The organism is Streptomyces sp. NPDC026575, assembly GCF_055567415.1.
The window spans coordinates 405,261-462,931 of sequence record NZ_JBVHQM010000001.1 but is presented as its reverse complement, the minus strand read 5'-3'; the positions used below and the strand labels follow the sequence as shown (position 1 = coordinate 462,931).

At 68.2% G+C, this 57,671-nt stretch carries 45 protein-coding genes and 3 pseudogenes (1 of these 48 only partly in view); 25 read left to right on the top strand and 23 right to left on the bottom strand.

Features of this window, described 5'->3' with window-relative positions:
• Window positions 1-108: 108 nt before the first annotated feature.
• Window positions 109-573 carry a pyridoxamine 5'-phosphate oxidase family protein gene (locus tag ACZ4NB_RS02175; RefSeq protein WP_467657704.1) on the bottom strand — a complete coding sequence of 155 codons (465 nt, stop codon included), beginning with the start codon at window positions 571-573 and terminating at the stop codon, window positions 109-111.
• A gap of 208 nt (window positions 574-781) precedes the next feature.
• Here ACZ4NB_RS02175 and ACZ4NB_RS02170 point away from each other — a divergent pair, with 208 nt between their 5' ends.
• The 3 genes from ACZ4NB_RS02170 to ACZ4NB_RS02160 all read left to right on the top strand — a co-directional run bounded on the left by ACZ4NB_RS02170 (window position 782) and on the right by ACZ4NB_RS02160 (window position 3,637).
• Complete coding sequence (locus ACZ4NB_RS02170; RefSeq protein WP_467657703.1) at window positions 782-1,429, top strand: cysteine hydrolase family protein; 648 nt, start codon at window positions 782-784, stop codon at window positions 1,427-1,429.
• Between the two features lie 744 nt (window positions 1,430-2,173).
• Window positions 2,174-2,674, top strand: a complete 501-nt coding sequence (locus ACZ4NB_RS02165) for an RICIN domain-containing protein (protein WP_467657702.1) — start codon at window positions 2,174-2,176, stop codon at window positions 2,672-2,674.
• Between the two features lie 222 nt (window positions 2,675-2,896).
• Complete coding sequence (locus tag ACZ4NB_RS02160; RefSeq protein WP_467657701.1) at window positions 2,897-3,637, top strand: class I SAM-dependent DNA methyltransferase; 741 nt, start codon at window positions 2,897-2,899, stop codon at window positions 3,635-3,637.
• Window positions 3,638-3,688: 51 nt separating this feature from the next.
• Here the strand turns inward: ACZ4NB_RS02160 and ACZ4NB_RS02155 are convergent, their stop codons facing one another.
• The 5 genes from ACZ4NB_RS02155 to ACZ4NB_RS02135 all read right to left on the bottom strand — a co-directional run bounded on the left by ACZ4NB_RS02155 (window position 3,689) and on the right by ACZ4NB_RS02135 (window position 11,102).
• On the bottom strand, window positions 3,689-4,207 hold the full coding sequence (locus ACZ4NB_RS02155; RefSeq protein WP_467657760.1) for a Rieske (2Fe-2S) protein: 519 nt from the start codon (window positions 4,205-4,207) through the stop codon (window positions 3,689-3,691).
• A gap of 155 nt (window positions 4,208-4,362) precedes the next feature.
• The gene (locus tag ACZ4NB_RS02150) at window positions 4,363-6,528 is read right to left on the bottom strand and encodes a prolyl oligopeptidase family serine peptidase (protein WP_467657759.1); all 2,166 of its coding nucleotides are present in this window, start codon (window positions 6,526-6,528) and stop codon (window positions 4,363-4,365) included.
• Window positions 6,529-7,046: 518 nt separating this feature from the next.
• Entirely contained in the window at window positions 7,047-8,267 is a 1,221-nt protein-coding gene (locus ACZ4NB_RS02145) for an acyltransferase family protein (protein ID WP_467657700.1), read from the bottom strand.
• Window positions 8,268-9,102: 835 nt separating this feature from the next.
• Window positions 9,103-10,392: a sensor histidine kinase gene (locus ACZ4NB_RS02140; protein ID WP_467657698.1), complete on the bottom strand. Its 1,290-nt coding sequence runs from the start codon at window positions 10,390-10,392 to the stop codon at window positions 9,103-9,105.
• Entirely contained in the window at window positions 10,389-11,102 is a 714-nt protein-coding gene (locus ACZ4NB_RS02135) for a hypothetical protein (protein ID WP_467657697.1), read from the bottom strand. Before ACZ4NB_RS02135 ends, ACZ4NB_RS02140 begins: the two co-directional genes overlap by 4 nt.
• Before the next feature lie 714 nt (window positions 11,103-11,816).
• Between ACZ4NB_RS02135 and ACZ4NB_RS02130 the strand changes: the two genes are divergently transcribed.
• A complete protein-coding gene (locus ACZ4NB_RS02130; RefSeq protein ID WP_467657696.1) occupies window positions 11,817-14,681 on the top strand; it encodes an NACHT domain-containing protein in 2,865 nt (954 codons plus the stop codon).
• 169 nt (window positions 14,682-14,850) lie between these two features.
• Here the strand turns inward: ACZ4NB_RS02130 and ACZ4NB_RS02125 are convergent, their stop codons facing one another.
• The 3 genes from ACZ4NB_RS02125 to ACZ4NB_RS02115 all read right to left on the bottom strand — a co-directional run bounded on the left by ACZ4NB_RS02125 (window position 14,851) and on the right by ACZ4NB_RS02115 (window position 16,425).
• Window positions 14,851-15,387 carry a hypothetical protein gene (locus ACZ4NB_RS02125; RefSeq protein ID WP_467657695.1) on the bottom strand — a complete coding sequence of 179 codons (537 nt, stop codon included), beginning with the start codon at window positions 15,385-15,387 and terminating at the stop codon, window positions 14,851-14,853.
• A gap of 404 nt (window positions 15,388-15,791) precedes the next feature.
• Window positions 15,792-15,935, bottom strand: a complete 144-nt coding sequence (locus tag ACZ4NB_RS02120; RefSeq protein WP_467657693.1) for a hypothetical protein — start codon at window positions 15,933-15,935, stop codon at window positions 15,792-15,794.
• 220 nt (window positions 15,936-16,155) lie between these two features.
• Entirely contained in the window at window positions 16,156-16,425 is a 270-nt protein-coding gene (locus ACZ4NB_RS02115) for a hypothetical protein (RefSeq protein WP_467657692.1), read from the bottom strand.
• On the opposite strand from ACZ4NB_RS02115, the gene ACZ4NB_RS02110 reads away from it, so the two are divergent.
• Window positions 16,420-16,815, top strand: a complete 396-nt coding sequence (locus ACZ4NB_RS02110; protein WP_467657691.1) for a pyridoxamine 5'-phosphate oxidase family protein — start codon at window positions 16,420-16,422, stop codon at window positions 16,813-16,815. The genes ACZ4NB_RS02115 and ACZ4NB_RS02110 overlap by 6 nt on opposite strands.
• Window positions 16,816-16,892: 77 nt before the next feature.
• Here ACZ4NB_RS02110 and ACZ4NB_RS02105 read toward each other — a convergent pair whose 3' ends face one another.
• From ACZ4NB_RS02105 to gvpO, 5 genes and pseudogenes are all read right to left on the bottom strand, one after another.
• Entirely contained in the window at window positions 16,893-17,063 is a 171-nt protein-coding gene (locus ACZ4NB_RS02105; RefSeq protein WP_467657690.1) for a hydrophobic protein, read from the bottom strand.
• Window positions 17,064-17,155: 92 nt separating this feature from the next.
• Window positions 17,156-17,290, bottom strand: a pseudogene (locus ACZ4NB_RS02100) (gas vesicle protein GvpG); the annotation flags it as partial.
• 55 nt (window positions 17,291-17,345) lie between these two features.
• Window positions 17,346-18,059 (bottom strand): GvpL/GvpF family gas vesicle protein, encoded by a 714-nt coding sequence (locus ACZ4NB_RS02095; protein ID WP_467657689.1) that lies wholly within the window; start codon window positions 18,057-18,059, stop codon window positions 17,346-17,348.
• A gap of 3 nt (window positions 18,060-18,062) precedes the next feature.
• The gene (locus ACZ4NB_RS02090; RefSeq protein ID WP_467657688.1) at window positions 18,063-18,221 is read right to left on the bottom strand and encodes a hypothetical protein; all 159 of its coding nucleotides are present in this window, start codon (window positions 18,219-18,221) and stop codon (window positions 18,063-18,065) included.
• Between the two features lie 83 nt (window positions 18,222-18,304).
• Window positions 18,305-18,631, bottom strand: a complete 327-nt coding sequence (gene gvpO / locus ACZ4NB_RS02085; protein WP_467657686.1) for a gas vesicle protein GvpO — start codon at window positions 18,629-18,631, stop codon at window positions 18,305-18,307.
• A 581-nt stretch (window positions 18,632-19,212) separates the two neighbouring features.
• Here gvpO and ACZ4NB_RS02080 point away from each other — a divergent pair.
• The 7 genes from ACZ4NB_RS02080 (at window position 19,213) to ACZ4NB_RS02050 (ending at window position 25,550) form a co-directional block, all read left to right on the top strand.
• The gene (locus tag ACZ4NB_RS02080; RefSeq protein ID WP_467657685.1) at window positions 19,213-19,638 is read left to right on the top strand and encodes a hypothetical protein; all 426 of its coding nucleotides are present in this window, start codon (window positions 19,213-19,215) and stop codon (window positions 19,636-19,638) included.
• 495 nt (window positions 19,639-20,133) lie between these two features.
• Entirely contained in the window at window positions 20,134-20,631 is a 498-nt protein-coding gene (locus ACZ4NB_RS02075) for a universal stress protein (protein ID WP_467657684.1), read from the top strand.
• Entirely contained in the window at window positions 20,628-20,882 is a 255-nt protein-coding gene (locus ACZ4NB_RS02070) for a DUF1835 domain-containing protein (RefSeq protein ID WP_467657682.1), read from the top strand. The genes ACZ4NB_RS02075 and ACZ4NB_RS02070 overlap by 4 nt, the downstream gene beginning before the upstream one ends.
• Window positions 20,883-21,207: 325 nt before the next feature.
• Entirely contained in the window at window positions 21,208-21,549 is a 342-nt protein-coding gene (locus ACZ4NB_RS02065; protein ID WP_467657681.1) for a hypothetical protein, read from the top strand.
• A complete protein-coding gene (locus ACZ4NB_RS02060) occupies window positions 21,546-23,009 on the top strand; it encodes a PrsW family glutamic-type intramembrane protease (RefSeq protein ID WP_467657680.1) in 1,464 nt (487 codons plus the stop codon). Before ACZ4NB_RS02065 ends, ACZ4NB_RS02060 begins: the two co-directional genes overlap by 4 nt.
• The gene (locus ACZ4NB_RS02055; protein ID WP_467657679.1) at window positions 23,006-23,443 is read left to right on the top strand and encodes a hypothetical protein; all 438 of its coding nucleotides are present in this window, start codon (window positions 23,006-23,008) and stop codon (window positions 23,441-23,443) included. Before ACZ4NB_RS02060 ends, ACZ4NB_RS02055 begins: the two co-directional genes overlap by 4 nt.
• 7 nt (window positions 23,444-23,450) lie before the next feature.
• Window positions 23,451-25,550 (top strand): hypothetical protein, encoded by a 2,100-nt coding sequence (locus tag ACZ4NB_RS02050; protein WP_467657677.1) that lies wholly within the window; start codon window positions 23,451-23,453, stop codon window positions 25,548-25,550.
• Window positions 25,551-25,695: 145 nt separating this feature from the next.
• On the opposite strand, the pseudogene ACZ4NB_RS02045 reads toward ACZ4NB_RS02050, so the two are convergent.
• Window positions 25,696-26,085, bottom strand: a pseudogene (locus ACZ4NB_RS02045) (hypothetical protein); the annotation flags it as partial.
• 97 nt (window positions 26,086-26,182) lie between these two features.
• Complete coding sequence (locus ACZ4NB_RS02040) at window positions 26,183-29,635, bottom strand: hypothetical protein (protein ID WP_467657676.1); 3,453 nt, start codon at window positions 29,633-29,635, stop codon at window positions 26,183-26,185.
• A gap of 183 nt (window positions 29,636-29,818) precedes the next feature.
• Here ACZ4NB_RS02040 and ACZ4NB_RS02035 point away from each other — a divergent pair.
• Window positions 29,819-30,244: pseudogene (locus tag ACZ4NB_RS02035) on the top strand (pPIWI_RE module domain-containing protein); the annotation flags it as partial.
• Window positions 30,245-30,266: 22 nt separating this feature from the next.
• Window positions 30,267-31,232: a pPIWI_RE module domain-containing protein gene (locus tag ACZ4NB_RS02030; RefSeq protein ID WP_467657757.1), complete on the top strand. Its 966-nt coding sequence runs from the start codon at window positions 30,267-30,269 to the stop codon at window positions 31,230-31,232.
• Window positions 31,233-32,561: 1,329 nt separating this feature from the next.
• Here ACZ4NB_RS02030 and ACZ4NB_RS02025 read toward each other — a convergent pair.
• The 3 genes from ACZ4NB_RS02025 to ACZ4NB_RS02015 form a co-directional block, all read right to left on the bottom strand.
• Complete coding sequence (locus ACZ4NB_RS02025) at window positions 32,562-33,011, bottom strand: competence protein CoiA family protein (protein ID WP_467657675.1); 450 nt, start codon at window positions 33,009-33,011, stop codon at window positions 32,562-32,564.
• A gap of 629 nt (window positions 33,012-33,640) precedes the next feature.
• Window positions 33,641-33,886: a hypothetical protein gene (locus tag ACZ4NB_RS02020; protein WP_467657674.1), complete on the bottom strand. Its 246-nt coding sequence runs from the start codon at window positions 33,884-33,886 to the stop codon at window positions 33,641-33,643.
• Window positions 33,887-33,931: 45 nt separating this feature from the next.
• Window positions 33,932-37,891 carry a polymorphic toxin-type HINT domain-containing protein gene (locus ACZ4NB_RS02015; RefSeq protein ID WP_467657672.1) on the bottom strand — a complete coding sequence of 1,320 codons (3,960 nt, stop codon included), beginning with the start codon at window positions 37,889-37,891 and terminating at the stop codon, window positions 33,932-33,934.
• 437 nt (window positions 37,892-38,328) lie between these two features.
• Between ACZ4NB_RS02015 and ACZ4NB_RS02010 the strand changes: the two genes are divergently transcribed.
• The 11 genes from ACZ4NB_RS02010 to ACZ4NB_RS01960 all read left to right on the top strand — a co-directional run bounded on the left by ACZ4NB_RS02010 (window position 38,329) and on the right by ACZ4NB_RS01960 (window position 51,676).
• Entirely contained in the window at window positions 38,329-38,823 is a 495-nt protein-coding gene (locus tag ACZ4NB_RS02010) for a hypothetical protein (protein ID WP_467657671.1), read from the top strand.
• 195 nt (window positions 38,824-39,018) lie between these two features.
• Window positions 39,019-40,587 carry a S1 family peptidase gene (locus ACZ4NB_RS02005; RefSeq protein ID WP_467657669.1) on the top strand — a complete coding sequence of 523 codons (1,569 nt, stop codon included), beginning with the start codon at window positions 39,019-39,021 and terminating at the stop codon, window positions 40,585-40,587.
• A 508-nt stretch (window positions 40,588-41,095) separates the two neighbouring features.
• Window positions 41,096-42,607: a trypsin-like serine peptidase gene (locus ACZ4NB_RS02000; RefSeq protein WP_467657668.1), complete on the top strand. Its 1,512-nt coding sequence runs from the start codon at window positions 41,096-41,098 to the stop codon at window positions 42,605-42,607.
• 883 nt (window positions 42,608-43,490) lie between these two features.
• Window positions 43,491-44,159, top strand: a complete 669-nt coding sequence (locus ACZ4NB_RS01995) for a PLAT/LH2 domain-containing protein (protein ID WP_467657666.1) — start codon at window positions 43,491-43,493, stop codon at window positions 44,157-44,159.
• 401 nt (window positions 44,160-44,560) lie between these two features.
• Complete coding sequence (locus ACZ4NB_RS01990) at window positions 44,561-44,860, top strand: transposase domain-containing protein (RefSeq protein WP_467657665.1); 300 nt, start codon at window positions 44,561-44,563, stop codon at window positions 44,858-44,860.
• Complete coding sequence (locus tag ACZ4NB_RS01985) at window positions 44,749-45,063, top strand: hypothetical protein (protein ID WP_467657664.1); 315 nt, start codon at window positions 44,749-44,751, stop codon at window positions 45,061-45,063. The genes ACZ4NB_RS01990 and ACZ4NB_RS01985 overlap by 112 nt, the downstream gene beginning before the upstream one ends.
• 246 nt (window positions 45,064-45,309) lie before the next feature.
• Window positions 45,310-45,486: a transposase gene (locus tag ACZ4NB_RS01980; RefSeq protein ID WP_467657756.1), complete on the top strand. Its 177-nt coding sequence runs from the start codon at window positions 45,310-45,312 to the stop codon at window positions 45,484-45,486.
• A gap of 198 nt (window positions 45,487-45,684) precedes the next feature.
• Window positions 45,685-45,990, top strand: a complete 306-nt coding sequence (locus ACZ4NB_RS01975; RefSeq protein WP_467657663.1) for an iron transporter — start codon at window positions 45,685-45,687, stop codon at window positions 45,988-45,990.
• A gap of 244 nt (window positions 45,991-46,234) precedes the next feature.
• Window positions 46,235-46,615 (top strand): hypothetical protein, encoded by a 381-nt coding sequence (locus ACZ4NB_RS01970; protein WP_467657661.1) that lies wholly within the window; start codon window positions 46,235-46,237, stop codon window positions 46,613-46,615.
• 70 nt (window positions 46,616-46,685) lie between these two features.
• Window positions 46,686-47,510, top strand: coding sequence for an iron uptake transporter permease EfeU (gene efeU / locus ACZ4NB_RS01965; protein WP_467657660.1), 825 nt, complete (start codon window positions 46,686-46,688; stop codon window positions 47,508-47,510).
• A gap of 599 nt (window positions 47,511-48,109) precedes the next feature.
• The gene (locus tag ACZ4NB_RS01960; protein ID WP_467657659.1) at window positions 48,110-51,676 is read left to right on the top strand and encodes a hypothetical protein; all 3,567 of its coding nucleotides are present in this window, start codon (window positions 48,110-48,112) and stop codon (window positions 51,674-51,676) included.
• A 1,320-nt stretch (window positions 51,677-52,996) separates the two neighbouring features.
• Here the strand turns inward: ACZ4NB_RS01960 and ACZ4NB_RS01955 are convergent.
• From ACZ4NB_RS01955 to ACZ4NB_RS01940, 4 genes are all read right to left on the bottom strand, one after another.
• Window positions 52,997-54,400 (bottom strand): protoporphyrinogen/coproporphyrinogen oxidase, encoded by a 1,404-nt coding sequence (locus tag ACZ4NB_RS01955; protein WP_467657658.1) that lies wholly within the window; start codon window positions 54,398-54,400, stop codon window positions 52,997-52,999.
• Window positions 54,401-54,417: 17 nt separating this feature from the next.
• A complete protein-coding gene (locus ACZ4NB_RS01950) occupies window positions 54,418-55,470 on the bottom strand; it encodes a terpene synthase family protein (RefSeq protein WP_467657656.1) in 1,053 nt (350 codons plus the stop codon).
• 126 nt (window positions 55,471-55,596) lie between these two features.
• Window positions 55,597-56,826: a cytochrome P450 family protein gene (locus ACZ4NB_RS01945; RefSeq protein WP_467657655.1), complete on the bottom strand. Its 1,230-nt coding sequence runs from the start codon at window positions 56,824-56,826 to the stop codon at window positions 55,597-55,599.
• Window positions 56,827-56,852: 26 nt separating this feature from the next.
• Window positions 56,853-57,671: the 3' portion of a 4-hydroxy-3-methylbut-2-enyl diphosphate reductase gene (locus tag ACZ4NB_RS01940; RefSeq protein WP_467657654.1), read on the bottom strand. The gene runs 189 nt beyond the window's last position; only the last 819 of its 1,008 coding nucleotides appear in the window; its start codon lies beyond the right edge, outside the window; it ends in the stop codon at window positions 56,853-56,855.

Sequence of the window (57,671 nt, the reverse complement as noted above, 5' to 3'; positions counted from 1 at the left end):
CCGTCCCGCCGCGGCACCTGCGCGGTGCGCGGCGGGCTGACCTACCCCACTCTCGCAGAGACCACCGACAACGCGATCACCGCGCGGTCCCACGCCGCCCGCGCGCCCTCACCCGGGGATCTTGCGGAAGTCCCAGGACGCTACGGACTCCGGGGCCAGCCGCAGCCAGGCGTGCCGGCCGTCATGCGGCATGCGGTCGGCCCCGAAGTACTTCTGCGCGAACAGCCGCTCCGGAACGTCCAGTTCGGCGCAGCTCTCACCGGTGCGCGGCGCCTCGCCCACGACCCGTGCACGCCCCGCCAGCTCGGCGCCGCGCAGTTCGCCGTACTCCTGCCCGTCGTCGACGACCACCGCGAGCCGCGGGTCCTGGCGCAGCTGGGCCCACCGCCTGCTGCGGGTGATCGAATACAGCCACAGCGCCGACCCGTCCCAGACGAACCACAACGCCCCCACATGCGGCGCCCCGTCGCGGCCGACCGTCGCGACCCGGCAGGTGCGCTGCGCGGTGAGGAACGCGTCCAGTTCGCCCTGCGTCATCATGATCCGGCGCCCGCGCCGCTGTGTGTCGGTCATCCGTCTTCGCCTCCGCTGCGTACCGCTTGCCTGTCCGATCCCGACGACTTGCCGCACCCCCGAACTGCGCCGATCGCGCGACGGTTTGACGATGCGTCAGAAATCATGGGCGCTCTTCCTGGTGGGCGCAATGCCCGGTACTCTCGCCCGCCTCGGACCGGCCCACCGGCAGACCGGGCCCGCCAGGGGACCGGCAGAGGGGAACGCGATGCCACCGGACACCGCACGGCTCAGCGGGCAACCGGACCCGGCCTCGACGGTGCTGCTCACCGTCGAGTGCCAGCGCGGTGTGGTCGGCCCGGACAGCGCACTGCCCGAACTCGCCGACGCGGTCCGCACCTCGGGCGCGCTCGCCAACATCGCCCGCCTGGTGGCGGCCGCGCACCACGCCGGCATCCAGGTGCTGCACGCGGTGGCCGAACGCCGCCCCGACGGCCGCGGCGCCAACCGCAACGCCCGCCTCTTCAAGGCGGCCGAGCGGCTGCCCGTCCAGCAGATCATCGGGTCCACGGCGGTACGCATAGCCGACCCGATACCGGTCTCGGAGGCCGACCTGGTGGTGCGCAGACTGCACGGCCTCTCGCCGATCGCCGGCACCGACGTCGACGCCCTGCTGCGCAACCTCGGGTGCCGGACGCTCGTCGTCACCGGGGTGTCGGCGAACGTCGCGATCCCCAATGCGGTGTTCGACGCGGTCAACCTCGGCTACTCGGCCGTGGTGCCGGAGGATGCCATCGCCGGGGTGCCGGCGGACTACACCCCCGCGATGGTCCGCAACACCCTCGCCCTGGTCGCCACCGTCACCACCACCCAGGAGCTCCTGGCCGGCTGGCAGCGGCCGCGCCGGGCCCGCTGACGGGAAGGGGCGGAGGAGTCCCCGCTGCGGTCCCTTCTGGACGAGTCCAAGGGGTGCCCACCGGCCGATGGACCACGTCGTCAGGAGTGATGATCAGCGGCCACTCCGCCCCTCGACACCCGTCACGAACTCCACCGCGGGGTCCCCGTTCGGTGCCCAGATGCGCTTGTACCGCCGCACTTCGGCGGCGTCGATGCTCGGCGGGCAGCGGGCCGCTGTCCCGACAGCGGGTTGCGTGATGGGTCTGTGGGGATCCTATGGAGATTCGGCCATGCGGCGTCTCGTCACAACGCGCCGACGTGCCGGGTGAGCGGGCGAGGGGGCGTGGCCTGATGTGGAGAGCGGGGGAGGGGCGGCCGTGCTCCGGCTGTTCGGCCCGGCTCTTCTGCCGTCCGGTGCCGGCCACCGTCCCTGTCGGCCCCCTATCGATGCCCCGGTGTACCCGTCTACTGACGTCCGGGTAGTGGCGGGAATTCCTGGACCATTGGCCGGACCCCTTGTGTCGTTTATGGACATCGCATAAGCGGTCTCACGGACTGCTTGACCGCGGCTCGATCCTGCGGGAATGCAAATCCCTTGAAAGTAGAAAACATCCGGGTCTGTGCAGCGTCCGGATTCCCCCTTCCGGAGGGATATAGCCGACCGTAGGTTGCTTTCCGAGGCGCACGCCTCGGAGCAGTGCAACCACATTGCACAGTCAACTTCTTGTGTGACGCGCAGACGTCACAAAGCCAGGAGGAGATCGTGGCAACTCGCAAGGCCATCGCTGCCGTTCTGTCCGTAACGGCCCTGCTGGGCACGGGGCTGCTGACCAGCGGCACCGCCCAGGCGGCGTCCCCCGCGACATTCCGTCCGGACGTGCGGTACACGTTCCAGAACGTCGGGAGCGACCGGAACCTCGACGCGTTCGGAAACGACACCGTCAGGGCCTGGTCGGCGGACGCCTCCGGAACTCAGGACTTCTATCTGCGAACCGGGAGATTCCAGGGCTACCAACTGGAGAGCGCGATTCACGCCGGTCGGTGTGTGACGGCCAAGGGCATCGGCCGGCCGGTGACGCTGGAGAACTGCAACACCGCCGTACAGGCCCAGTACTGGGACTACGCCAACAGGGACGAGGGTTCCACATTCATCAGCCGTAAGTTCGCCCGGGGCTGCATTGCCGATGAAGGTGAACGCAACAGCGTGGCGCTCGCGCCGTGCACCGGGGCCGACGCCCAGCGGTGGATTCCGCTGATCGGTTAGGCGGCAGGGCCACAGCGGCAAGCGGGCACCAGCCGGGTCCGCCGGCGGTGAACGCGCGGATCGGCAGCGGCAGTGGGGAGGGGCGGGTCCCGGGTCGGATGCGGCTCAGGGCCCGCTTCCGCGTCCGGCTCCGGGCCGGGTGCGCGGAGCCGGCGGAAGGCAGGGCCGGTGGAGAGTAATTCAGTCGACAGGGCCCCAGCACGCCCGGCAAGGTGGCGGGTCGTGACGAGCAGTGAGCTGTGGACATCTGCGACCGCCGACCGCTACGACGCCGAAGAGACCGAGATGTCCTCGGCCCCCGTTCTCGAACCGACCCTCGCCTTCCTCGCCGAACTCGCCGGAGACGGCCCGGCGCTGGAGTTCGCCATCGGCACCGGACGGGTGGGCATCCCGCTCCGGGAACGCGGTGTGCCGGTAGTGGGCATCGAACTGTCCGAGCACATGGCAGCGGTCCTGCGCCGCAAGATCGACGAGGTTGCGCTCCCGGTCGCCATCGGGGACATGGCCACGACCACCGTGGCCGGCGAGTTCACCCTGGTCTACCTCGTCTACAACACCATCACGAACCTGCTCACACAGGACGAGCAGGTCGAGTGCTTCCGAAACGCCGCACGCCACCTGGCGCCCGGCGGCCGGTTCGTCATCGAGCTGGGCGTGCCGCCGCTGCGGTTCCTGCCGCCCGGGCAGGTCGCGGTGCCCTTCGACGTCTCCGAACGGCATCTCGGCTTCGACACCTTCGACCTGGTCGAGCAGATTCTCGTCTCGCACCACCTCACGCGCGACGGCGACGACGGCCGCTACCGCCGAGGCGCCTCCCGGCACCGGTACGCATGGCCCGCTGAGCTCGACCTGATGGCACGGATCGCCGGACTCGAACTGGAGCGACGCGTCGCGGACTGGCACGGGGCGCCGTTCACCCAGGACTCCGCGAAGCACATCTCCGTGTGGCGCAAGCCGGTCTGAGGCGGCTCCCCCGTCGCGCGGCGACCACCCGGATCTCAGCGCCTCGCCGCGTCAACCGAGGGTGACCGAACCGCCCTTGACGTTCACCTTGGCAGGAGCCAGCGGCTTGGTGGCGGGACCGTCCTTCACGCTGCCATCGGTGATGTCGAACTTGCTGCCGTGGCACATGCAGTTGATGGTGCCGCCGGCGACCTCGCCGACGATGCAGCCCGCGTGGGTGCAGACCGCGGAGAATGCCTTGATCTCGCCGTCCTGCGGCCGGGTGACGACGACCTTCTCGGCCTTGAAGATCTTGCCGCCGCCCTTGGGGATCTCCGAGGTCTTGGCGAGCGCACCGCCCGCGCCCGCCGTACCGCTGCCGCCGGAACCCGGGTCCGCAGGGTCGCCGCCTCCGGCGCCCGGGTCCGCCGCGCTGCCGCCGGCGCCCGCCATCCCGCTGCCGCTGCCGCAGGCCGCGAGCGCCGCCGTCAGCCCGGCCGCGCTGACCGCCGCGACCACGTTCCGCCGGGTCGCGCCGCGCCCCGTCGCCGCCTCGGTGGCCGGCGCCGCGCCCGCCTCCTCCGCCGTCATCGCTTCGGTCCGGATCCGTCGTGATGCCGCCTGTCCAGCCATGGTGTGCCTCCGGTTCCTGGTGGGGCCTTCGGTGTGCGAGGTGCTCCAAGGACGTTGCACACAGACATACGGAGGGGCGGCCGCGGGCGTTCAACGCCGTACGCGATCCGTGTCTAGGCGGGCTCTTCCGGGCGCCCGCGCAACGCGTCGAGCAGGAAGTCCCGCTGGAAGTGGAGCAGCTGCTCGTTGACCGCGTCGTCGGACGGGGCATGGGTGGCGCCGGGCAGCGGCAGCACGCTGTGCGGCTTGCCCGCCGCGAGCAGTTCCGCCGAGAAGCGCAGGGTGTGCGCGGCCGCCACATTGTCGTCCGCGAGCCCGTGGACGAGCAGCAGCGGACGGCTCAGCAGGTGCCCATGGCCGGCCAGAGAAGAGCGCGCGTAGTTCTCCGGCCGCTCCTGTGGGTGGCCGAGGTACCGCTCCTTCCAGTGGGTGTCGTACAGCCGCTGATCGGTGGGCGGGGCGCCGGCGACCGCGGCATGGAAGACGTCCGGGCGATGCAGCACCGCGGCCGCCGCCAGGAACCCGCCGAAGGACCAGCCGCGGATCGCCACCCGCGTCAGATCCAGGTCGGCGAACCGCGCCCCGGCCGCCTGAAGGGCGTCCACCTGGTCCTCCAGCGCCGGCGTGAGCTGGTCGCCGTGCACGGCCTTCTCCCAGGCCGGACCCCTACCGGGCGTCCCGCGGCCGTCCACCACCAGCACCGCGAAGCCCTGTTCGGCGAACCACTGCGACACACAGGTGAACCACCCGCGGGCCCGCCCCACCAGCTGCATACCGGGACCGCCGTACGGATCGAGCAGCACCGGCAGCCGGCCGGTGCCCTCCTGGTGCCAGGACGGCAGGAACAGCGCACCGTGCAACTGCCGTTCGCCCAGCGTGAGAGGGACCGGCCGCGGGGTGAGGGCCGGCTCCTCGGCGAGCGAGGCGATCACCCCGTCCGGCGCGCCGTCGCCCGCACCGGCACCCGCCACCGGGTCCGTGTCCCGGACCACCCGCACCTCGTTGCCCTGCGGCGTCACACCCTCCAGGACGACCGTGCCGCCCCGCGCCACGCCCGAGTACCTGCCGGGCTCCCGACTCAGCCGCCGGATGCCGCGGCCCGGACCGTAGCGCCATACATGGGTCTCCAACGGGTCCTCGCTCGCGGTGAACAGCACCTGCTCGCCCTCGACCCCCAGGACCGCGCGCAACTGCAGCCCGTCCGGGGTGACCCGCCGACCGCCGACGGTCAGGAAGCGGGTGTCGCCGTCGTCCTCGGGGAGCACCGGCGCGCCGGAGGCGGTACGGGCGGGAGTGCCGGGCACCAGCTCCACCCATGCGGCATCGGTCCGCTCGTGCCGCACCTCGGTGGCCCCGGTCGCCGGGTCGACCGCGAGCGTCCGCAGGGTGCGCTGGTCGCGGCTCTGGACGGCGACGAACGGGCCGTGCGCGTCCCAGCCCGCGTCGACGAGGTACTCGTACGCCCCGCGGTCCCACACCACGTCCACCCGCTCGCCCTCCAGGGAGAGCAGCTGCACGGTGACCTCCGCATTGGGGGTGCCCGCCGCGGGGTAGGCGATCGCCCGCGGCGGCGTCGCCGGATCGGCGGGATCGCCGAGGTAGCGCCGTGCCACGGGGCCGGTGTCGACCCTGGCCACCAGGAGGCGGGCGCTGTCCGGCGACCACCAGTAGCCGCGCAACCGCTGCATGGACTCGGCCGCGACGTATTCGGCCAGCCCGTAGGAGATGTCCGGCCCCTCCGCGCGGGCCAGTTGGCGGTCGCCACCGGCCAGGTCGACGACGTGCAGGCAGCGGCTGCTCACATACGCGATGTGCCGGCCGTCGGGGGAGGGCCGGGGGTCGACCACCGGGCCGGCCGCGGCGACCGGGAACGGTGCCCCACCGTCCGTACGCACCGCCCACAGGGCGCCGGACAGCGTGAACGCCACCAGACGGACGGCGTCGTCGGCCGCGTAGGACACCACCCCCACCGAGTGCTCCCTGGCCCGCTCCCGGCGCAGCCGCTCCTCTTCGGGTACCACACCGGCCGCGGCTCCTATCAGGAGGCCCGGATCGGCCAGCAGCCGTTCCGCTCCGTCCTCGTACTGCCACAGCCGCCCCACCGGGTCGGTGCCCGAGCCCGTACGGACGAACAGGACGCGGCGGCCGTCGGGGGAGACGGTGAAGTGCCGGGGCACTCCCAGGGAGAAACGGCGCGTGCGGGCGAATTGGGCGGGGAATTCAGCGGAGTTGGCGTACTTCTGCGACTTCCCGGACTTCGAGGAGCCGGCGGCGTTCACAGTGGGAGTGGGCGCGGAGTTCACGGTGCTGTTGTCCAAGGTGCTGTCCTCCAAGGGAGTGTGATCCGGTTGTGCGGTGGTACCGGTAGTGCGCTCCGACAGGCGCTCGCATCCGCGCTCGCCCGAGACAACGTAGGCACGGCGAAGATCCCTGGAAAAGGGGACCCGGATCCGCGCAGCACGGCGGGCCGGTACCGGACCGGGGCGGAAAAGGAGAAACGACCGGCGGAAAGCCGCCGGGGCCTGCGGGGATGTCGACCGGAGTCATCGCGACCCGCTAAGTCACGTCACGCTCTCGCGTGCGGGTGGATCGCCCCGGGGATCGTCGCGATCGCTCCGGGGTCTTCGAGGTCGACGACCTCGGTACATATATCACGTATCACGCGTACGGCGAGAGGCGTGCCGCGAACTGGGAACCTCGACCGGTACTCGCCCTCGACCGGATTCCCGTCTCGACCGGATTCCCGCCCTCTGGACCACAGCGATGCAGCCCGCTGCGGCCCGGGCCGGCCGTCGTGTCAGGTACGGGTGCCGACGCCGGCGTCCTTCTTCTCCACGACGCCGGCGTCCGCCTTCTCCGCGGTGCCGACCTGCCGATCCCCCCGTCGCCAGGTCCGTGCTTCGGTCTGCTCCTTATGGGAGCCGCGGCGCATCTCCTGCATTCCCTTTTCGATCCCGTTGCGCAGCCAGTTGCCCACGGGTCGTTCCACCATTCGATTGACGGCATACGAGAGCAGCAGCATGAGGGCGACGATCGCCGTGAGCAGAACCGGAGCGGGCATCCGATCCCGCATCAGGTCGATCAGTGTGAAACCGATGTACATATGCAGCAGGTAGAGCGGGTACGTCAGGGATCCGGCCGTGCTCAGCCAGCGCCAGCGCACCCTGTCGAACATGCCGAGAGCGATGGCCGCCATGAGAGCGAAGGCGACGAGGACACCCAGGCGCGCCGGCCAGGTGTCCGTTACCGCGGCCTTGTCGCCCAGGTTCATCACCATGCGCCCCCGCACGTAATGCTGGGCCAGCAGGAATTCCACCGCGACAATCGCCCACAACAGCAGAGTCGGCCGGAAGCGATGCATCAGGTAGAAGGCGATCCCCGCAATGAAGTAGGGGGAGTACGGGGCGACCGCCCACACGGACAAGAAGTTGTTCTCGGCCTTGAACGCGATGACGCCGGCGACGGTCCACAGACCGCAGAACAGGACGCACCTGCGGTAGGTGACGCCCTTGTACACGACAAGCGCGAAGAGAAGATAGAACTTCAGCTCGACGAAGAGCGACCAGTAGACATCGTCCACGTCGGACACTCCCACACCCTGCTGCAGCATGGTGAGGTTGGTCAGCACGGTCTCCAGGCTGTCCGCACTGCGCACCCGCGGCCACAGCGTCAGGACTGTCGCCGTCATGAGAACGGCGACCCAGTACGCGGGATAGAGCCGGGCGGCCCGCGACTTGACGAAATCCCCGAGGGGGCGTCCCCATGCGCTCATGCAGATGACGAATCCGCTGATCAGGAAGAAGACCTCAACGCCCAGCCAGCCGAACTGCGAAAGGTGGTAGAGCTCCGGCGAGAAGGCTTTGGGGTCTTGGCCCCAGCCGTCGCGAAGCGTTATGTAGTGGTAGCACAGGACCATCAGCGACGCCACGAAGCGCAATCCGTCGAGCACATAGAGTCTGGGCTGCCCCGGTGCCTTTTCCAGGAGTGCCGGAGAGTCGGGTGGCGCGACGAAGCGCATACTGCGATTCCTTGTTCCTTGTCAAAGCGTCTTCAGCAGGAGGGGACGCGTGCCGATGTCGTGATAGCGGGTCACGGCATGGCCGACGAGACGGGAACTCGCGCACGAGTCCCACTTCATCCCCTGTGGCGGTCGGCTCGGTATTCGCTAATGTGTCGCTCTGTCACAGGCGTTGACGGCTTGGCGAATCGTCACACCCAACCGGCTGAGTTGCACGACGCAGGCCGGCTTCGCCAACCAGCCGTTCCCATGCTGACAGGCATGGTGAATTCTTGACCCTACGGCATATCCCTGCGACCTGAGGTAGGCGGCACAGGGTTTGGCCGCGGCTTCCGCCGGGCTGGCTACGAGTATCGGCATCGCGGCTGCGAGTGTGGTGAGGACTGCGGCGACGCTCACACGTCGAAACGCTCGTTGCATCGGGCTACCTTTGGTGGGGGGATTACGCGGGGTCAGGTGGCACAGAACGTGGGGGAGTTCCCTCGCCGTGGGGGCGGCCGGGGAGTGCCGACAGGTGTACCCGCTGTGGTGCGCTGGGGGCCGTAGCTGCGGTTCGTCAGGTCAGGTGATTCATGGTTTCGGTTGCCGCGTGGGAAGACGGGAAGCCTGGACGTCGGGTTCAGTCCGGGAGAGGTTTTTCGCCGCCGATCCGCGCGCCGCGTTCCTCGGATTGCCGGATGAGCCGCGCCCGTAATCGTCAACTGAAGCCCCTCACTGGCGACTAGGGCTGAGCCGGGAGCCGGGAGCCGGGAGCCGGGAGCCGGGAGCCGGGAGCGGGGAGCCGGGAGCGGGGAGCCGGTGCCCCGGGGAGCGGGCCCGTGGGGCCCTGCCCTACCTACTCCTGCGGTTGCCGCTCGGCCGTCAGGCGGAGGGTGGCGACCGCGCCGCCACCGGGGGCGTTGGAGAAGCAGAGGGTGGCGCCGAGGACCCGGGCCTGGCCGACGGCGATGGTCAGGCCCAGGCCGTGGCCGGACTTCCGGCTGCCGCCCGACTGGGTCTTGAACCGCTGGGGGCCGTGGTCGAGGAGGTCCTCCGGGTAGCCCTCGCCGTGGTCCCGCACGGTGATGACCGGGCCGTCGACGGTCAGCACCACCGGCGGGCGGCCGTGCTTGTGGGCGTTGGCGATCAGATTGCCCAGGACACGTTCGAGCCGCCGCTGGTCGGTCTCCACACGGGCGTCCCGGATGACATCGACGTCCGCCGCCAGCCTCGTGGCCCGCACCGCGCGCTCGACCAGCGGACCCAGCTGGTGGATGTCGAGGTCGGCGCGTTCGACCTGGGCGTCGAGCCGGGAGATCTCCAGCAGGTCCTCGGTCAGCCGGCGCATGGTCTGGATGCGCTCCTGCACCATCTCCGTCGGACGGCCGGGCGGGAGCAGCTCGGCGGCCGCATGCAGTCCCGTGAGCGGGGTGCGCAGCTCGTGGGACACATCGGCGGTGAAGCGCTGTTCGCTGTGCAGCTTGTTCTGGAGGGTGGCAGCCATCGCGTCGAGCGCGGCCGCCACCGCGGCGGCCTCGTCCTGGGCGAGGTCGGGCCGCAGGGCGCGGGGGTCGCCCACCCGGGCGTCGAGGTCGCCGGTGCTGATCCGGCGGGCGACCCGTGCGGTGCGGTGCAGCCGGCGGGTGATGCGGGAGACGCCGAACAGCCCGACGAGCAGGGTGACGCCGATCGCGGCGGCGGAGGACCCGATGATGGCGCGGTCCAGTCCGCGGATGGCGGCGGCCCGGTCGCCGTAGTCCAGGCGTACGGCCAGCGCCCGGCCGCCGTCGACGGGGGCGACGGCCCACATCGTCGGCCGCCCCTGGTGGTCCGCCAGCTGGGTGCCGCGCTCCTTGTGGTGCACGGCCATCTCGCGGAGGGCGTGGGGAAGGTCCGGCGGATCCACCGCGGCATTGCGGCCGAGGGGTTCCCCGGCGACATAGGTGGCCACCGCACCGTCCAGTTCGTCCAGGGCGGCGCTGCGGGCCTGTCTCTCGGTCTGCTGGCCGACCAGGACGTGCACCAGGATGCCGAGCAGCGCGGCGAGGGTGCAGCACATGACGGTGATGAAGAGGGCGAACTTCCAGTAGAGCGTCGCCGTCCAGGAGGGCAGCCCCAGTGCGGCCCGCCGCCGGGCGGTCTTCACGGCGTACGCCTCGGCCGGGGGGAGGAGACCGCCCGGTCGAACTCCATCGTCCGGATCTCCATGGTCTGCTGCTTGTCGTCCCAGGAGTGGACGGTGCGCATCTCGTATCCGGGCGAGGTGGTCGGCTCCCGCATGATCACGTCGCCGTCCGACACCTCCACCGACAGCGGTGAGCCGGCGGTGTCCAGGATCCGGTTCACCACCCCGCCCCGGATCATGTACGCCCATATGGCGACCGAGTGGTCGCTCTGCTCGATGCCGACGATCAGTTCGTCCTTCCCGTCGTGCGTCAGGTCCTGGTACTCGGGGGCCCGCACGGGACAGCGCTTCGGCTCGGTGGTGCACCGGTCGATCCTGCGCTCGGTGGCCTTGTCGAAGGCCGGCGTCTGCTGGCGGGCGTCCTCGGCGTTCTGCGCCTTGACGACATCGAGCGTGTTCAGCGTACGGATGTTGCCAGAGGGGACGTGGGGCAGCCCGGGGAGGGGCGACGGTCCGTCCTGGCCGCTCTTGTCGGGCGGCGGCGCGGGCGCGGGCGGCCGGTCGGGCCACAGCTGCGCGGGAGCCGAGGCGATCGCGGTGTGCCCCGCGCTCTTCGGCTGCCCGGTCCCCGCACACCCCGCCACCAGCAGCGTCGCCGCGCCCACCGCCGAAAGAGCGAACCAGGCGGGCCGTACCCGTTGGGGGAACGGCAGGGGGCGGAGCAGGGGCACGGGACTTCCAGACAGCGCGGGGCGGCAGTGCACGGGGACGATGATGTTCCCTGCCCCGCATCACGGCAATCCGGCGGTTGCGTAACGGTCGCCCGTAGATGGGTACACAGTGCCGTTTCTGATTCGGTCACCCGTTCGGGTTGCACGCCTCCGGAGGCGCGCGCCGTGGTCACTCGCAGTGACGGTCGGACGCTCGCAGTGCTACCTCGCCGCAATGCCGCGGGCGGTCCGTCCTGGTTCACCCGGCGCCTTGTGTGACATGGGTGGCCGCCGTGGCGAGGGTCTTCCGCCACGGCGGCTGCGACCGGGGTGGCGCCGCCGAGCTGCCGGGCTGCCGGGCTGTGGTCAGTTCACCTTGAAGGCGGTGAGCACCGCCCGGTGATCGGTGGGCCAGGCGTTATCGGTGTGCTTCGGACAGGGCTTCGGATTTCCCTCCACAACCGTCGACGATTCGCTCACCGACAGTGGCTCATCGCCCTCAGCGTTTCGGGCTTCGCGGCGGCGGACGCCTTCGCCGCGGTGCCGGACTCCTGTGCCGCGCCCGCGCTCGCGGTTGTCGCGGAGGCTGTGGCGCTCACCGCGATCACAGCCGCGGTACCGGCCAGGAGCGGGTACTGGTTCCTGCGAAGCGCCGCAGACGCGCTCTGCTCCGGGCCGTCGGGAGAAAACGGCGATCATCTGACAAAACCCCGCCCTCCGGACGACAATGAACACGTGGACCCAGCCAGCAGCATTGCCGCAGCGCTCGCCGGACGGATCGCGGGAGAGGCCGTGCAGCCTCTACTGGGCCGGGCCCGGCGCGAGTTGGTCAAGCGTGGTGTCAAGAAGCCACGGGACGCCGCGAGCGTACTGGCCCATCTCGGAGGCCCGCACCAGGGAGATCTCAGCACGCTGGGCCTGCTCGACGAGCTGCCTGCCGGTGTGACGAACGCGCAGATCAGAGGCATCGTGGAACAGCCGACGTTCACCGCGCTGGCGCGTCAGCTGATCGCCATTCACCTCTGCGCGGACGATCCATGGCCGATCGGTGAGAGCCGCGAGGAGGACGTACCGGACCGTCATGACGCGGTGTGGCGGGTGCAACGGGAACGTATTGAAGAGGGGCTCGGCATCCTGCTGTCCGAGTCGCTTCCGGGTACCGATGCTCATGTGCTCACCCCGTATCTCCGGGCGCTCTTCGCCGCCCTGGACCGTGGCTGCAGGAACGTTGCCGCCTCCATGAAGCTCACCCTGTCCGAGTCGGACGGAGGCTTCTCCTGGGCAGGGCACACGCTGGAGCTTGCCGCTATCAGCAGCGTGGAACGCCACTTGGCGGCCCTGCGGAACGAGCGGCGTGCCTCGGCGGGGGAACGTGAACGCTGGCAGCAGGAGTATCTTGACGCCTTTCTGTATCGCAACGAGAAAATAGAGCTGCCCGACCTGGAGTTGCGGACGCTCATCCCCTATCGCGAGATTTTCGTCGAGCCGAACGCCGCGATGCTGCAGATGGAAGTGGAGGGCGGCTCGGACTCCACAGGGGGCAGGGACCAGGTTTCGCGCCAGAACTTCGCCGGGATGCTCGACGCCCTCGACCGTACGGTCATTCTCGGTGACCCCGGTGCCGGGAAGTCGACCGTCAGCCAGGTGCTGGCCTGCCAATGGTGTGAACACGGCAAGGGAGTGGCCTTTCTGCTGAAGGTGCGCCAGATCCGTTTCAGCCGGGGCGGGTTCAATCTGGTCGAGGAGATCGAGCGCGCGCTGCGCGACATCTACCAGAAGCCGGCCCCTCCCGGCATGGTCGAAGAACTCCTGCTCAACGGCTCGGCCCTGGTCATCTTCGACGGACTGGACGAAGTGCCGACGACCGTTCGGGGCCGTGAGGTGAGCGACGTCATCGAGGCGGCCGGCGTGGCATACCCGCTGTCCCGCTTCGTGGTGACCTCTCGCCGGTTGGGGTACTCCTCCGTCCGGCTCGACCAGGAACTCTTCTGCGACTACGCGCTACGGCCCTTCAGTGACGGTCAGGTCAAGGAGTACGCCGGAAAGTGGTTCGTCCGTCGCGCCGGCGGCCGCGACGCAATGGTGGACCAACTGGTCGAGAACTTCATGGAGCACAGCAGCACCATTCGCGACCTGCGTCAGAACCCGTTGATGCTCGCGGTGATCTGTCTGCTGCACGCCGGATACAACGAAATCCCGCGCAGTCGCCCCAAGATCTACAAAAAATGCGTTGAACTGCTCTTGCGGACTTGGGATTCGCACCGGGGAATCGGCGACCCGGTTTGGGACATCGAGGCATTCGAAGTGGTGCTCGCGGAAATCGCCTATCACACCCTCCTGACCCCCGAGTACCAGTACGGGATGACGAAGGGCCAGGTACGCGACGTCGCGGTCAAGAACCTCCTGGAGGAGGCCGTGCCGGACCGCGTCACCGCGGCGCAACTCGCACGACGCATGATCGACCTGTGTCGCGGCCGCGCCTGGATGTTCACCGACGTGGTCGGAGGGATTCCCGGCGAGGAGCGGTACTCGTTCACGCACCAGAGTTTCCAGGAGTACTTCGCGGCTCAGTACCTGGTACGGCACGCCGACTCACCCGAGAAGGTCGGGGACGAAATCGCCCGCAACATCGCCTCGGGCCGGCTTGAGATCTTCTCGCAGATCTGCCTTTCGCTGGCCGGCGGGAAGTTTCCCCACGGTGCCTCGCTGGTCTACCAGCACTGCTTGGCGGCCAACTCCGGCCACGCGGCCGTCGAGGACGCAGCGCTCGTCGAGTTCCTGGCGAAGAGTGCGGACATCGTCATGCTCAACGGAAGCGCACTTCAGCTGATCACTGACCGGGTGGTCCAGGGCTTCACGCAGGGCGCCCACGCCCAGTTCGCGAAGCACCTCCTGCGTGCCGACTTCCGGCATGCTGACTCCATGCAAGGCATGGTCGCCGACGCCTTCGCACGCCTCCGGGACGATCGACCGCACGAATTCACGCGGATCGTCCATGCACATCTGTGGGCATGGGAGAACTGTCTGCAGGAGGGCGTGATCGGCCTCGGGGGCGAAGGCCGTTTCGTCGGTCAACTGTGCCGGCTCTTCGACGGAGGGCTGTACCAACTGCGCGGCGGCGGCGACCCTTGCACCGCTATGTGGATCATGCGCCGGCTTGCCGCCCCGGCCACCGACCGCCCGACACTCGATCGGTGTGCACGCATTCTTGAGCAGCTCGCTGCGCTCGCCCCGGACGACATCGTGCCGGAGCAGGCTCCCGCCCCTCCCTACGCCCTTTTCAAAGGAAGCGAGCGGAGTACTCGTATCGTCTCCACAGCTTTGAGGAGGTCGCTGCGCCATGCGCCCGAAGCGAGGGCCGGTCTGGCATACCTCACCGCGGCATTCTGCGAACTGATGGCGGAGAACCAGCCAGGTGTGATCGCGGAATCCCACCCGCTGCTGAGCGACTTCATGAGGGCGCGGACCACGCGACAGCCCAAGCGCCTGCCGCAGGGCGTCGGACAGCTGCCGAAGAGGGATCAGGAACGGATCAGGAGCTGGGCTGCGGGCGAGATCAACTTCTTCGAATGGATCGACGACAGCGTCGCTGTGTCGTGATCCGTGAGGGAGCGAGCGAGTAGGAGAAACTCCCCGGCTCCCCGGCTCCTCACCCCACTTCGATGTCCCGGCGTCCACCGTCCATGACGGACAGCTGCCGCACGAGACGGCGCAACGCCGCAGCGGACGCGCTCGGCTCCGTGCTGACGAAGGCCGGGGAGGCTGCCCGTCAGCCTTCGTCGACGCTGGACAGCGCTTCGGCGATCAGGCGGGTGGCGAAGTCACGGTCGTCGGTGAGTCGGTTGATGTGCTCCGCGAGCAGGAAGGCGGTGGCTTCCAAAGGGTTCATCTCGTCCTTGGTCCAGTATCCGTACTGCTTGCGCCACAGGCTGGGACTCAGGCCCGTACCGGCCGCGACGAGCAGCCCGGCCATGGTGGGGATGGCCTCGGGACGGACGCTCCTGGGCATCATGCGCATCGTCGCCACGAGGTTGGGTACCACGCACTCGATGACGTCCTTGTCGTGATCCTCGTAGGCCATGCGCAGCCACTGCATGAACATGTAGATCAGCGTGCATGCGCCATCCAGCAAGTCGTCGACCGCGCTGGGACCCAAGGACGTGGCGAACTGGTCGGTCAGCGCTTGCTGTTCGGCGTCGGTCTGGGGCTTGTCGTCGTAGATTGCCTTGAGCCGAGAGTCGATCATCATGAGCGCTGCACCCACATCGCCGGCGGGAGCATGCTGGGGGTCGCAGGGCGATGACACAGGACTGCTCCTCAACTGCCGAGGTAACGCTTCGTGTCTGCACAGTAGCCCGCCGACGATGCGCGGGTCTGACGAATCCCGATGAAGGGGGCCGGGGGCCTGTACTGGGATCAGCCCTGGAAGGCCGACGACCTGTTTCACGGCCGGGTCATGTCGGCCGTGTCGATGCCCGGCTCCACGGCAGCATGCGGCCGACGGCATGCCGCCGGCCCCGATGCATCACCGCTCGTCGCGGCCTGGCTTCATGTGAAGGCCGGGCAGCGACACGCTGATCGCTTCGGATACCGTCCGGGCGAGGAGACGTCACCGCCACTCGGTGCGCCCGATACTCCCACTACACCGCGGCTGGCCGACGGGAGGTAGAGCGGGGATCCGGCTGATCAACTCCGGACTGGGACCAGCGGTCATCGTCGACAGCCGTCGGGGGCGTCGCTCGCCACTGCGGAGAGCCACCCTGCGGATACCGTACGCAGTTGACCAGGCGGGTCGCCCACGCCGTCCAGACCGTCCAGACGCTGCGGATGGGTGCTCGCGACGATGGAGTACACGTAGACGGCCGTCGTTCATTCCCTTCGGCGCCGGATCGGAAATCACCCCTCCGCCGTGAGGCGCCATGGTCGTGGCTCGCACGCCACCGATTCCTCCTCGCCGCCAAGGGGCGCACGCCATTACGTGATACATAGCTCACTTGCCATATATCAGCTCACTGGCTCGGCCTCTTGGTGAATCGGCGAAATGGCCTCCAGGTAATGCACATGCCGCCTGTTGTCAGTGCGACGGCCGCCGGTTCTGTTCTTCCTGCTGGCGCGACTTCTTCTGCCCGGCCTCATCGGCAGCCGTAGCGCGGCCGGAGCGCTCCGCTGCCTTTCGCCTCTCCTCGTTCAACTTCGCCTCGGCCTGTTCGCGGGCTTCTTGCGCATCGGACTTCCTGCCCATGGTGATCAGCCCCAACAAAGATATTGATCGACTTTCGATCAGCGTCGCACGCGACCGAGAAGATCGCAGCCCAACCGCGGCGGTCTCGAAGTCACCGTGCACCGGATCGATCCCTCGTCCGGCGAGATCACCCTCGCGGTGCTGCCGACCCCGGTGGGGACGCCGGCTGAGGACGAATCGGAGCTGACGCCGAAAAGCGATCTCGACATCTCCACCTTCACGGGGGCGCACCTGCGGCTGCGCCGTTCGCCGGGGACGCTGATCCCCGCCGCGCTGTGGTCGTTCGCCGTCGCCGAGGGCGAGGCCGAGGTCTCCGAGACGACGACGGTCGCCGGTGACACGGTCGGGCGGGAACTGCTCGGGATGATCCCGCTGGCCTCGAAGCCGGAGGACGAAGACGCGTTCCTGGAGCAGTTGGTCGCCGAGCGCCGGGTGGTCATCCGGTTGACGGTGGACCGACTGTACGGAACGACACTCGACATCAACGGATAGGGCCTATCGGCGGCGTGCGGACGGCTTTGAGGCTGATGAGCCTGGCCTGGCCTGGCCCGGGCGGGCGTGCCCGGCGGCTACCAGCGGTACCAGCGGGCACGGCCGCCACCGGCCGCGGTCGACCGGATCAGGAAGCCGAGCAGCCAGAAGACCAGGACGACGACGGCGGCGATCCACAGCGCCTTGAGCGCGAAACCGGCGCCGAACAGCAGCAGCGCGAGGAGCAGGACGAGGAGCAGGGGTGCCATGGGTTCCTCCTGTCATGGCCGAGGCGAAATGTCTGTCGTTGAGGACGGGGCGACATGCGGGAGGTGCGTTGAGGGCCTGACTGCCGTTCAGGCGCGGCGAGTTGCTCACGTACCGGCTCCGGGTCGTAGAACTCGTGCTCCGCGGTGAGCAGTACCTGGTCGAGGACCCAGACGGTGCCCCTGAGCGGGGCGACCGGCTGGGGCAGCAGGTGGGTGAGCAGCCCCATCGGGACCTCCCGCCCGATCGGTCTCCCGGCGGTCGGGGGCGCGGCCGGGGCGCGGTCAGACGAAGCTGTACGGCGGCAGTGGGCCGTAGAGCCGGAAGGTGTAGTGGTCGCCGCGCTGTTGCGCCTCGGTTCGGACCGCGTGGGAGAACGCGGCTGCCTGCTCCCGCGCCACGAGGAACGAGGTGATGAGGAAGTGGTGCTTGTTGGGTTCCGCGGCCTCGATGCGTACCGCGGCCGGTGCGAGCCGGGCCAGGATGTCCGTACGGGCGCGGGCCTGGCGAGCCCGGACCTCGTGGGAGATCAGCTCGCCGAACACCAGCCTGTCGTCGTGCGCCCCGGAGTCGCGCCGGGTGCGGTTGCTGAGCCGGCGCACCTCGGGGGAGTCCCGCACGATCTCCCGTAACAGGTCCTCCTCGTCGCGCGTCACCTTGAGGTGGTACTCCCGGCACCCGGCCAGCTCCCCGAGCCGCTGGGTGTAGGTGTCGTGCTGCTCCTCCAGCACGGCGGCGACCTGCTCGTCGTCCGGCCCGACCAGCCCGAAGCGCATCGGCAGACAGCTGCCGTCGGCCATCAGGCGTTCCTGGACGTCCTGGTGGGCCGCCACGTCCCGGCGCTTGGCGCGCAGCTCCGCCGGGGCGTCGCTGACCACCGCGCACAGGTCCTCGGTGCGTACGGTGCGCAACGGCGCCGCGGGGCTGCCGACCCCGGCGACGCCGGAGAGCCGCAGCGGATGGGCGGCGTCGGTGATGGCGTAGACGTATGTCGTCATGGTTCACCCCTCCCGGCGGGTGGTGCGGCGGCCGGCGGTCGACGAGGTCTTGCGCGCCGGGCGCGTGTCGGTTTCCTCGGATTCGTCGTGGCCCCTGCGGAGGGAATCGCCGACCGCCTCAACGGCGCCGGTCGGCGCGCTCGTCGGGGAGCGCTGCTGCATGGCAGTCACGGTCCTGTGTCCCTTCCAGTCGACTGGAGCGGACCATGGAAGTGGGCGGAAAGCCGCGATGCGCGGCTGCGGCCCTAACGGTCGATCCGGCCCCGCCCGTAGCGGCGCGTACGGGTGTATTCCATGAGATAGCCCTGCTCGTCGAGGCGGACGCGGTAGGACGCCAGCACGCTCGCGGTGTCCGGCACCCTTTCGAGTTCCACCACCTCCACGTCCGCCAGCCAGCCGTCACCGGCGGCCTTCAGTGCGGACACCGAGCCGGGTGCGCAGTTGAGCATCTCGGCGAGTTGTGTCGCGGCGAGGCGCATTGCCGCGGGGGCGGCGATCCGGTCCGGCTCGCCGCTCGCCGCTTCCGTTTCGGTCGGCGCGAGGCTTTCCGCGCTCGCTTCCACCCTTTCCACGGTGCTTTCCTCAGTTGCCATGATCCCGCCCGTCGTGCCGTGTAGAGGTCATCTGCCGAAGGTGGTTCCGTCGAACGGCGGTTGGCCGTCCGTGTCGACAAAGTCGACAAAAGGGCGGGTGCCCGCGAACGCCGGGCGTATGCACGAGCGGGAGACCTGTGGGCGGGCCGGGTGCTGACGACCCGCCTTCCCGCCGTACGGGTGAGGGCGGCGGAGCCGGACGGAGCCCCGGTCGCGGCCTCGCCGGCCCGAGTGGGCGGGCGCCTCGCGCTGCCCTGAGAGGATCCGTCTGCCCCGCCCCGTCGGCCCTGTGTCTGCCCGGCCTCGGAACGAATGGCGGACGCCTGACCCCGCCGGGGGACCAGGACGGCGGACCCGGCACACACGGTGTGTGCCGCGCTCGTCTCCGCTTTCCGGGCCGGGGGCGGGGCGCCACGCGGAGCCTTTCCGGCAGCTGGAGCAATTTCACGCACGGGGGTGATAGCGCGGCCGTCCTTCGGGAATTTCTGGGTGGGCAGTCGGAGAGGCCGGCTGACCGAGCGCACCGAGACGCTTCTCAAAGAAGGGGACTCGTCCACGACATGGCCGAGCCGGAAGCCACTGAGCCTGATCCGACGATGTGCGGCCTGTGCGGCGTACACCTGACGCCCGCAACGCAAGTCTTCAGCCTCGTTCCAGACTCCTCCACCATTCACCCCTACAACGCAGACCTCGACGGCATACGACGCCTTGCGGCCTGTAGCCCCGACCACCTCGGCGAACTCCAGCAGCGCTACCGACAACGCCCCTACATCAAGGAAGAACTCTGGGCCGGAAAGATCGCACGCGCCCTGCGGCTACAGCCCGACCTGAATGAAGAGGAACTCGCCGAGGTGACCGACCTGAACTTTCTCCAGATCGAACGCAGCCTCACCTGGGAGAGCGAACGGTTTCTGCGCGACACGGCGCCAGCAGCCGATGACGAACGTCCGGAGGGCGGCACGCACAGCGCTGACGGCTCAAGCTGATCCGCAGCGCTCCGGCGCGGTCGAGCCGCCGTTCGAGTGGTGGGAGTTTCGGAGAGCCAGCAGGCGAAGAGCCGGCGTTGTTCGGAGGCCGATGCGCGCGAGTCCGGCCGTGTCCCCGGCCGGCACCGTACGGAACGCAGACGTGCTCAGGCGAGTGGTGTCGCGGTGCTCCAGGCGCACAACCGTGTTCCCGTCGCCCGCGCTCGGGTCGGACGGCCGCGCCTCCTATGGCATCCGGCCCTGCCGGTTCGATGCCGGTCTCTGAGTGCCTTGCTGCTTCCGGACCCGTAGGCCCGTGGTCAGGGGCAACTGATCGTCTTCACCCACATTGCGGTGGCGGGGGGACTGCGGGAGCCTGGATACGTGAGCCGCCGACGTGTCGCGGCCCGTCCGCCCGGCGCGCCACTTGCGTCGCGTGCGCAGAGCGATGTCGCAGCGCCCCCGTGCCGACCCTAGCGGCAGCACACGACACGACATGGCTTGGAGGCATCTCCCATGACGAATGCCGCTCCTCCCGCACCGATCGTGGTCGGCACCGACGGCTCGCCCGCCTCAGGGCAGGCCGTACGCTTCGCCCTTCAAGAGGCACAACTACGCGGGAGCGCCCTCCGCGCCGTGTGCGCATACGAATTCGCCGCGAGGCACGGCGGTTTCCAGTGGCCTACCAGTGCGGGTTTCTACGATCTGGACACGCAGCTGCGCGACGTCACGTTGGAGTCGGTCACCAAGACGCTGGAGGAGGCCCGGGAGCAGGTCGGCGGCGCGCCGGTCGAGGTGGAGACCAGAGTGGAACGGGGCCGCCCGTCGCAGGTCCTGCTGGACGCGAGCAAGGACGCCTGCCTCCTGGTGGTCGGCAGCCGAGGCTCGGGCGCATGGGGGCGCCTCACCTTGGGCTCCACCAGCACCGAGGTCGTGCACCATGCCCATCTGCCGGTCGTCGTCGTGCCGGCCGGAGCAGCTGGGCCCTCCGGCGGCGGACAGGCCGGGGAGTGAACCTCCGGGCTTCCGCGCCCACCGCGCCGGCACGTCCCGGTGGTTCTGCGGCGGAATCCCTGCGGAGCGCCCTGGAGACCGATTCCGCCGACGATCCCGCCGGCCCGGTCCGGGCGTACCCCGATGATCTCAGCACGGGACCGCTGCAGCCAGACGATCGCGCGGTCCGGGCGCAGTGGGCGCTCATCGCCGACGGCCCCCTCACCGCCAACGGCGAGCACGCCTCCGCCACCAGGATCAAACGGGCCTGACCGCGACGGGGATACCGCCGCCGCGGTTCTGCGCGCCCTCTACGACTCTCGTCGGGGTTCTGCGTACCTGCCCGAGCCGACCCCGATGAGCGCGCGACGGGCCCGGCTCCGCCCGGGCCGCCGCCTGCGTCAGCGCTATTTCATCGGGATTTCAGTGCCTCCCCCGACAGTGGACCGGACGGTGTCGGGGCGGTGTTCGCCCCTGGCCGCAGGCTCCGCCGGATCCGCGTGGAGCGTGCGGGGTTCCGATGAGTGATGGCCAGTCAGGGGGAATGTGGGAATGGGAATGGCGGACACGTCCGGCGCGTCACCGCCGGAGTCGGCGGTGAGCGACACCGAAGGCGGGGAGGGGGGTCCAGGCCGGATACCGGTCCGGCTGGTCCTGGCGGGCGGGCTGGTCGGTGCGGCGCTGCTGACGGCGTCCCTGGTCGTCGGCCTGACGAGTGCTCCCACCATGAGCGTCCCACGGCTGCCGAAGATGCCCTCGCTGCCGACGCATCCCGGCTCGATGCCGACGGGGTTCCCCACGGGAATGCCCACGGGGTTCCCCACGGGAATGCCCACGGACTTTCCCACGGGAATGCCCACGGGCCTGCCCACCGACCTGCCCACGAACCTGCCGAGCCTGCCTCCCCTGCCGACCGATCTGACGGGAGGTGGCTCGTGAAGGGCCTCGCTTCCTTGCCGTTGCGGGACGACCGACTGGCGCACACCAGGGCGCTGATGATCGCTCGGATCGCGATCGTCCTGTACCTGGTCGAGCTGCTGTTGAACATGACCCGCCCGCGGGTACTGCCCGACGAACCGGCCTTGTCGATCTTCTACGAACTGCCCGCGGGACTCGGCAAGATGCCCGGCTTCGCGGGCTCGCTCGACCAACTGCTGTCCATGCCGCGCGCCGTCTTCTGGTGCACGCTGGCGGGCATCGTGGCGGGGGTGGTCATCCAGGTCGCGGCGGCCGTCCTGCGCCGAACCGACCGGCGTTCGGTGGCGCTGACCTGGCTGACGCTGGGGTGCCTGTTGTTGCCATTCGGTCTGTTGTCGCTGGTGGTCGTCGTCGAGTACGTCCCGCTGGTGCTCGCCTGTGTGCCCAGTACGGCCCTCGTGCTGCTCCTGCTGCGCGGCGGGGTGCGGTTCGCCCGGGTCCCGCTGGCCGCACTGCTGGCCGCGTTCGCCTGGGGCGCGTTGATCGTGTTCGGACTGGGCCGCGCCTACAGCGGGCTCGCCTTCGGCACCCTCTTCGGCTACCTGGGAAAGTCCTCCCTCACCGACATCAGCCGACTCGCGGAGAACCAGTTCCGCACCATCGACCTGCTGATCGTGCACCTCAGCGTCGTTGACGCGCTGGCCGTCGCGGGCGGCGTCGCGTTGCTCTTCCTGTTGTTCCGCCACCGCATCACCGATGCCGTGAGCGGCCTGGTCCTCGGCGCCGCCGTCGGGCTCGGCTTCAACTTCGTGGAGAGCGCCCTGTACATGAAGATCTACGGCTCGCTGGGCGGCATACTCGGGTCGACCGGAGGCTTCGAGTACTGGATCCGGCAGTCGATCGGCCTGCTCGGCGGGCCGGTGGCCTACGGTGCGCTGCTGGGGGCCGGGCTCGGCGTCGCCGCCCGGGCACGGCGGCGCGGGCTCATCGCGACGGCCGCCGTGGTGGGGGCGATCGGCGGGGCCACGTCCTGCGAGCTCCTGTCGGGGTGGCTGTCCGGGCTCGTCCGGGACCACGTCGAGGTCGGCGGTGCGCTCGACGTCCTGGTGGTCTCCCCGTTCCTGTGGCTGCTGCCCCAACTGCCCCTGATCTCCTTGACCCTCGCGCTGCTGGTCCGCGGTCTGCGGGCGCGCGCACCCGCGCTGAGGGCGGCCGTGGCGGAGGAGGTCGCGGCGGGCCCGGCCATCACCCAGGCGGAGGTGCCGGTCCTGACCTCACCCGCGCTGCGGCTCTGGGCGGTGGTGGGCGCCTGGCGCTGGCGTGGCTGGCGTGCGGCCCGTGCGCTGCACCGCCTGCACTCCGTCCAGTTGGACCTGGCCGGCCACCACGTGCAGAACGATCCCACCGACACCGCTCACGCCGACGAGTTGCGCGCACGCATCGCGCGGCTCAAGGGCGTGCCCCCGGAGGTAACCCCATGAACGGTCTCAGAACTGCCTGGCGGACGGCCGTCAGCGCCACCGCCCTCGCCGGCACGGTGCTGCTCCTGACCCCGCAACCGGCCTCGGCCTGCTCGGTCGGCATCGGCTACAAGCCGTCGTTCGACCTCCGCGACCTGAGCCACCCGAAGACGTGCTCGACGGGCGCCTCGCTCGGCGGCGCCGGCGCGGTCGCCGTTCTGGTCCCCGCCGCCCTCGTCGCGGCGAGCTGGTGCGCCCACCGGAAGGCCGAGAAGGGTTTCGGCACGCCCGCGGAGCGCGGCAGCACCGGCCCGAGCCGGGCCCTGACCGGCTACCTGGACGCCGCGGGCGTCGCGGTGGGCCGCCGGCAGGACGGCTCGACGGAGCCGGTCGCCGGATCCCCGCGCCGCACCGAGCAGGAAGCGGGTGGGCGCGGTGCGGACCGATCGCTCTAGCCGCGCCGTGCGACGGGGCCGGTGGGTCGCCGCCCTCCTGGCCGTCGGCATCCTGCTCGCCGGCCAGCCGGCCCCCTCGGCGGTGGCGTCCGACACGCCGGGAGCCGCCCAGTCGCCGACGCCCGAGGTGGGGGGCGAGTTCGCGGACATCGCCCGCGAACTCCTGGACGACCCGATCGGCCGGGCCGGCCTTGAGGCCCACCGGACCCTGCGGATGACGGACGGCAACCGCAATCTCGCGGTCATCTGGTTCGACCTGACCGATTTCCAGGCCACGCACCTGGCGTCGATCACCCGGCACTTCGGCGAGAACCCCTCGCACGCCGACTACTACCTCGGGTACGGCAAGCTGCTCAAGCGCGAGGGGAACGAGGCGCTCTTCCAGCGGACAGGGATTTCGGGCGATGGCCCGCTGTTGGAGTTCGCCGCGGTCAACGACCCGCGCAAGGAGCACTCCGAAGCCGTCATCTACGACAAGATCCTCTCCACCGTCCTCTCCCACCTGGGCCTGCGGAACGCCGCGATCAACAGGCTGCTGAAGAGGGCCGTCGCCGGGTTCTCGGACCGGGGCCGGTGTGCGGCCTGTCTGCGGCTCACCAGCGCCATCCCCGAGAAGAACTTCGTGTCCGGAACGCCGTACGCCACCCGTCAGGAGAAGTCGGAGTCGGCGAACCGGGTGGGCGCCATCACGAGCAAGGGCGTCTCCATCCTCCGGCGGGAGAAGAAGCAGCAGGAGCAACAGGCCGCCGCGGCGCTACCGATCTCGGGCACCCCGGGCACCCCGGGAACCGCCTGCACCTCGATGGGACGCGGCCACGGACGTCCCGTCATGGCGATGGCCGTACCCCTCGCCGCCGGCCCCTGTGACGACGAGGACGAGGGCGCACGGTCGGGAGCCCTCCAGCAACTCCTGGGCTCCCCGCCCGGCGCCGACGCCTATGGAGGCGTGGACTTCTCGACGTTGGAGATGCGCTACCTCTCCGACACGACGAGCGGGGTGCAGTACGCGTACTCTTCGCAGCCCCTGCCCAAGGGATACCAGCAGGACACCGGACTCGGGACGAGGATGGTGAAGAACCTGGGGTCCGACCTGCGGACATGGCTGGTGCTCGATCCGCAGAAGTTCTGGGTCAATCTCAATCCCACCGAACCGGACCGCATCGTCGACTCCGCGATGGGACAGACCAACGCCGGACGCGCCATGCTGGAGGCAGACCTCCAGATGAAGCGCACATCGGCGAAGATCCTGCACCCCGACTCGGCGACGGGGAAGCAGTACTGGCGGCAACTCAAGAGCTCCGCGGACGGCTCCCTCTGCTTCTCCTCCCGGATGTGGATCGTGCCCGGAAGGGTCGAGGTGCGCCAGGACGGTGATGCGCTCTACATCCTCAAAGCACAGCTCGATGTGAAGACGCAGTCGGACCACATCGACGACCCCTATGCGAAGCCGTGCAACGCTGATCCGTCCACCAACGCCCACAACGAGAACCTGGAACGCACCCTCGTGCTCCCCAAGGTCGTCAAGGCGGTCAACACCGACCCGGAGTACGCGCCGCTGCGCCGCGCGTTCATGGCGCGGATCATCGCGCAGTGGGTGCGCGAGCGGCACCAACAGGGGCACCGGACCTCGTTCGACACGCTGATCGACTCCAAGGACCTGGGCCCGGCCAGGATGACCGGCGACTGGCGTCCCAGGAAGGTCTTCGACGACTACGTCCGCTCGTACCGCAACAAGGAGTTCGACATCACGCGGGAGACCGACGACGGGCGGTACAAGCGCGTCACCCGCTACGTGTACGGCGGCGCGGACCTCACGAAGGTCCAGCTGACCGGCGTCTCCTCGGCGGACATGCGCAGGCGGTACCCGCAACTCGCCCAGTCCGCACGGTCCTCCACCGACCGCCGGGTGACCGCGGCCGACGGCGCGATCTGGCTGGGCGGTTCCGTCCAGGCGCCGGAACGGGGCTTCTGGGGCGACCTCAAGGACCAAGCCACCCGCCTGACCGGCGGAAACGGCCCCCTCCTCGTGGTGATCCTGCTCGCCCTCGCAGCCATCCTCTTCGGCTTCCGCAACCGCCCGAGCCGCACCAACCGCCCCGCCGCGTAAAGGCGGGTGGGGGCACCACGAGGGCCGACTTCGAAAAGCACTCATTTGCCTGTCATGCGGCCTTCACCATCGGGCCGAGCAGCCTGCGGCACTCGTGAAGCCGAGCGCATCCGCGCGCCTTCGTGGCAGTTCAGCGGTCATATCGTCACCCCGTCATCGCCCGCACGACCGCCGAGCACCGTACCCCTGCTGTTGTGGCGGACTCGGGGTGGGCGGTAGTCAGGTGGGGGCGGGTGGCGTTGGGGGGAGGAGCTCGGCGGGATCGTCGTGGGCGAGCGCTTCGTGGAGTTGGCTGAGGGGGAGGCGGGCGGCGTCCGGTAGTTCGCTGAGGGTGGTGATCTGGCCGGCGATGCGGCGCAGGTCGGCTGCATTGCGGCGGGACCACGTGGCAGTGGTGCGCTCGGCGGCGCGGCGTTCGCGGGTGGCCTGGGCGCGTTGTTCGCCGGTAGCGGCGTCCGGCGGCTTGGCGGCTGGCGACGCCGAGGGGGTGGGCGAGGTCGGCCCAGCTGGCACCCGCGTGGCGGGCGGCTGCGATCGCCGCAACGCAAGTGGACCGGGGCAAGCAACGCTTCCTGCCCGGCATGGAGTTCGCGCGAGCGGGTGCCCAGCTCGCGCCTCGTGCGGCGCAGCTGTCACCCGACGGCGGCGATGGCGAGGCCGCCGCCTGCGGCGTTCCCGATGGCGTCGATCGCGGTCTTGGCGGGGATGCAGATCTCCGCGTTGGGGTCGCGCAGCGGCGGGAAGCCGAGCCAGGCAAAGAGGTTGGGCAGGGAGCCGACGACGCCGGCGGCGATGGCCGTGGGCTTCTTGAGCTTGCCGGCCGATGCCTCGTAGACGACGTAGGACAGCCCGGCGACGCCGAGGACCGTGAGCATCAGCGGCACCACGTAGGGCAGTTGCTTGCGGCCCACGATGGCGACGGTGGCGCCGATCTGGACGATCGTGGCGAGGATCGTGCCGCTGTAGACCAGCATCTCGGTGTTCATCGAGCCGACCGTGCTCCACACCAGCCCCATGTGGGCGAGGATGAACGTGGCCGAGCCCCATACGAGTTGGATCAGGCCGAGCCACCATGGTGACGCCTCGGCGAGCAGGTCGGAGGAGCAGGCGGGGAGCACGGACAGGGCTTCCAGGATGCCGGCGACCATGACGCAGGTCTTGACGGTGGGATTGACGGCTTCGGCCGCAAAGCCCTCGCCGCCGGAGAGGGCGGCACCGGGGCCGAACTGGGAGCCGAGGTGGGCGGGCAGTGCGATCACCGGGCCGCCGTTCCCGAGCCTGGTGTTGCTGCCGTTGGGGAAGGGCTCCACGCCTTCGGCGATCTTCATGATGACGGTGACGGGTACCGCGGCGAGGAACGCGCCCAGTCCGGCCATGCTGATGTTCTGGGCTTCCGGGTGCCCGGCCAGCCGGCAGGCCCACCGCCAGATCGCGGTGATCGGGCCGAGGTCGAGCGGCTTCTGTAGGACGTTGTGGAAGGTCTCAAGGGCCTTGCCCAGGACGGCCACGAACGCGTCGAGGAGCAGCTTGGCGAGCTCGATCATCGCGACGGTGAAGTCGCAGGCGAACATCAACAGGTCACCGGTGGTCTTCTGCCCGATGTGCCCGGGATTGGCAAGCAGGTCCTTCACCACCTCGAAGAAGTCCTGCCCCGCCTTGACGAATTCCTCCCGCGCGGCTTGGACGCCCGCATCCAGCGCCTGGAACGGGTCCTCTCCCAGCTGCAGGTCGTCCTTCATGGTCACTCCGACCGAACGGGCCTTGTCCATGGCCCAGTTGTGGTGCACGCCGCCGGACAGGTCGACGCCGCCCGCGCGGCCGTTCCAGCCGTCGAGCGATGCCGGTTTCTGGTCGCCCAGTTGCTTGGCCAGCAGCGCGAAGTCGGCCCGGACGGTCTCCTCGCTGCGCTGGAGCCAGTTGTCGGCAGCCTGGTGCGCCCGCTGCAGGCCGCCTGTGATGGTCGGTTTGACCTGGCCGAGGAATGCCTCGATGGCCTGTTGGGTGCGGAGGATCGCCGGGAAGTCGAAGACGTTCTTCAGCCAGTGGATGACCTTCTCGATCGCCGCCTCGATCTTGTGGAAAACGCCGGCGATGAAGTGGCCGACCTGCTGCGCTCCCTTCATGATCAGCTTGAGTCCGGAGACGATCTCGTTGCCGACCTTGACCACAAGCTCGACGAGGTCATCGCCGGCGTTCTTGGCCATCTTCCAGACCTTGATCAGGCCCTGCTTGATGCCGTGCCAGATGTCGCCCGCCGCGTGCTTGATCTTCGTCAGCACGCTCTGGGCGACCTTCTTGCCCGCCTCCAGGACGTGGTGGAACACCTTCTTGGTCTTGTCCCACAGGTCGCCGAAGAAGCCGTACAGCTCCTCGTCGGACTCCAGCAGCGCAGGTTCGGCCCCGTCGGTCAGGTCGAAGAGCATCGCGCCGCCCCGGTGGGTGCCGAGGCCGAGCTGGGCGGTCTGGCGGATCGCGTCGGCGGCGATCGCGGACAGCTTGCCGCTGGCCCTGGCGAGCGGGGCGAGGGGCTGCCCGCCGACCGTGGCTTTCTGCAGCTGGTTGCCGTCCTTGTCGAAGACGCCGAGCGCGCCTTCCGGGTTCGCGGGGTGCAGTTCGCCGACGCCCGAGAGATAGGTGTGCACGGCCTTCCCCGGCTGCACGTCCAACGGCCGGTCCAGGCCGTCGGCGGTGGCGAGCAGGCGCGGGGCGGAGAGGTCGGAGGCGGTCAGGGAGAAGGTGACGCGCCCGGTGCCGTCGGTGCGCAGCCGGACGGGTTCCGGGCCGACGCGCAGGGCGGCGCCGTGGCAGAAGATCTCGCAGCCGGACCCGTCCTGCTCGGTGGAGAGATGGACCTCGCGGTCGGCGAGGAGTCGGCCCTGGGCGTCGGCGAGGACGAGTTCGACGCGGTAGCGGGTGACCTCGTACGCCTCTCCGTCCTCCCGGTGGATGTCGACCTCGCGCCACATGCCGGATGACGCGTCCTGCACGTTGAGCCGGAGCGCGTCGCTGTCCCGGCGGTAGGAGAAGACCGCGGCCGAGTCGGACGGTTCGAGGCTGGTGGCCACGCCGGCGATCCCGGCGTCGATCGGGACGGGGGCCAGCCAGTTGACCGAGCCGTTGTCCTGGTCCGGCTCGACCGGGTGCTGGCGCACGATCCACAGGGTGTCGTCCTGGTCCAGGCCGTACACGGTCCAGGTACCGTCGCCGGCGTCGAGGCCGGTGAGGTGGGCGGTGGCGTGGCGGAGTCTCAGGGTGCCGAAGTTCTGGCAGCCGATCTCGTTGCCCTCGCTGTCGCAGGTGAGAGCCTGCAGGGTCCCGTCGGGCTGGAGGAGGAGGAAGACGGCCCGCGACCCGTCGGAGAAGCTGCCCACGACCTCTTTCACCTGCCCGTCGAAGGACAGCCGGCCGTTGCGGCCCTCGCGGCCGCCGAGGCTGTTGACCTGGATACGGAGGTGGCCGGTGTCGGTGATGGACGCGCCGGCGAACTCCTCGCCCCGCAGCCGGGCGAGCCGCCCGGTGGACTTCAGGCCGGTGATGTAGCTGCTGCCCAGGTGGACGACGCCGGGTGTGTCGCGTGAGGGCGTCATGGTCCGGACGTAGTTCTCGCCGTGGGCGTAGACGAAGACGTCCTCGTGGACGGCGTAGCAGACGCGCAGGTCCCGCCACTCGGTGGAGGTTTCCAGCAGCTGAGGGTCGGCCCAGCGGGCCCCGTCGGCGTCCAGGTGGCTGAAGTGGACGCCCTGCCGGTCACGGAAGAAGCAGTAGGCGGTGCCGCCGGGACTGCCCCGCCGCGGAGGAGCGATCGCGACCACCACCTCGAGCGGCTGTACGCCGGGGAACAGTCGCTCCGTCACCCATCCGGTCGACGTCTTGGCACCGGGGCGGACGTGCACGAGCTCGGTCTGCGAGTGCTGGTCGGAGCTGACGACGAGCGCCTCGTGCTCCTTGGTCACGGGGTTGCGGAACACGGCCAGCGGGCTGGTGCCGCCGGTGTCGACGGGGACCGTGGTCGCGAGAACGGCGTCCTGACTGAGGACTTCGGAGACGGTGAGCGAGAGGCCGCTGTTCGGGGAGGCGACGGGCACGACGACGGATCCCTTCTGGGACGGAAGGACTGACTGTCGGTCAGCATCCGGCCGCAGGGACCGCTGGGCTCCGCAATTGGATTGGACTCGAACCGATTTCACCCGAGCGGCCTCAGGCGTCGCTGTGCGGCCTGAGCACCGGAAACTGACCGCTGAGAGACAGCAAGGAGACTGTGAAGAACCATGGCCGCCAAATACCGCGACACCAGCCGGGCCGCCTACCTCCTTAAGCCCGACGCTGCTCCCTGGACCGCCCGTTACCGCGCGCTGTCCTCTCCTGAGCAGTGGCACGAGAGCGTCCTGGAACTCTGCAACCTCGGCCGCGCCCCCAAGGCCGAGCCGTACCGCACCGCGCCCGTCGCCCGCTTCAACGGAGTCCTGCAGACCCTCGCCTCCGATCTGATCGTCCGAGGCCGCCCCCGCGACCCGCACCAGCTGGCCGAGGACTTCTGGCTCTACGCCCCGTACGACGTCCCACACCCCCTTCCCGCTGACACCCTTGACCGGCTCAATGGAGCCTGGCTCCAGGACCTCCGCCCCGAACCTGAGCACCACCGCGCAGTCCTGGACACGTACACGGAGCTGCGCGCCTGCCGCCGCAGTGGCAGGACGTCACCGTTGACCTCCTCGGCTGCCCCACGACAGACGGTGGAACCGGGGCCCGCGCGACCGGCAGTATCAACTCGCGACCGATGCCCTGGCCCGGCGCATCCTCGCTCTCGGCCCCTACGAACACAGCGCCGGCAACCTGCACTTCCGCGCCGTGCCGCGAGGCCCGCGCCAGCAAGGAGCGGAGCTCCTCTCGCAGCCTCTCTCGCACGTAGTCAAGGGGCGAGAGTGGTGGTTCTCCGTCGTGATCAACATTTCACTGCACACCGTCCCCTTCGACCCCCGGCCCCGTCTCCACCTGCACACCGGAGTACGCCGCTGGGCGACTCGCCTCGACGCGAAGAAGCAGCGGCTGCGGCTGCCGTACGGTCGCGACACCTCTGTCTATCTGCTGCCCGGTATCCCCTGGCTGCCCGGAACGCCCACCAGCGACCGGTACGCGGTGGCGCGTCTGACCTGGGACCGCGGCACTCAGGGCTACGCCTGGAGGAACAACGGACCCGCCCAGATCCTCGGCAGGCTGACGCTCAATCGCCCCTTCCCCGACCCGGTCAGCCTGCTCACCGAACCCGAGGCGTGGATCGGCGACGGGGATGGCACCCGTGCCTCGGTCGTCCACAGCACACACATGGGTGCTCCTGGCATCGGTGCTGGCCTTATGTCGCACCAACGTTCACAACTCGTCGAGTGGGCCGAACAGGCGCTGCCCGAGCAGATGCGCCGGGTCCCCTCCCTCAGCCGAGCGAGCGTCGGCAGCAGTGCCCCCGCCAACGTCCGCGGCCCAAAGGGGCGAAGCCGTGGCCTGGGAGGCGGCACCGAAGGAGGGCTTCCATGTGCTGCGGCACACCTACGCCTCGATGATGCTGGAGGCGGGGGAGTCCGTGGTGACTGTGGCGCGGTGGCTTGGGCACTCCTTGCCGGCTGTCACGCTCGGTTACTACGCTCACTTCATGCCGGAGGCCGGAAGCAAGGGGCGCACCGCCATTGACGGACTGCTGGAGAGGACGGGGGAGCCACCGTGCCAGTAGAAACTCCCCAGATTCTCCCCAGGGCTGATCGCGGCGGTTTCCCCGCTTGCGTGCGCCTGTATTTAATTGTGGAACGCAGTCGATTCTCCCCACGCGCTCCCCAGCGCCGCCCAAACTCCCCAGATTCTCCCCAGGGATGGCCCGGGCAGTGGCACGGGGCGCCGCCGGAAGCCAGGCCACCTGAGGCGCTACTGACTACGCTGCGTGACTGCCGCGGGTCGGGCGGAGGCCCACCAGCAGGTTTTTCGTCTGTTGGTGGTACAGGAGAAGCAAGCCGTTGACCAGCGGAGACTTTGGTCTTGGGGTCTCGGGTTCGAGGTCTGGTCCGGGAATGGTCCGGATCTTGGCGGTGCCGGGACCTGGGAGAGTCGATCGCCCCGTCATGGGTGCCGGGCGATCTCCAGGCGTGCCGGCGAACACGCCTGTCGTCAGCGACTGCGGCAGGCGTTGCAGGCTATGAAGGGCTTCGGGGGCCGTAACGGTGGATCGGGGTGGCGCACACCATGCAGGGGCCGATCTCCCACGGCGGGCAGCGGAGCCGGACGGCGATGACGCGCCGTTCGTTCTTCGTCAGCCGGAGTCGAACGAGGCGGCTCTGCGGTCGTCGGGTGTCTTCTACGTGGTCGAAGGAGCGCAGGCCCGTCGCGGAGGCAAGCTCGCGTCGTGGGTGTGGGTCGTTGACGAATGTTCCCTCTTCCGCGTAGCGGCAGGTCCCGTCCAGGTCGTCCTGGGTGAAGGAGAGCGTCTCTTCGTCGTCGGACGTTGCCTCTGCGGGTGCGTCAGTCCGGGCGGTGAGCTCGTGCCAGCGGTGGACGTCGGCCGCCGGCGCCTAGGGCCTGTCCGATGGGTCGGGGTCGGAAAGGCCGCGGCGTCTGGTGCGGTGCATCGCAAGGCGCCGGAGCGTCTCGATAGCGGAGCTATCGGGATGATTCGGCAACGCCGCGAGGTGCCGTGCCAGACGCCGCGGGCCCGGCCAGGACCCATCGGACAGGCCCTAGAGGTGAGAGACCCGCTGACTGTCGGAGCGGTCGCGGATGCGCAGGGGGAGGTGCTCGCCGTCGGCGCTGGTGCCGGCCAGTTCGTCGAGAGCGGTGCAACGGTCCTCCGGTATGCACAGGGCGGGTAGGAACCAGCCGCTGTGGAAGCGGCCGCACGCTTGACCTGTTTCCGGGCACGGCCGCTCACCGGCTGGCGTGCACTTCCATATCTGGAGGCGCCGCACGCCGCCGGGGACGATCACGGTGAGCGGGTGAGACGATGCGTTGCCCGGGGACGTCGTCCACACGGGCCTACGGCGCCCGGTCGATCAGGGCGGATGCGGGATCGCCGGTGCCCCATAGCGGAGCTGCCTCGTTTGCGCGTGCACCGGCGGAGCGCCGGTGGACGGTGCTCGCACTGATGGAGGAGTTCTGGGCCTCCCATTCCACGCGAGCAGCGGGCCCGGAGACCGGGACGTCCGTGACGATCCGGCGGTCGGGTGATCGGACCTCGACCTGTACGTCGAGGCCGTGACGGGACGCCGCGCGCGCGATCCGTTTCTTCATCGCCGTGTGCTTGTCACTCTCCTGGGGCGTGGCGACAGGAGCCATCGGAAGATGCGCGGCCACCAACGTCAGCCGCCCGTCGCGGCGTTGTCGGCGGACGAACATCCACTGACTATTGCCGATCCGCGCGCACCCGCAGGCGCCGCCTTCGTAGTCCTGTAGGCACTGGAGCAGGTCACGGGGCCGCTCACCCACGGACCGGGTGACCTCGTCGAGGAGACCGGGTCGATCCTCATGGCCCAGATCCTCGTGCGTCAGATTGATCTTTATGCCGTACTGGTATGGAAAACCCTTTGGTCATGTCTGTGACGGTAAGACAGCTCGGAGCTGCGCAGAAGAGGGCGGTTCGATGCCGCTGCGCGCCCATCCGGCACTCCGATCAGCGGCGGGCGGGGAGTTCGGTGATCCAGCGCCGTGAGGACGGCCGGGCGCCAGGCGGGATGGGCGTGGTCGCAGACGGAGGCGCTCAGGGTCGAGTAGGCCCTGCCGCTGTCTGTTTGCCGGCCCGCTGCCAGCAGCGCAGAGGGCCGACGACTGCTGGCCTCCACAGCTCGCGAGGAAGCCACGCGGCAGGTCGGGACCGGGCCGACCTGCCGGTGTCTGTCGGCAGGCCGGCCTGGGTGCCTGCCGTGGCTGCCCCTTCAAGGCTCGGGTTCTGGGGCACCGGGAAGCGTGCCACGTGAACAGAGTGGCGGCGGCATCCCGACAGCAGACCAAACGAAAATGCCTGGAGAAGGCGAGCGGACGTGCTTCTGCTAGTAGCTGATCACGCCGCTTCCGCGTAATTCAGGAACCCGAGTTCCATGACGGCGCGACTTTAGGCATCAGGGATTTGACTGTCCGAAATCTCCGAGTTCCCCAATGAGGCGTTCGCGTGCCGCTTCCAACTGATCGGAGTAATTGGAAGCGAAGATCTGAGGGAGTTCCGTCTCCAGTGTCCCGCTGATCTGGAGAAGCGCTGACCAGACAGCACGGTCATCTACCAAGTTCGAGAAATCCTCTCTATGCATGACACGATCCAGCCAGGCGGATAGGACGAGGGCCTGGTCGCCCGTCAACTCAATCTTCATGCGAATCACTCCTGTGAACCCGGGCCACACAACCCTGATTCGACATCATAGGACGCCATCCCGAAGCAGATAGGTAAGCTGGTCCCCCTGGGATCGCCAACCTCCAAGGTACTCCCCGACGTTGGGTCCGCCAGCGGCAAATGAGGCATGCAGCCCGGTTGTGTCCACGTAGTGGACTGCCGGTTGCCCCCTGAAGGTCCCTTCGATTTTGCGCGTTCCGGGATTCTCCACCAGGCGTTCAACGGCCTGGACGAACTTTGCGCCGTTCTGTCGGTTGTACGGGCCGTCTATCCCGAATTCCTTTGCATGCGGGACTCCCTGGTTGTTCTTCCGCATGTAATGATGCGGAAGACGTCCGGAAGAGATCCAGTTTGAACCGCATCCAGGCCCACTGTTGTGCACCAGTAGGGAGGTGTCGCCGGCCATCACGTAGTAGGTGTGGACACTCGCGACGGTGAGGTTGTAGGTGCGTGCCTGCTTGCCAAAGGAACGATTGGCAAGTACTCGGACGGAGCTGCCGTCGTCGCTCAGCAGGCTCGCGCCGGCCTTAATTTCGTGTGCTTTGACCCAACGGTGCGCCGAGGGGCTCCAGAAGGGATGTTCGTAGGTTGCCGTCACCTTCTTTGGGCCGCTTTTCGTGGCGACCTTCAGTTCGTTGAAGTGCTTGTCGTTTTCGGTAACGATTACGCGGGTTACTCTGCGGGCAGACGTCTTCCCCGTCCTCGGGTCGGTCGCCCTAACGCGCTCGCCGACTTTGATGTCCTCGATGTTGCGCGCTGAGGCGTTGCCCAGGAGCACTTTGGTGCCGGCAAGGAAGCATTGAGTGCATCCCCGGTCGAGCCGGCGCAGGGCATCGTAGGCCCGTGAGAGCAGTTTGAGCTTGGAGCCGAAGGCGGCGTCCCGGGCGAGTTGGGTGCAGGAGTCGAAATCTCCGGTGTGTACGCACTCCTGGAGCATGCCGATGCCGACGAGGTCCTTCTCGAATTTCCAGATCTTCTCAAGGCCGGGTTCGAGTTTTGTTCCCGCGGCGAGGATGGTGCAGTAGCCCTCGTTGCGTATGCACCAGCTGGGGAAGTTGTGGGCCGCGTCGCAGCCCATGACTCCGCACATGTACTGCTCCCGGGCGATCTTCCCGGGGTCCTTGGACGCCTTCTTCTTTGCTTCGGCCTCGGCCTTGCGCTGGGCTTCCGCCTCGGCCTTGAACTTGTCGACGGCGATGTCGAAGGCGTCGCTGGCCGCCTTGTTGGCGGCGGTGGCGTCCTTGCCGGCCGCGGTGGCGGAGGCGCGGGCGCGGCGCGCTTCGGCCCAGGCGGTGTTGGCGGAGACGTGCGCCAGCTGCGCGGAGACCGCGGCGTCGGCGGCGGAGGTCGCGGCGTTGGACGCCGCGTGGTTGGCGTCGCCCTCGGCCTTGCGGGCGGTCTTGGCGGACTCGGCGGCGCGTGTGGCGGAGGCTTCGGCGTCCTTGGCGGACTTCGCCGCGTCGGCGGCGGAGTTCTTTGCCGCATCGGCCGATGCCTGGGCCTGCTTGGCGTACTTCTTCGCCTCCTCGACCTTGTGCACCGCGAGGGCGGCGACCCTGCGGGCCTCGGCGGCGTTCTGCTGTGCGGTGGCCGCGGTCCGTGCGGCTTCGGCGATGAGCTGCTGGACGCGGGCCTTATGGGTGGCGGCCAGTAGATCCTTGCGCTGGGCGGTGTACTGTCCGGATTCGATGAAGGAGTGCAGCAGCTGTGGCGGGCTCTCCAGGGCGATGCGGCCCGCGGCCTTCATCTCCGGCCCGCCGCTGTTGATCAGCTGGGCGGCGCGGACCCGCTCGTCCTCGGTGCGGGCAGTGTACTGCCCGCCGGCCAGGAACTCGTAGTACCTGTCGGTGGAGCCGGAGTTCAGCGCGGCCCGGCCGGCCTCCCGCACTCCGGGACCGCCGCGATGGATGACCTGCGCGATCTCGACGCGGAAGTCCTCGGCACCGGCCTGATACTGACCGGTCGACAGGAACGCGCTGATCTGCGCTGCGTCGCCTTTGAGGGCCTGCTCGGCAGCGGTGCGCACCGACTCCAGCGGGCTCTCCCCGGCCAGTCGCCCGACATCGACCCGGTTGTCGTGTTGGGTGGCCTGCTTCCAGCCGGTGCGGACGTACTCGGCGACGTCGGCATCAGCACCACCCAGGGCCTCCTCTGCCGCCGCCTGGCTCCATGGGCCGCTGGACTTCAACGCCAGCAGTGCGACCTTACGGCCCTTGCTCACGACATCCTTGGGGTCGACGCCGTCCTTGCCGGCCTCTGCGGCCAGGCGCTGCGCGTCGGTCTGGAACCTCTTGAGCTCCTCGGCCGCATGCGCCCGGTCGGATTGCAGCTGGTCGTTGTCTGCCTTGAGGTCCTTGGCGCGTTCGATGCCCTCGTTGGTGCGGGTGAGGATCTCCGCGGTCTCGAACTCCCGCGCCAGGCCGTAGATGTCCTTCGCCTTGTCGACCGCCGCGCTCGCGGCGTCCGCGTCCTCCTGAGCGGCCTCGGCGGCGGCGGCGGACTTGGTCGCCGCGCTCGCGGCTTCGCCAGCGTGGTCGGCGGCCGCATCGGCCGCATCGGCGGCCGCGTTGGCGTGCTTCGCCGCCTGCCTGGCGGCATCGCGTGCCTGGCCTGCGGCCGTGGCGGCCTTGCGGGCAAGGGAGGTGGCGGCGTTCGCGGCGCGGGTGGCCTCGTCGGCATGGCGACGGGCTGCCGCTGCCGCGCGTCGTGCCTCAGCAGCGCTCGCATCGGACTGACCGGCGTAATTCCCCGCATCTTCAGCGGCGTTGGCGGCAGCCTGAGCATTGGCACCGGCGGCAACGGCGTCCTGGGCGGCATCACCGGCAGCCGTCGCGGCCTTGTTCGCCTCATCGGCAGCGTCCGCACCCGCACTTGCGTCCTTCGCCGCAGCCCGCGCATCGACAGCGGCCTTCCGCGCCGCGGAAGCATCGCGCGCATTAATGGCGGCAGCGGCCGCGGCACCACGGGCTCGGGAAGCCGCCTGGGACGCGCCGGCGGCGGCAGACGCCGCCCGGGCCGCGGCGTTCGCCGCAATGTGTGCCGACTGCGTTGCCGCACGTGCTGCGCCGATGGCCTCCTGCGCGGCCGACGCAGCTTGTGACGCCGCTGTCGCCGCACGCTGAGCCGCAGCAGCAGCCTTCCGGGAGTCCTCCTTGGAAGCCGCGGCTTCCGTCGCTGCCTTCTTGGCTTCCTTCTTGGCCAATTCCGACGCGGTTACGGCGTGTGCGGACGCCTTCTTGGCGGCCTCGGTCTCCGACTTCGCCCGCCGGCCCGCTTCCTTGGCCTGGGCGGCCAACTCCGCGACGGAGGTCTGTTCTTCGTCGCGGGCACGTGCCACGTACTGGCCGACCGCAAGGAATTCCCGAATATCGTCCGCGGAACCGTTCAGCGCGATCCGCCCGGCGGTACGGACCTCCGGACCACCAGAATTCATAATCTGCGCGAGCTCGACGCGCTGATCCTCATCCCGCTTGGCATACTGGCCCTCGTCAAGGAATTTCCGGATGTCTTCAGCGGAACCGTTCAGCGCGGCACGCCCGGCCTCCCGAACACCCGGGCCGCCCTCATTGATGACCTGCGCAACCCGAACCCGCTGGTCCTCAGCAAGTGGCCCCTGCCAGCCGTCTTCCAGGAAAACTGCCAGGTCTTCGGGAGACTCATCGAGAGCCTTGCGCGCGGCCTCCTGCAACGCTCGACCGCCCACGTTCGCCTTCTGGGCAGCGGACACCCGGTTGTCCTGGAATGTCTCATCTTCCAGGGCATTGAGGAAGTGTTGTACATCGTCATCGCTACCTACCAGGGCGGCTTCCGCGGCGGCTTTGACCCCCGGCCCCCCGGCCCTCCAGAGCTCAATGACTGTGGCCCGGTCGGTGAGGGGGGCGGAGCCGAAGCTTTCGTCGGACCCGGTGGCTCCGTCATCTGCCCATGCTGATGGAGGCGCGAGCAGACCTGTCAATAGCGCCAATAACAAGCCCAGGTGCAGCACGCGTGTCGTGCCGAATATCCCTCTTCGCCCTTTGTGCGAATATCTTCTTCGTCTCAAGGAAATTCTCTTCCCGCTGGCCGGCAAGCCTCGTTACCGGAAAACAAATACCAACGGGGGGAGCATATCCATACTGTGCACTGTGGAACGCACGGGATTTTCAACGCTTTGCGTTGCGAAAAAACGATGAATGACGGGAATCCGCCCTCGTGGATCCCTGCTTCTCGATGATTACCTACGGAAAAACGGAGTGGATCCTAGCACGCAAAAACGAACTGGCGAGTCATCAAGTGACTGATGTCACATTGCTTAGATTCCTCGCAAACCAGCCCTGTCCGATTTTGGCTGTGGTTTCGTGATACCTTCCCTCCGCTCTTACGCTGTCATGACAACCACGGGGGATCGCGGATGCGCTGTCACCCTGTCCGGAAGGACCGCCGGTGAGATCTCGTACCCGCAGCTTGTTACTTGCTGCCGGCCTGTTCGGCGCTGTGGTCGGCCTGCCGTCGCTGTGCCCTGCCGCCGCCGCCCCGACTGCGTCGGCCGCCGATCAGGAACCGCCTGCCGCGGTCGAGGAGTTCGACTACCCGGACGCGGCGAAGATCCTCGAAACCAAGAAGATCAAGCTCATCAAGGGCGACGGCCACCTCCTGCTCGCCGATTGCGGGAACTCCCCTCAGCAGGTCAAGGTCTGGACGCGCGGCGGCGACTTCTGCTTCCAGGCCAACGCCAAGCACGGTTACGTCACCCTGGAAGTCCGCCAGGTATGGGCGCTGGAGACCGCGAGCCATCCCATCAGCGCCGACCTCACCTCCCGCGGCAAGACCGAGACGGTGAACGTCTCCAAGTCCGGCCCCCAGAACGGCTATCAGAGTGTCGGTGAAGGCACCACCAGCGACCCGACGGTGCTCGTCGAGCTTCGCGTCACCGGTTGACTCGGACCGGCAGTCCTCCCCGCGCCTCGCGCACCCGCCCGGCGCCCCTGATCGGGGCAGCGACCGGCTGGTTCGAGCAGCAGCCTCGACTGCGGCGCTCCCGGCCCGTCCGTTCCAACGGCCCACGCGGTAACTCACACCAAAGGAAAGAACATGTCTGGCATACGCTCTCGCCGAGCGTGGACGGCGTTATCCATGGCCGCTGCGCTCGCGAGCAGTGCACTGGTCACCGGCTCGGCACACGCCGTCTCGGGGGAGACCGCCGCGGACGCCGCCTATGCGTTCACCGCGAAGCTCGACATCGAGCGCGACGGCGGCAGGCGCAGTTGCTCTGGCGCGCTGGTCGACAAGCAGTGGGTGCTCTCCGCCGCCCGGTGCTTCGCCGCCGATCCCGGCAAGGACTTCAGGATCGACGAGGGCGCCCCCAAGGGAAAGGCGACTGTGACCGTCGGGCGCACCGACCTGTCGGGTGATGCCGGCAGCGTGAGGGACATCGTCGAGCTGGTGCCCTACGCGGGGCGCGACCTGGTGATGGCCCGGCTCGCCCAACCGGTGACCGGCGTGAGCCCTGTGACCGTCGGCACGAGTCCGGTCGCCACGGGGGAGCAATTGCAGGTGGCGGGCTTCGGTCGCACCAAGACCGAGTGGGTCCCGGACAAGCTCCACACCGCACCGTTCACGGTCGACGCGGTCCAGAACGCGACGATCGGCATCACTGGTAAGGACGCGGCGGTGTGCCAGGGTGACACCGGTGGTCCGGCCTTGCGTGACAGCGCTGGGCGCGTCGAGTTGGTCGCCGTCAACAGCACCTCCTGGCAGGGCGGTTGCCTGGGCACCGACCGGGCCGAGATCCGCACCGCCGCCGTGGATGTCCGGGTGGACGACCTGGCCGACTGGGTGCAAGGAGTGCGCTATCGACCGGTCTTCGCCGCCGCGCCGTGGGGGAAGGCAACGCACATCGCCTCGGGGTACTTCACCGGCGGCTCGGCCGGCGGCACCCGGCACATGGACATGATCGTGCGCTGGAGCGACGCGGAAGTCACCCTCTACCAGGGCTCCGACGACAAGGACCCGCGCCACCCCTTCTCCGCCGAATACCAGCTGGCCAAGGCGCCGGCACCGGGCAAGACGAGCATCTGGCAGCACGTCAAACAGATCACCGGCGCGAGTTTCGGTGGCGGATCGGACGGGCTGGTCGTGCGCTGGGGCGACGGGGAACTGACCCAGTACACCCACGTTGACGCCAAGGGCTTGCACGGTGAGAAGCAGCTCGCCAAGGCCGGCAACACCGTGTGGACGCACGCCCAGCAGATCACCGCGGGCCGCTACTCGACCAACCAGCAGCGTGACGATCTGCTCGTGACCTGGGACGACGGCCGCGTCACCCTCCACCCCGACCTGGACACCAACGGCGTGGCGGACAAGTCCCAGAAACTGCTCGCCAAGAAGAACACGACCTGGTCGCATGCCACTCAGATCAGCGCCGGCGAATTCACCGGGAAGCGGACCGGCGACCTGCTGGTGCGGTGGTCGGACGGCGAGGCCACCCTCTATCCGGGTGTCGATGCCGCTGGCTTCCACGGGGAGATCAACATCCGGCCGAAGAAGTCGGCCTGGATCAACGCGACCGTGGTGAACGCGGGGGCCTTCGTCGCCAACGAGCGTCCCCATGACGTCATCGTCCGGTGGGCCAACGGAAAGGTCGGGCTCTACCCGGCCGTGGACGCCACCGGAACACCCGACGAGGTCAAGATCGTCGGATGAGCCGCCATCGCGTGATGCGACGGGCCAGCGGTAGCTGACCGACGCATCACGCGGCATCGCTGGCACCTCCGGCAGGTCCGATCCGCCCGCACCCGCCCTCCCCACCGTGACATCACAAACGGAAGGTTCCGTGAGACGCATACCCTGGATGCGCGCCACTGTCTTGGCGCTGTGCACAACACTGGCTGTCACCTCCCCAGCCGCCGCTCTGCCCGGCGGGGTACCGGGCTCCGTCCCCGAATCCGCGACCACGAGTCCGCGAACGGACTCTCCAGGCACTGGGCATGACCCTCACCACGACCTGACCGAGGAACAGGACGACAAGGCAAGGGAGTCCCAGCGGTATTGGACCCCCGAGCGCATCCGCGCCGCAGTTCCGGCGGACACCCTTCGGTCCCGCATGACGGACAGCCCACCGCGGCCAGGAGCGGGCCAGCGACGCAAGCGGTCACTGGCGGGTGAGCCGACCCGTCAGGTACCCGAAGGCATCGCCACAGTGGGCGTGTTCTTGATCCGCAGTACGGACGGCTCACCCACGCCGGACCAGTTCTGCACCGCCAGCGCAGTGGCCTCGCTGACCAAGAGCCTGGTCATCACCGCAGCCCACTGCCTCAAGGGTGACACTCGCCACCGGGACTTCGCCTTCGTGCCCGGCTACCGCACGGGCGCATCGGCGAAGGACCAGGCGGGGGAGACGCCTTACGGCGTCTTCCCGGTCCAGGAGGGCGAGATCTGGATCGATGCCCGCTACCGTGCCGCCACCCCCGACGACGATGTCGACTTCGCCTTCCTGCGCGTCGGCCCCAACACCGCCGGCCAGCTCCTTGAGGACGCCGTCGGACGGGGTAACGAACTCACTTCCGTCCCCACGGCGAAGCTCGCACGCAAGAATGTGTCACTCATCGGCTACCCGGGTGGCCAGAAGACTCCGCTGCAGTGCAGCAACGACACCAACGCCTTCCAGGGCCGCTTCATGGAGATCGCCTGCGACGGCTTCCGCTCCGGCGTCAGCGGCGGCCCCTTCCTGGAGAACTTCGACGGCCGCAGAGGCGACCTCGCCGGCATCATCGGCGGCTACAAGACCGGCGGCCTGTACGACCACACCAGCTACGCCTCACAATTCGACGACGACGTCTTCCGGCTCTACCGGCAAGCAGTCACCGGCACGCCTCCGGACCCCGACCCGAGCACGGGAACGTCCATGGGCAGCGCCGACACCTGGACCCACGCCCGGGTCATGACCACCGGCCGATTCCAGGCCGACTCGGTACGCAACGACGTCGGCGACCTGCTCGTGGGCTGGTCCGACGGCGAACTCTCCCTCTACCCCGGCAACGGCACATACGGCTTCGGCAAGGACGTTCAGCTCCTGAAGGACAACGCATGGCAGCAAGCTGCGGTCATCACTGCCGGGAACTTCACCGGAGGAACCAACGACGACCTCCTGGTGCGCTGGACCGACGGCAGACTGACCCTCTACAAGGACGTCAACGCACACACCAAACTGACGGACAAGGTGGAACTCAAGGGTCCCAACAACACATGGACCCACGCGAGCACGATCGCTGCCGGGCGCTTCGGCGGAGGAAACACTCGCCGCGACGACCTCGTGGTCACCTGGACCGACGGTGAAGTAACCCTGTACTCCAACGTCGACGCCAAGGGGCTGCACGCCGAGAAGCAGCTCGTCAAGCCGCCCGACACCACCTGGCCACAGGCCCGGAACGTCTCAGCGGGCGACTTCCGCCCCGACACCGGAGACCAGGACCTCTTCGTCCGCTGGAAAGACGGCGAAGTCACCGCTTACGACAACATCACCGCAGCGGCCTTCGCACGCGATCACCGACTGCGGCCGGCCAAGTCCCCATGGCGCCAAGCGCTCCTGGCCACGGTCGGCACCTTCGGCGGACTCACCCGTCAGAACGACGTCGTCGCCCTCTGGCCCGGAGGGAAATTGACTCTCCACCCGGACACGACCAGCGCATCCCTGCCCGCCGAACGTGTCCTTGTACCCCAGTAATCACCCGGCCTTTCGGTGCCACCACAATGCTGTTCGTCCTGTTACTGCCGAACCTTGCGCCTCTGCCCCATAGGGCGACATGGCTGGCGTACCGTCGCCCGTATATCCCGGACCACCCCTGACCGCGAACGATCTCCGACGCCTCGTTGAGGATCCTGTCTTGGCACAGGCCGTCCAACGTCAGCCCAGGCAGAAGGTACTGGCTGACCCGCTGCGGCAGCGACTGCACGAGGTCTGCTGACGGAGCTAAACGGGGCCTTGGGCTGGATGCCTTGCCGTATCTCTTCGGCTTCCATTGGTGCCGGGTTACGGGCAGTGTTGTGGGTGGGGTGGGTTGACCAGCATCTATGCAGCTCAGAGGTGGTGCGGGGTGGCTTTGGTGTATGTGCATGTGTCACCACGTGTAACCACCTCTGGCAGGGTGGATGCTGACTCAATGCTGACTTCTCTGACGCATGGTCAGTTAGAACTGATGCTGTGTCAGTCTGGCGACTGTGTGCCTTTAATTGGGAGGCGGGTAGCCTCGCATGCCCGAGTGGCTGGGCGGCTCGAATTTTGCGGTTGGCTCGGGCCTAAAGGGTCTGCCCTGGGGGCGTTTGGCGTCCGGGGAATTTCGTCGGAGGTGCGGCGACTGACGGTGATGTGCTGGGGTGGTGCAGCAGAAGCGTCGTGGTGGTGGAGGGCTTGCATTTCCCCTGCGTCGTCAGCTCCGACCCCTGCTCCCCATCAATCATGGTGCGACTGTAACCGCACGGACGAAGCACCTCCCGGCCTGACGCTGAGACGGGCATGCGACCCACCGGACAGGCCCTAACAGAATCCGAACGGGTGATTGGCAGCGACCTGGGGCGCCCGCGGTCCGCCCCAAGGTAGTGATCACTCCATGACCCCCCAAATTCCCAGCACCCCGAAGATCCCTGAATTGGTTTTCAAGGCGGCGCTGGCCCTGATGACGGGCAAGGGCATGAACGCGATCGACGCCGTCGCGCAGGCGAAGAAGACCGTACCCGGAGCGGCGAAGCTCGACTCGAACGATGAGCAGGAACTGCGGCTCAAGCTGGACAGAACCACGGCAGATGTGTATTACGAGGTCCGTATCCTCACTGGAGCCGAGGATGGGGGCGGCACAGACTGCGACATCGAATGCCAGTTCCTCAGGGGCGGCAAAGGGTCGGGCTGGAAGCTGCTGGACATGGCCGGCAACGACTTCGAGCAAGGCGACGACGACACCTACCAGATGTTCACGCGTTGGGATTTCGGCACCCCGGAGCGCATCGCGTTCAAGACATCCGGAACTGACGCGTGGCTGATCCAGTGGGTCAACGTCAAGGACGGCAAGACCGTGTGGCACTGCCCGAAGCTGAACGCGACGAGGCAGTGGCTCGCCAGGCGACAACGAAACATGCACGACAACGACGACAAGTATCCGTGGGCGGTGAATGAGGTGAGTTTCTTCCTCGCGCCCGGCGAATGGGCCGTCAAGGGCGAACCGAACCCGGACTGGGAGGGCAGCCCCATGGCCCCCTCGGCGGAGTACCTCAAGCGGTTCTAGGGTCTGTCCGATGGACAAGGGTCGGAAAAGCCGCGGCGTCTGGTGTACTTCACTCGCTGTGCTCGCTCCGTCTCGGCTCCTCGATTCATCCTTCGGATGCCGAGCTGCATCGCAAGGCGCCGGAGCGTCATCGATGGGGACACCTCCCATGCCCTTGGGTCCCTACAGCCCAAGGCCGTGAAGTTACGAGGTCAGGGCGGCCGTCAAGTGTGCCGCGATCTGACTGAACGCAAGACGTAGGAAGCGGAGCCCCGGTAGAACGACTTGCCGACCAAGACGAACGGTTCAAACCAGGAGCTCCGCTGTCTGCTCAGCGTGTCATCACGCGTGAAATCGCGGTAGCCAAGGGTCTGTTCGCGCCCGGACATCTGGGGGAGCTCACCCAGATCGTCCCCTTCGAGATGATCGACGAGGTGCTGGCCGAGACCGGAGCGACCGAGCTGCGGCTGCGTAAGCTGCCTGCCCGTGTCGTGGTCTATCTGCTACTTGCCGCCGCGCTGTTCGAGGAGTGCGGCTACCTGGGCGTCTGGCGGAGACTCACCGCCGCCCTGAACCCGATACCGATCCCGAAGATCACCGGGGCGGCGCCGTGGGACGCGCGGACCGGCTCGGAGTGCGCCCGATGCGCGCCCTGTTCGACCTGCTGCGCGGCCCGGCCTGCGCGATCCGCACCGGCGGCACCCGCTGGAAGAGCCTGCTGACGGTCGCGGTCGACGGCACCTACTTCGACGTCCCCGACAGCCCCCTGCACCGGGCCCGCCTGGGCGAAGGCTCCAACCAGTACGCCACCTCGGGCTACCCGCAGATCTGTTTGACCGCGCTGGTCGCCTGCGGCACCCGCGCGGTCATCGACGCCGCCTTCGGCCCCGCACCGGCGGCGAGCCCGTCTATGGCAAGCGCCTGATGTGCTCCCTGCACACGGGCATGATCGTGCTCCTGGACCGCGGGTTCTCCTCCAACACCTTCCTCGAAGCGGTCAACGAAACCGAGGCCGCCTTCCTGGCCCGCCTCTCCTCCGCCCGCAATCCACCCCTCCTGGCCCGGCACGACGACGCCTCGTTCCTCTCCCGGATCGGCCCCGTTCAGGTCCGCATAGTCGAGTGCGAGATCACCATCTGCACCTCGGCCGGACGGCAGACAGGTCTACCGGATCGCCACCAACCTGCTGGATCACCACCGCTACTCGGCGTTCGACCTGGTCAGGCTGTATCACGAAAGATGGGAAGTGGAATCGGCCTACTTCGAGATCAAGAAGACGATGCTGGGCCGCCGTGTCCTGCGCTCACGCACCTGGGCCGGCATCGCCCAGGAGGTCTACCCCTGCTGAGCACCTACCAGCTCCTGCGGACAGTGCCGCTCGACAGCTGACCGACTGTGCGGCTCGCCGACCACATGGAAGCTGATCAGCGACCGGCGCGGCTCGGCGGTATGGAAGGTCACCGGACCCAGCCGGGCAGTCGCGGTGAAAATTGGGCACGGGGAGGGAGCAGCGGTCACCGCACGGGAAGCAGCCGCGCTGGAGCTGATGTCATCGGCCAAGAGCGGCCGCGGCCTGCGGCAGACCGGCCGCATCGTCCCGGATGTGCCGATCCGCCTTGAGGTTGTCGACGGCAAGGGCAAGGTCGTGCAGGCCCAGGACCTGAACTTCTACTACGCCGAGTTCTTCCACTACGCCAACAACTTCTCCATCCCCAAGGACGGCAAGTACAGCCTGCGCGCCACGCTGGAGCGGCCGACGTTCCTGCGGCACGGCGCCAGCGGTGAGAAGCCCGCGCTGAGCGAGAAGGCCACCGCCACCTTCCGTAACGTGGAACTCAAGTCGGGGAACTGACCGGTGGCACCGACCTCCGACAGGCCGATGGCCGCTCCGGCTCCCCCGAACGCCGGGGTGCCGGGGTGGGCCACGCCTGCCGACGGCGGTAGAGCACGCGAAAACCCACCCACACCGGTCTGGGCGCTCGCCGCCTTGGGAATCCTGAGCTGCGCCGCCCTGGCGGCCGTCTGCTGGGTGGCCGGTCACCTCCACGCCGACCCGCCGCTGCAGATGGCCGCCCGCTTCTTGCACCTCGTGGCGCTTGTCGTCGGGCTGGGGCTCCGTACTCGCCGTCGACTGGTTCGCCGTCCTGTGGATGCTCGGACGACGCCGACTGGCCGATGTCCCGCGCACCGCCTGCGCACTGCAGGTCCCGATATGGCTCGGACTGGCCGGGCTGGTCGTCACCGGTCTGTTCCTCCATCCGGACCTGGCATCGCCGCTGACCCTGCTCAAACTCGGACTCGTGCTGGCCATCACCCTCAACGGCCTCTACGCCCATTGGCTCGGGCAGCGTCTCGATCGGTGCGGGGACACTCCGGTGCCTCGTCCCCTGCGCATCCAGTCCGGTGTGGCCGCCGCCGTCAGCCAGCTCGGCTGGTGGGGCGCCAGCCTGATCGGCTTCCTCAACAGCCAGTCCTGACCTGCCGACAACCGCAGGTCCTGCCCTCCTGGCTCGACGCCACCCGACGACCACGTCCTAAGGAGACCGCGTGTTCGCCAACTACTTGATCGGCCTGCGCGAGGGCCTCGAAGCGAGCCTTGTCGTCTGCATCCTCGTCGCCTACCTGGTCAAGACCGGCAACCGGAGCAAGCTGCCGCCGATCTGGCTCGGCGTGGGCATCGCGGTCGCCCTCAGCCTGAGCGTGGGCGCGGTGCTGCAATTCGGCTCCACCCAGCTGACGTTCGAGGCGCAGGAGGCGCTCGGCGGCGGCCTGTCCATCCTCGCCGTGGGCCTGGTGACCACCATGGTCTTCTGGATGCGACGCACTGCCCGCCATCTGAAGGCCGAACTGCACGGAAAGCTGGACGAGGCCCTCGCCATCGGCACCGGCGCCCTGGTGGCCACCGCCTTCCTCGCCGTGGGCCGCGAGGGCCTGGAGACCGCTCTTTTCGTATGGTCCGCCGCGCAGGCCACGGACGACGGAGCCCGCCCGCTGACCGGCGCCGTCCTCGGCCTGCTCACGGCCGTCGTGCTTGGCTGGCTGTTCTACCGCGGTGCCCTGCGGATCAACCTCGCGAAGTTCTTCACCTGGACCGGCGCCCTACTGGTCGTGATCGCAGCCGGCGTCCTCGCGTACGGCATCCACGACCTGCAGGAAGCGAGCATCCTGCCCGGCCTGGACAACCGCCTCTTCGACATCAGCGCGACGATTCCGCCGGACAGCTGGTACGGCACCCTCCTGAAGGGCGTCTTCAACTTCCAGCCGAACCCGAGCGTGCTCCAGGCAGTCTTCTGGGCGCTGTACCTGGTACCAGTGCTCTCGCTCTTCCTGCGGCCAACCCGCGCGCCGGCCACCACACCGGCAACGGCCTAGTACCTCTATACGCCTTGACCGCCAACTTTGATCTCGTCGCACACGGAGGGCATGCCGACCTCCGAGAGGTTCCGAGAGGTCTGGACAAGGAACAGGTCCTCAGGCCGCTGAACTGGGGCTTCTGCGTGGAGCGGGTGACGGGGATCGAACCCGCGCTCCGAGCTTGGGAATCAAGGGCGCTTCGGGCGCGGATTCGTTCGCTGACCTGCGGTATTGGGCGATGCCGGGACTGGTGGGGGGTGTTCTGATCGCACCCCTGCTGCCCCTTGCGGACCGCTTTGAAGGGCACGGGTGGGGCAGGGCTGTCGGCGGAGCCTGAGCAGGATCGGGGGTCATGCATCGCCGGCCACTGTCATAGTCGCGCTGGGTCCGGCGTCTCCACGCCGAGTTTGTGTCCGCAACGCCGCGTACGCGGGCCTCGGCGGGGGCTGTGAATACGGGCGTCGGTGGCGATGCAGCGGACGTGGCCACCGGCCAGGTCGGGTGTGCCCGGCTTACCGTTCCCGTCCGCCATATGAGCGCGCTTGGCGGCAGGGCGTGTGAGCCCGTGCGCCGAGGGGAATCCGTTTTCTTCGCCGCTCCCACTCCTGGAGGTCTCCGTGGCCCATACCCTCGACGGCGCACCCCGCACCGGGTCCGAAGCGCCCGCAGCGGAGCGCTTTCAGGCCGTCGTCAGCGAGGCCCTCAGCCAGGACATCATCATGGCGGCCGACGTCCACGTGGACCGGGACAGCCCCGCCCCCGTCGCCGTCTTCCGCAATCCGTTCCGCCGCTCCAAGGACAGTCCGGCTCCGCACGAGGCGCTGGTCATCAGCAAGACCCAGGGCGCCACGGCGCTTCTGCACGTGGCCCCGGACCCGGCGTCGCCGAGCGGCTGGAGCGCAAGCGAGCCGTTTACAGCGGAGCACCGGCCCAGCGAGGTCGTGGTCATCGCGCGCACCGAAGGCCCGAAGCCGTACGTGGAGTGCTTCTTCCTGGCGGACGGCAACGCCTACCGTTCCTGGCTGACGGACGGGAAGACCTGGCACACACCCCAGCTCGTGGGGGCCCGGGACATGGGCATGAAGGCATTGAAGGTCTCGTACCTTGACCACGATGTTGCCGGTAGCGAGCGTCTGGAACCCGTGGTCTCGGCCGGCTACGGCGCGGGCGGCTATGTCCTCGGTCCGATGAAGCCCTCTTCGGTCCCCGTCAAGCTCGACGCAAACGCCCAGTTGGCCTATATGGGCGCTCACCGCTGGGTGGCCGCCATGGTCGACGACGAGGGCTATCTGGTGACCAACTGGGGCCGCTTCGGCAGTGAGGGCGGCAGGGACCGGCAGGTGCTCGAGGCGGGCCCGCGGGGCAGCGTCAAGCGCGTCGTCGCAGCCTTCGCCCATCCCCACCACGTCGTGTTCCTGGTGCAGAACACGAACAACACCCTCTTCATGTGGGATTGCGACAGTCAGGGCAAGACGTTGTCCCAGCAGCGGCTGGGGCCCGTGGTGCTCACCAGCCCGGCGGCCCATGTGTCGGGGACCCAGCACAAGGGACTGCTGCCCTGGGATCTGTACGGAGTCGACACCAAGCACCAGCTGTGGGCGCTGCGACAGAACCCCGACAAGCCCCACAACACCCATGGCGTGCCGAACTGGCTGCCGCCGCTCCCCCTCGACCAAGGGGTCACCGGGGTGGCGACCAGCGCCGAACCTGCCGACGTCCCCACACTGTTCTCGTGGGCCGAGGACCGCCCGGGGTTGCGCATGGAGACCCAGGACGCCGCGACCGGCATGTGGCGTGAGACCGCTGTACGGACGCCGCAGTCCAACGCGTACGAGGTCACGCACTACCGGGTCCAGGCAACTGTCACCAACGCGGCGGGTGTGCCCGCGGTGGGCAAGAAGGTGACGCTGCGCTGCGGCGAGAAGGCATCCGCCTGCACCGTCTCCGTACAGAACCATGTGGTGCTGCTCGGCCGGGAAGGCGTCGAACTGACCACGGACGCCTTCGGCAAGCTGGCCTTCGGAGTGACGCCCGACGGGCTGAGCAGTTCGGCGCTGGAACTCTCTGGTGAGGGACTGGAGACGGTCGCCATCCAGCCCGGGCATGCAGTGCACACCTACCTGTCCGGTACGGGCACACTGCGCGAGACCGATCCGGACGGATCACTGCCGCAGTTCACCAAGGACGGCAATGCACTGCGGGACGCCAAGAAGCGTGGGCCCGAGGGCGGTGCGCTGGCGCCGCGGGCACAGGACGATCAGCTGGCGACGATCGCCGCACAGGCGATCCAGCACACCGCCATGGTGGGCCTGGGCCGGCCCCTCACGGAGGGTGCCGCGGGGTTCCGCGTCATCATGCCGAGCCAGCCCGACGGAACGGCGGTGGCGGAGCCGGGCGCGCACAGGTTCGTCCTGCTGCGCACCGCGCGGGACATCGAGGAGCACCGTGCGGATCTGCGGCGCCGGGGCGACGGCGCCGAGGGGTATGGCTGGGCCCCGGTCGACTGGGTCGTGGATAAGTGGAACCAGGTCGTCGATGGCGTCGAGGGCCTCACCAAGGAGGTGTACCGGAAGCTCACCCAGTACGGCGGGGACTTGATGCGCGGCATCAAGAACGGCCTGATCAAGCTGGAGGACGCGGTCCTGGACGGAACCAAGAAGATCTCCGAGATCGCGGTGCGGATCGGGACCCAGATCGTGAAGGGCCTCAAGATCGCCCTGCACGGGCTGGAGCAGGCGGCGCACTTCGTAGCCGCCGTCTTCAAGAAGCTCCAAGCCCTGATCCAGCAGGTCATCGACTGGTTGAAGGCCCTGTTCGACCTGCCGGCGATCTGGCGCACCAAGAACGCGCTTGAGGAAGCCATCACCGGCATGGTGCCCCTGATGCGGGGCGGGGTGGACCGGGCCAAATCGGCCGTGGACAGGTGGATGGACCAACAGCGCGGCAATGTCGGCGAGTACATGGGAGCCATCCGCGAGCACGAACACGGCAAGACTCGGCTCGGCTCGGTCCCCGGCTGGGACGACGCCATGAAGGTCGTGCGAGCCGGCGGCAGTCTCCACTCCAACTGGATCCTGGACAAACTGATGAGCGCCGGCGGCGTCGACCTGCCGGACAGGAAGCAGGACGACGCGGTCGAGAGGGCGGCGGCCGAGCTCGACAGGAAGGTCTCCGAAATCCAGGGAGACTTCCTCCGGGCCACTGAGCAACTCGTCGTCGCGATGCAGGGCCTGGGCTCGCACGAGGCATTCAGCAAGAAGACCCTGGCGGATCTGGCGGATGCCTGCGCTCCCACTCTGGAGGCGCTCATCGGCACGGCGAAAGCCCTACTGGATACCTTCGCCGATCTCCTCAAGGCGGCACTGGACGCCTTCGAGCGGATGCTGACCAGCGAACTCGGCGGGGTCCTCGACGACATCTGGAAATGGATCTGCAGGCTCATCGGCAAAGACCACGCGCCGCTCACCCTGGCGGGCTTCGGGGCCCTGCTCGCCGCCCTGCCGGTCACCTTCGGCTACAAGATCGCCAAGGGAGATGCGAAGGCGGAGCCCTTCCCCAAGGGCCGGCTCCCCCGTTTCCTGTCGGGCGGGTCTGACGACACGGACCTTGACGAGGCCGACGCCACGAACCCGTTCGGCGCCATGGCCCTGGCGGCAGGGCTGTTGCAGGTCGTCTCCCTTATCCCGGCCCTCGCCGGCGACCTGATGAGTGATGCACCGGGCTGGCTCACCGGGGTCGGCCTCGCCTGGGCGGGCGCCGTCTTCCTCCTCGCTCATGCCTCGATGGAGGCCGGGGCCTGGAAGGACATCACCGACCTCGGTGTCCTGTGGACCGTCTTCGCCGGGGTGAGCGGAACCGCGATCATCGGGGCGGCGATCGGCGCCGTGGTCATGTACTGGAGCAAGCGCAAAACGATCGGTCCGATCCTGCTCAGCGTGTTCGGTGGCGTGAGCCTGCTCTGGGCGGGCTACCAGATCTACGCCCGCAAGGTGACGGGTGCCGGGCCGGTCACGGCCGCGGTCATGTCCCCGATCGCGCCGCTGACGGCCTTCCTGAACCACCCGGAGTGCCGCAACGAATACACCGTCCCCCTCAAATGTGTGATCGACGCGGTCTGCAACGCGGTGCCGGGCACGCTGGTGGTGATGGAAGCCAGCCGGCGCAGCAGCGTCGTGCTCGGCTAGAGAACAGGCAATCCCCAGGCCCACGACCTGGGGATTGTGCCCAGAGCGAGCGCCTGGCTCTCGGTCACCTGACCGGGAGCCGGCTGCGTCGCTGGTGAGCTGAGTCCCGCCCAGTGCTGCTCACGTCGCGATGTCAAGGTCAGCGATGAACGCCTCATCGTTTTTTGAAAGTGGATTCGCGCAGCGGTCGTCAGTTGGTGGCGCGGATCACAGAAGCGCGTTTCGCTGTCGTCATCCCACGGCTATGCGCACCAACGAACTCGCCATCGCCTACCCACCGCGGTTTTTGATGAGCCAGAGGGATGCCACCGTGAAGGCGATGTCACACAACTCCCGCTGGACCAGGTGACGTATGGGCCGCTGGAGGCAGCAGTACCCTGGTGCCACAACTAGCACCGAGCCTCGAGCCTGGACGCTGCGGAGGTCTGGACCACGGCGTGCCGCATGACCCTGGGGAGCCGGCCCGTTTCCCGGCGTGGCGCCGCCAATGCTGACTTTGTGCTGACTTGCTGACCTTGAAAAGCCCCTGACCTGCAACGATGCCTTGCCATGCCTCTTCGGCTTCCACTGGCACCGGGTTTGGGGCAACGTTGCGGGTGTAGTGGGTTGGCCAGCGTCTATGCAGCTCAGAGGTGGTGCAGAGCGGATTGGTGCATGTGCATCTGCCGCCATCTGTCACCGCCTCTGGCAGGGTGCATGCTGACTCAATGCTGACTTGACTGACGTGACGTCAGCTTAGTCGGATAAGGCGTCACATCAGTCGCGTCGCGTGCGTGGGATCCAGCAGCGGACGGGCTCGGATGCTGAGCGCATCAGCTGTCGGTCCCCTGCGGACAGCCCTGGGCGGAACTCGCGGGTTAGGCGGTTGGTAGAAATTTGCGCAGGACCGCGAGGTGGACGATGCGATTGCCGCAATACCGGCACGTGTACTGGTCGCGTTTGTAGATCCGCACGAGCTGCCCCATGGGGACATTCCCGTGCCGGGGGATGGTGGGCCAGCCGAAGGCAATGGTGGGGATTGGCCAACCGCCCTTCCTTATCTGCCTCGACCCGAAACGCTAGTGGCGTGCTGGAACGCATTTCGGGTCTTGTCGGCGCGGTCGTTGGTGCAGCCGCTCCTGTCATCGTGGGGCGGATGCAATGCGGCGTGGCCCAGCGCCTGCTCAGCCAGGTGGGGCTTCATGACCACGGCACGGCTGTTCTCAGACCCCGTGATCCACTTGCACCGAGCGTCCAAGACTCGGGGGAAACGCCATTTCGCGGGTGCCATCCGTCATCCTTGAGGGATGGCACGACGCGGTCGCACAGCACGCCTCCGGATCAGCTCGCGATGCTGTTCCTTCGAGTGACGGGGCTTGTCTGGAGCGCTGCCTTGACGCGCTCTGCGGCGCGTTCGCCGGAAGCCAGCGCTGAGTTTGTTGTGCTGAACGAGAAGTAGTCGCCGGCCAGCTGGACGCGCGCTTGGGGAGCGAGGCAACGGATGAACTGCTGCAGTTCCTGGTAGCCGCCTGCTGGCCGGACAAGGCCGGCCAACGGGTGGTAGTGCACCAGGCTGGTGGTCTGGTGGGCGGTGATGTGTTTGGCCAGATCGGGGATGGACCTGCCGAGTACGTCGAGAGCCGCGGCGGTGACCTCTTGGTCTTTGCTGTCCCGGTGCAGATGACTCCAGTGGGGATGGAAGCGAAGGGAGATCAGGCCCTTGCCGGCGGGCACCCGGCCGGGCGCACGGATGTGGTCGATCGTGACGTAGTTGAGGTCGGGGTTCTCGCGCGGTGGGCAGAACGCTGCCAGGTAGTCGACCGGCGGAGGGCTGTCGAGTCCGAAGTGGACTCCGAGGTCGGGTGCGTAGCGTTGTTGGGACAGGTAAGCGCGCTGCGTGGCCGACAGCCCGGGAACGATGCCGGGGACCTGTGGTGCGGGTACGGCGACCACGCACGCCTCGGCTTCTTCCACCTGAGGGGGCGCTGTCCCTTCCTGCCAGCGGACGCGAACACCACCGGACCTCTCTTCCACGCTGGTCACCTGGGCGCCCAACCGGACAGGGACCTGCTCGGCCAGCCGTCGCGGCAGGACATCGATGCCCCCGTCGAAGTTGAAGCACCGCTTCCCGATCAGTACTTGTGCGGCGATGAATGCGCCCATGACCGACAGTTCGTTTGCGGGGGCGTAGTAGAAGGCTGAGCACAGCGGGCGGATCAGATAGTCCGTCACCTCTTCGCTGAGCCTTTGCGAACAGTAGTCCTCCACGCTCCGGTCATCGAAGGCCGCGCCACCCGACATGTCGTCGAAGCGGATGGAGCCGGCGATTCGGTGGGCGTCTTTGAGGAGGTTGAGCGCGGCGAGCTTGGCCCGCCAGCTCAGCAGGCCGGTGCGCAGGAGGTCGGTCCGGCGGTGGCAGCGGAACTGGTGGACTTTCCCATCGCGCACGATGCCTACGACGTCGCTGCTGGCACGCATCTCCTTTTGAAGCCCGGCGTCGGCCAGAAGGTTGACCATTTCACGATAGTTGTAGGACAGCCACATGGCGCCCAAGTCCAGCTGGTAGCCGTCGTGAGTGAGGGTGCGCATGCGCCCTCCCACGTGCTGATCGCGTTCCAGCACGGATACCGAGAAGCCCGCTTCCTGCAGTCGGAAGGCAGCGGCCAATCCGGCGATTCCGGCGCCCACGACGACGACTCGCCGTTGCTTGCCCGCCAGCTCGGTGGGCCTGTTGGAGGTTTCCATTGCTCGGCCTTTCTCCTTCAGTGGGTGCGTGTCCCATACCGGTGGTTCGTGGCCTGTGTTGCTACGCGGTACCGGATGGTGGCAAGGGACCAGTCGAGCTCACCCCGCATCATGTACTCGATGCCGGATCTGCATCCGTCCACCACCGCGCGCTCTTCCGCGGCCACATCGAGCCGTTGGTACATATCAGGAAGACGGGCCGCGTGGCTGAGGTATTCCGCCACGCGATGCGCGAAGAGCTTCTCCGCGGCAGTGACGGCCTGCTGCAGGCCCTGGTTCGCATTCTGCGCCATGAGCAGAACCAGGTTGTGTTTCTCCTTGCCGGCGACTTCCTTGCTGAGACTGATCAGGTCATTCATTACGCACATGACCAGCCCTGCTGTGCGCACCAGTTCGCGGTATTCGGGTGCGGCGCGAACACGGTCGGGAACAAGGCCCCCGCCCTGTTCGAGCTCCACAAGGTCGATGACCGCTCCCCAGGCGAAGGTCTCCAGGCGCTGCTCCGTGTACTCCGTGAGCGATGGGAAGTGTTCCAGGGTGCGCTGGTGCACCTCACGCGCAACGGCGGTGGCGAAGACCGTCAGGTTGTCGGCGATCTGCGGCCACAGTCGTTCCCGTGCGGCGAGGATACGATTCATGATCGACTCCAGTGCGAACAGCAATGGCCCGGAGCCCTGTGGTACGCCAGCGCCGTGGACCACAGCGGCTACCTCGGTCGCGATGGCCTTGGCGCGTACGGGGTCCCGCCCGAGACGCCCGACGTCGAACTGGTCATCGAAGAGGTACATCCAGATGATGAGTTCGGCGATCAGTTCCAGGTCTGCCGAGTTCGCCAACGGGTAGACCCTGGCCAGAAGTTCGTCGTACCGGGCGGAAGTAAACCGCTCGACCGCTTCCGGTTCTTCTATCAGACCGAGCTCTGTAACCCACTGCGTGAGGTAGGAACCCAGCCGGTCGGCGTGAGGGTTGCGTCCCGCCGGGAAGGGCAGGTGTAGTTCGGGATGATTTATCTCGCGCATACCGTCGAACCAACCCCTGTCTTGATTTCTTTGATCGTTCGACTCCGACATCCTCATTAACTCCTCGCAAGGCGAGTGGCAATTCTTATGCCACCTTCGCTGCCGTCGAGGGAACTCCTTTCTCGCTGCCTCGTGCACGTCGTTCAGGCATGGAGGGGTGACGGTTACGGTGCGCCCCTAATTCACCTTCACCGGCAGGGATCGCAGCCCGCGGATTATTACGCCATTTCTCCAGTGGAGGTCACTCTCGCGGAAGTCTCCTCGGATCTCACCAGTGCCCCTGAACAGTGCATTGAAGCCGACCTCGCCGAAGAGCCGGGAGTAGTGTGCCCCTAGGCAGTAGTGAATTCCACGGCCAAAGGTCAAGTGGCCGGTGGCATCTCGCTCAATGTCGAACGCGTCAGGGTCTGGAAATTTTCGTTGGTCGCGGTTTGCCGCCGCCAGGGATACGAGGATTGCCTGTCTGGCACCTATGGCCATGTCTCCGATTTTCGTTTCCTCGGTGGTGTACAGGGTCGGCGCGGTCTCCACAGGTCCTTCGAACCGCAGGGTCTCCTCGACGAGGGCCGCGACGAGAGTGTGGTCACTGCGGACTTTCTCCATCTGGCCGGGGTGGCGGAGCAGCGACAGCACTCCGTTTCCGATGAGATGCACTGGGGCCTCGTAGCCCGTGAGCAGGATGAGGAAGGCCGTTGCGATGATCTCCGCGTCGGTGAGTTGCTCCTGTTCGTCACAGGCGGCAACGAGGTGACTGATCAGATCGTTCGCCGGAGCGGCGCGTTTCACCGCGACCAGTTCGCGCAGGAGATCGTAGATTTTCTCCAGTGCGTGACCGACCTGCGGCCGTTCCTCCGGGTCCGGCGTGGCGCAGTGATCCATCCAGCGGAAGAATTCCGTGCGGCATGCTGGATCCAGCCCGACGAGATCGCTAATGACGGTGACGGCGAAGGGGACGGAATAGTCGGCGATCAGATCGGCCCGGCCTGCGGCGACAATCTGGTCCACGAGACGGTCTGCGACGTTTTCCATCTTCCGCCGCATGCTGGTCACCTGCCGCGCGCTGAATGCCGAGGACACCAGTCGTCGAAGCCGTGTGTGTTCAGGGGGATCACTGTTGAGCATATGGCGTTCAACCATGCTCCTCACATGCCCTGCGGTGGTTCCCCAGCCCACCGCCGTTCCGTTCTCTTGGTGGCCAACCCGGCTCGACCTCGTGTCGGTGAGCGCAGCAACGGCTTCGTCGTATCCGACGACGAGAATGGCATCTGAGCCCTGCGGTGTCGTGATCAAGTGCGCCGGTGCTGCATGACGCATCGATGCGTACAACGCATGGGGGCATTGTTTCGCCGTCGTGGAGAACGGCTTGACATTGGGTTCAGGCGCATTCGAATCAGGCTCCCTCTTCATGCCACCTCCCGAATCACTCAGAACGTTCATTGCTTCTCTGGGGCGAACAGTCGCTTTCTCTCCGTGGAACACCGCTCAGATGGCCACTCGGGCATCTCGAGTGAGGTCAGTTCCCGGGGCAGGGCGAAGCGTTGGTGTTCTTCGGTGACGGTGACGGTCGCGACGTCGCCGTATCCACAGGAAGCCAGTCGTCGCAAGACCGCGTCGACGAGGATCTCGGGCACGGAGGCACCGGAGGTGACACCGACCGTAGTGACTCCTCTGAGCCAGGCCGCGTCGATCTGTTCGGCGTGGTCGACGAGGTGGGCGCTGGGAGCGCCGGCATTCCGGGCGACTTCGACGAGTCGCGCGGAGTTGGAGGAGTGGGCGGAGCCCACGACGATCACCAGCTCTGCCATGGCTGCCATCTGTTTGACTGCAAGCTGGCGGTTCTGAGTGGCGTAACAAATGTCGTCGCTGGACGGGGAGATCAGCCGGGGAAATTTCTCCCTCAGGGCGTCCACGGTTTTCATGGTCTCGTCGACCGACAGTGTGGTCTGAGAGAGCCAGACAACCTTGTCCGGGTTCCGGACCTTGACGTTCTGCACGTCGTCCAGGCCGTCGACGACCTGGATGTGGTCGGGTGCTTCGCCGCTGGTGCCGATGACTTCTTCGTGGCCTTCGTGGCCGATGAGGAGGATCTCGTAGCCCTCGCGGGCGAAGCGGACGGCTTCCTTGTGGACTTTGGTGACCAGGGGGCAGGTGGCGTCGATGACGGTGAGTTGCCTCCGGGCGGCTTCCTGATGGACGGTGGGCGCGACCCCGTGGGCGGAGAAGATCACCACACTGCCCTCGGGTACCTCGGC

Coding starts and splice junctions, on each gene's coding strand:
- ACZ4NB_RS02175 (WP_467657704.1), bottom strand. CDS start 573: ATGACCGACACACAGCGGCGCGGGCGCCGGATCATGATGACGCAGGGC.
- ACZ4NB_RS02170 (WP_467657703.1), top strand. CDS start 782: ATGCCACCGGACACCGCACGGCTCAGCGGGCAACCGGACCCGGCCTCG.
- ACZ4NB_RS02155 (WP_467657760.1), bottom strand. CDS start 4,207: ATGACGGCGGAGGAGGCGGGCGCGGCGCCGGCCACCGAGGCGGCGACG.
- ACZ4NB_RS02145 (WP_467657700.1), bottom strand. CDS start 8,267: ATGCGCTTCGTCGCGCCACCCGACTCTCCGGCACTCCTGGAAAAGGCA.
- ACZ4NB_RS02105 (WP_467657690.1), bottom strand. CDS start 17,063: ATGGCACCCCTGCTCCTCGTCCTGCTCCTCGCGCTGCTGCTGTTCGGC.
- ACZ4NB_RS02095 (WP_467657689.1), bottom strand. CDS start 18,059: ATGACGACATACGTCTACGCCATCACCGACGCCGCCCATCCGCTGCGG.
- ACZ4NB_RS02090 (WP_467657688.1), bottom strand. CDS start 18,221: ATGCAGCAGCGCTCCCCGACGAGCGCGCCGACCGGCGCCGTTGAGGCG.
- ACZ4NB_RS02080 (WP_467657685.1), top strand. CDS start 19,213: ATGGCCGAGCCGGAAGCCACTGAGCCTGATCCGACGATGTGCGGCCTG.
- ACZ4NB_RS02075 (WP_467657684.1), top strand. CDS start 20,134: ATGACGAATGCCGCTCCTCCCGCACCGATCGTGGTCGGCACCGACGGC.
- ACZ4NB_RS02055 (WP_467657679.1), top strand. CDS start 23,006: ATGAACGGTCTCAGAACTGCCTGGCGGACGGCCGTCAGCGCCACCGCC.
- ACZ4NB_RS02020 (WP_467657674.1), bottom strand. CDS start 33,886: ATGAAGATTGAGTTGACGGGCGACCAGGCCCTCGTCCTATCCGCCTGG.
- ACZ4NB_RS02005 (WP_467657669.1), top strand. CDS start 39,019: ATGGCCGCTGCGCTCGCGAGCAGTGCACTGGTCACCGGCTCGGCACAC.
- ACZ4NB_RS01995 (WP_467657666.1), top strand. CDS start 43,491: ATGACCCCCCAAATTCCCAGCACCCCGAAGATCCCTGAATTGGTTTTC.
- ACZ4NB_RS01990 (WP_467657665.1), top strand. CDS start 44,561: ATGATCGACGAGGTGCTGGCCGAGACCGGAGCGACCGAGCTGCGGCTG.
- ACZ4NB_RS01975 (WP_467657663.1), top strand. CDS start 45,685: ATGTCATCGGCCAAGAGCGGCCGCGGCCTGCGGCAGACCGGCCGCATC.
- ACZ4NB_RS01955 (WP_467657658.1), bottom strand. CDS start 54,400: ATGGAAACCTCCAACAGGCCCACCGAGCTGGCGGGCAAGCAACGGCGA.
- ACZ4NB_RS01950 (WP_467657656.1), bottom strand. CDS start 55,470: ATGTCGGAGTCGAACGATCAAAGAAATCAAGACAGGGGTTGGTTCGAC.
- ACZ4NB_RS01945 (WP_467657655.1), bottom strand. CDS start 56,826: ATGAAGAGGGAGCCTGATTCGAATGCGCCTGAACCCAATGTCAAGCCG.